Below are 55,701 nucleotides of genomic sequence, written 5' to 3' on the forward strand. Positions count from 1 at the left end.
TGTCGGCTCCGGTGCGCTGTCGATGTCGTTGCTGCGTGCCGTCGGCGATCACGGCCGGTTGCACTCCATCGAGCGGCGGGCCGAGTTCGCCGACATCGCCAAGGGCAACGTGCGTGACTTCTTCGGCGGTGATCACCCGGCCTGGACGGTGTCGGTCGGCGACTTCGTCGACGTGCTGCCGTCCGTCGCCGCGCCGGGCACCGTCGACCGCGTGGTGCTGGACATGCTGGCGCCGTGGGAGTGCCTCGACGCGGCCGGCGAGGCGCTGACACCCGGAGGCGTCTTCATCGCGTATGTCGCCACCGTGACGCAACTGTCGCGAGTGGCCGAAGCCGTGCGCGCGCACGGTGGTTACACCGAGCCGGAGGCCTGGGAGTCGATGGTGCGCGGCTGGCACCTGGAGGGCCTGGCCGTGCGGCCGCAGCACCGGATGCACGGACACACCGGCTTCCTGGTGTCCACCCGGCGATTGGCGCCCGGTGTCACGCCCCCGCTGCGCAAACGGCGCCCCGCCAAGGGCGCGCAGGAGGCGGACGCCCCAGATATTGAGACGAGCACCTTCGATGTCGCCCGCGACCCGCAGTCGTGGACATCGCAGAATCTGGGCGAGCGCCCCGTCTCGGACAAGAAGCTGCGCAAGTTGCAACGTTCAGCAGGCGAGCCGCCGCTGGAATGACGAGGTTTGCGGGTTAGGGTCAGGGGGCATCGAACCGCAGCGACGACTGACGTCGTGCTCGCGCTAAGGAGGCCGACCGTGACCGACCACTCCCACGAAGCTGATGCGCCGAAGAGCTCCATCGAGGGCTTGCAACGCGAGATCCGAACCCTGCGCGAACGACTTGCCGTCTCGTCCCCTGCGAACGCCGGAGAGCTGCAACAGCAGGTCCGCCAACTGCAGGCATCGGTCGGCACCCTGTCGGCGCAGAACGAACGCCTCGTGCGCACCTTGAAGGAAGCGCGCGAACAGATCGTCAACCTCAAGGGCGAGGTCGACCGGCTCGCGCAGCCGCCCGCGTCATACGGAGTGATCGTCGAGACGCACGACGATGCCACGGCCGACATCCTGTCCTCAGGACGCAAGTTGCGTGTCGCGGTGAGTCCGTCCATCGAGCCGGCCGACCTGACGGTCGGGCGCGAGGTGATGCTCAACGAAGCGCTCAACGTGGTCGCCGCCGTGGGTTTCGAGCGGGTCGGTGAGCTGGTCCAGGCCAAGGAGCTGCTCGGCGAGGACCGGGTGCTGGTGATCGCGCACGCCGACGAGGAACGCGTGTGCCGCATCGCCGCCAACCTCGTGGGTGAGACGATCCGCGCCGGCGACTCGCTGCTGTGCGACACCCGCACGGGCTTCGTCTTCGAACGCATCCCCAAGGCCGAGGTCGCCGACCTCGTGCTGGAGGAGGTGCCCGACATCCATTACGAGGACATCGGCGGCCTCGCCGGCCAGATCGAGCAGATCCGGGACGCTGTCGAACTGCCCTACCTGCACGCGGACCTGTTCCGGGAGCACGCGCTGCGCCCGCCCAAGGGCGTGCTGCTCTACGGCCCTCCCGGGTGCGGCAAGACGTTGATCGCCAAGGCGGTCGCTGCCAGCCTGGCTCGCAAGGTCGCCGAGAAGACCGGCCGCGACGAGACGGCATACTTCTTGAACATCAAGGGCCCGGAGCTGCTCAACAAGTATGTCGGCGAGACCGAGCGGCACATCCGGTTGATCTTCCAGCGGGCCCGGGAGAAGTCCTCCGACGGCACTCCCGTGGTGGTGTTCTTCGACGAGATGGAGTCGCTCTTCCGCACCCGCGGATCGGGTGTCTCCTCCGACGTGGAGACCACGATCGTGCCGCAGCTGCTGGCCGAGATCGACGGTGTCGAACAGTTGCAGAACGTCATCGTGATCGGTGCCTCCAACCGGGAGGACATGATCGACCCGGCGATCCTGCGGCCCGGTCGGCTCGACGTGAAGATCAAGATCGAGCGCCCGGACGCCGAGAGCGCACGCGACATCTTCGGCAAGTACCTCGTGCCGGAGCTGCCGTTGCACGCCGACGATCTCGCCGAGCACAACAACTCGCCGCAGGAGACCGTCGAGGCGATGATCCAGGCCTCCGTCGAGCGGATGTACACCGAGATCGACGAGAACAAGTTCCTGGAGGTCACCTATGCCAGCGGTGACAAGGAGATCCTCTACTTCAAGGACTTCAACTCCGGAGCGATGATCCAGAACATCGTCGACCGGGCCAAGAAGATGGCGATCAAGGACCAGCTGACCACCGGTCAGAAGGGCATCCGGGTCGATCACCTGCTGCGCAGCTGCGTCGACGAGTTCAAGGAGAACGAGGACCTGCCCAACACCACCAACCCGGACGACTGGGCACGCATCTCCGGTAAGAAGGGCGAGCGGATCGTCTACATCCGCACGCTCATCGACGGCAAGGACGGCGCCGAGCCGGGCCGCTCCATCGACTCGATCAAGGGCACCGGCCAGTACCTCTGACCTCGGTCGGGGCACCTTCGGTCAGACACTTCGCGCGTTCCACCGCGCGAAGTGTCTGACATGAAGTGGCCTGAGGCGGCTGTCCACAGGCTCGTCACGCGGAACCGTCCAATTCGGGCACGATCGTCGGATGGATCCAACAGCAGCCGATGCCGCAGCGGCGAGTGCACGACGGCGGTGTATGGCGCCGAGCGGCGTCGCATCGCGGCTCAACTCGCTGCCGAACTCCTCGCGAACGGCATGACGGGATTCACGGCCCCGATCATCGACGTCGCTGTGCCGGCTGCTACCCGACACCACCGCGTCGAGGGCGTCCGGCTGCATCTGCAACGCCGACCGGCGCCCGCCCTCCGCGCCGGTATTCCCTGCGTCAGCACCGAGGTGGCGATGATCCACGCTGCACAGTGGGCGGTGTCGGACCGTCAGGCCGCCTTGTTGATCTGCCTGCCGATGCAGCAGCGCATGACCAGCCCGGCACGGCTGGCGCTCGCGTGGCGCGGAGTGTCCCGGTCTGCACGACGCACCTTCTTGAGCAACATCATTTCCGACGTGACCGACGGTGCGCATTCGCTGGGTGAACTCGATTTCGCTCGTATGGCGCGCCACGTCGGGCTTCCCATGCCGTCGCGGCAGGCTGTCCGCACGGGTCCCGGCGGGCGGGTCTATCTCGATGTCAGTTGGGACGATGTCGATGTGTCCCACTGCGGCCCCATGCCACGTGGCTCACATCTTGGCGGCACCGGCCCTGATGGCTTTGCGGATCCGGACATAGGTGCCGCAGCGACCCCCGAGCAACGGCAGTGTGGGCACCACCAGGGGGATCTCAGCCTTGCGCAGCTCACGCAGGACCGAGGCGTCGTCGGCGCCCGGGACGACGCTGCCGCCGAAGTCCGCCTGCACCGCGCGCAGTGCGACGGGACGGCCGTTGAGGCCCGGAGCGCGGCAGACCATGGTCGGCAAGGCGTCGGGCACCTGCAGGTCCATGGTGAACTGCTTCTTGCCGGTGACGATGTCCCGCGCGTCGACACGATTGCGCGGGGTCCCGACGACGCTGAACGACGTGCGGGCCTTCAGTTGTGTCTTGGCGGCCTTCGTCGTCGTGGTGGCCGCCTTCGTCGCCAACGCGCCGTAGCTGACCGACGTACCGTTCGGGGCACGCACGACGCCGAGCTTCGTCGTCAATTGGCCCACGGCGTAACCGAGTTCGACAGAGGCGGCCTTCAGCAGCGCGCCCTTGGCGATCGAGGCGGCGACCCGGATGGGCGTGTATGTCGACACGGTGGAGTTCGAGCCACCGGTCAGTTGGTTGAAGACCAGTTCCGGGCGGGCAGGGGCGAGCGAGACGATCACCTTCTCCACCGGCAGGTCGATCTCCTCGGCGATGATCATGGCCGTCGAGGTGGTGATGCCCTGACCGACCTCGGCGCGCGGGAGCGCGAAACTCGCCGTCCCATCGGAGTGGATGGTGATCGTGATGAGGCCTGAGGTGGCCAGCGCCGCGGTGCTCTCCAGGTCCTCCAGGTCGAACACCGCGGCGATCTGCGGGGGAGAGGGGATCGCCGCCTCGGCAGCTGTGCCGAGGCGCAGATCGGCCGCCACGGTCAGGGTCGTCCCGGCGACCAGGTAGCCGACGAACCGCCGGCGACTCAGTCCTCGACGTCCGGGCGGTGCTGCCGCGCCGATCCCATGGGGCTCGTGCTCGGTCACCCGATCTCCTTCCGACGTGCGGTCCGGCACCGGGGCCGGGACCGCTGTGGTGTGTGTGATTGGCCGGCTCCAGGCGCAACAGTGCCACGCCGACCACGCCGCATGGTCTGTTGAGATTTCAAAGAATTGGTCACTTTCATCCGTCTCGAGGCCGTGTGGCGCCGGTGAGTCCCGTGGCGAAGAAATGGGCGTGCCCTTCGGGCAGCGCGTGTGAGACGGTGGGTCGGCCCGATGTCGCAGTTGTCCTGCCGGCATCGGCGAGATGAGACGTGACGATGAGCGGCGTGAAGCCGCCGGGAACGAGGTCGGCCCCCATGGCCTGCTCAGCGCACAGCTGACCCGCCGGTCCAGGACGAGACAGTGATCTCGCGACGGATCGGTGTCCTGCCATGCCGTGACGCCATACACCAGCAGCCGCACAGGTGCGGTCGGCCGGATGGTGCGTCAGCCGCGAACCTCATCGACCGAAGGACCTTTCCGCATGCTTCCCCTGACCGACGCTGCCATCCGCAGCTCGTTCGTCAACGCCACCAAGCGCGAGATCCGTGACGCGGTGCTGCCCGACCTGGGCACCCTCGAGTGGGACCGCCTCGACCTGCTCGGCTGGCGTGACATCACGAAGGACAACACCGGCTACGTGGTGGTCGACATCGACGGCACTGCGGTCGGCGTGCGTTTCACCACCGCTCCGCGGACCGGGCCACGACGGCGCACCCTGTGTTCCTGGTGCCAGGACGTCATCGTCGCAGACGACGTCACGCTGTATGTCGCCCGCCGCGGCGGGGCACCGGGCCGGCGCGGCGACACGATCGGCACGTTGATCTGCAGCGACTTCGGTTGCAACGGCAACGTCCGGCGCCGACCCACGCTCACCGAGGTCGGCAGTGCCGACGAGCAGGATCGCCTCAACCTGATCGACCGACGCATCGACGGCCTGCGGCAACGGTCCACCGACTTCGTGCGGCAGATCCTCGCGACGCGCTGATCAGCCGACCGTCACGTGGTGTGCCTCAACGCGCCACGTGACGGTCGACGAAGTCGTTGCCGAACTTGCCCGCCGGGTCCAGGGATCGGCGCAGGTCGTCGAAGTCGTCCAACCGGTCGTAGGCGAAGTCCAGTCGTCCGGGATAAGTGAAGACCTTGCCCCAGTGCGGCCGCGGCGCAAGATCGGCCAGGGCTTCCTGCACCACGCCGACCGCCTGATGCACCGCGTTCAGCTCGGGTTTCCAGGTGAAGTGGAACGCCACGGAGTCACGTCGGTGAGCCGGGCTGAGCCACGCGGATTCCGGTGCCACCGCTCGGATCTCGCCCACCAGCAGATGCGGCGCGATCCGTTCGCCGACACCGAGCAGCGCCTCGACGGCACGACCGGCGTCCGCGGCGGCGACGAAGAACTCCGACTGCACCTCTGCACCGGCACTCGGGGTGAACCCCAACCGGAAATGCGGCAGCCGGTCGGCCCACGGACCGGGCACTCCACCCTGCTCGGTGACGGCATCCGGTGTGGCGCCGGCGGCCTGCAGCGGATGCAGCGTGTCGGCCACCCACCGTGCGCCCGGTAACTCCGGCTGCCCGGCGCGGTCGTCGGCGATCGACTTCACGATGACGTGATCGGCTCCCGGCCCGATCCACCGGCCGAAGACACTCACGCTGTATGCCGCCGCCAGCACCTCGTCGATCCGCGCCGCCAGGTCGCGCCAGCTCAACCCGACGAATGCGTCCTGACGGACGGCGTATTCGGGGACGGTCGCGAGCCGCAGCCGGGTGACGACCCCGAGCGCGCCCAGCGACACGACGACACCGCCGAAACGCTCGTCGGAGTCGTCGATCCAGCGCAGGCGCCCATCCGCGGTGAGCAGTTCCACCGCCCGGACGGCCGATGCCAGCCCGGGCTGTCCCACCCCAGAACCATGCGTGCCGGTGGCCACACTGCCGGCGATGGTGATGTGGGGCAGGGACGCAAGGTTCGGTAGCGCACGGCCGGACGCCGCCAGCGCCGGCACGAGTTCGCCGTACTTCATCCCGCCACTGACGGTTACGGTGCCGGTCGTGTCATCGACCTCCGGCGGGGCGATCAGACCTGACAGGTCCAATTGCCAACCGGATTCGCTGTCCGCGATGCCGTTGAAGCTGTGCCCGGATCCGGCCACCTTCGCCTGTGGCGCGTCGGCGACGAGTTGCTGCAGCTCCTCGACCGTGGCCGGTTGCACGCGCCGGACGGCGCGGTAGTCGTACGTGCCGGACCAGTTCGTCGTCATACCAACGCCTTTCGGGAGCGAAGACCGACGAGGAGCCGCCAGCCGAGTAGGAAGAGTCCGAGGAAGAGGGTGGCCACGACGATGAACGCAGGCGCCGTGCCCCGGCCGGTCAGGTGACGCAGCACCATGCCGACCGCGACGGCGCTCACCCACACCGGCCAGCCGGTGCGCAGGTTCACCGGCGGCCGTCGTGCGACCAGGAATGTCACGACCCAGCCGACCGCTACGCCGGCCAGGAAGGGCCACGCGGTCTGCAGCACACCCAGGACCGGGCTGCCCTCGTCGTGGGAGACTCGTCCGACGGCCGCGAAGACGAGCACGATCAGTGCGTCGAGGCCGAGCGGCAGCAGCAGTCTGGCGCTCATTCGCCGGGGTAGGTCACGCCGAGCTGCGCGCGGACCTGGTCCATCAGCCGCATGATCCGCAGCGTCTCGTCCCAGGGCATCAGCGGGGACTCGGTGTCGCCGGCGGTGATCCGGCGGGCGACCTCGACCGCCTCGAAGTGCAGGCCGTGCCGGGCCACTGCTGGGACGTAGGTGTCGAGCACCGTGTCGTCCGGGGCGACCAGCTGCACCGGTCCGGGCTGGTAGAACCAGCCCGGCAGCTCCAGCCGCGCCGCGTCACCGCTGATCACTGCAGTATTGGCCGTCTGCGCGCTCATCGTCGTCATGCAGGTGGCGACGGCCTCGCCCCGGGAGAGCACGACGGTCTCGTTCCGGTCCACGCCGTCCGGTGTCAGGACACCGGTCGCGGCGACGTCGAGCTCGCCGGGCAGCAGCATCGCCGCCAGGGAGATCGGGTAGATGCCCAGGTCCAGCAGCGCACCGCCGGCGAGCGCGGGGTCCGCGAGCCGCTGGGGACCGCCCGGATAGAGCAACTGCCCGTGGTCGGCCACGATGGTCTGCAGGGTGCCCAGCAAGCCTTCGGCGACGGCCTGTCGCACGACGTCATACCGCGGCAGGAAACGCGACCACATGGCTTCCATGCAGAAGAGCCCTCGCCGTCGCGCTTCGTCCAGCACCTCGGCCGCCTCCGTCGCGTTGCGGGTGAACGCCTTCTCGACCAGGACCGGCTTGCCGGCGCGCAATGCCAGGAGTGCGTGCTCGCGGTGTGCCGAGTGGGGTGACGCCACGTAGACGACGTCGACGTGCGGATCGGCCACCAGCTCCTCGTAGGAACCGTATGCCGTGAATCCGCCGAACTGCGAGGCGAACTCACGAGCACGGGTGATGCTCCGGGAGCCGCAGGCCACGATCTGCTGGCCGGTTTCGGCGAGCAGCGTCTGTGCGAAGGCGGTGGCGATCCCGCCGGGGGCGAGAATGCCCCACCGCAGCACCGGTGCGTCCATCGGATCGAGTGTTCTCGGCGCAGGCAGCGAAGTCACAGCAGCATCATTCCAGAGCCGCGCCGATCGCCAGCAGGTTCGTCAGCACAACCCGCCGGTCCGGCAGATGAACCGTCGGAATGGCGCGCCGACCGCGGCCCTAGAGTCGGGCGTATGAGTGTGCGTCGGATCATGGGCATCGAGACCGAATACGGGATCTCCGTTCCCGGCGACCCGACCGCCAACCCGATGGTGCTGTCCGGGCGGCTCGTGACGGCATACGCCACCCAGGTCGGCATGCGCGCGGCCCGTGCCGGGTGGGACTACGAGGACGAGGCACCGCTGCGCGACGCCCGCGGGTTCGACATGGCGCGCGGCGCCGCCGACGCCAGCCAGTTGACCGACGAGGAGGACCCGACCCTCGCCAACGTGGTGCTCACCAACGGTGCTCGGCTGTATGTCGATCACGCGCACCCGGAGTACAGCTCCCCGGAGGTCACGACCCCACGCGATGCGATCACCTGGGACCGGGCGGGGGAGTCGGTGATGCGGGAGGCGGTGCGGCTGTTGTCCCCGGCCGGTGCGCCGGGCGTCAACCTCTACAAGAACAACACCGACGGCAAGGGCGCGTCCTACGGCACGCACGAGAACTACCTGATGAGCCGCGCGACACCGTTCTCGGAGATCGTGCGGCACCTGATCCCGTTCTTCGTCGCCCGCCAGGTGATGTGCGGCTCGGGGCGGGTCGGCATCGGCATCGAGTCCGGCAAGCCGGGCTTCCAGCTGGCCCAGCGTTCCGACTTCTTCGAAGTGGAGGTCGGGCTCGAGACGACGCTGAAGCGACCGATCATCAACACCCGCGACGAACCGCACGCGGTGGCCGACCGTTACCGGCGGCTGCACGTGATCCTCGGCGACGCCAACCACTGCGACGTGACCAACCTGCTGAAGCTGGGCACGACGAGCCTGGTGCTGGGCATGATCGAGGACGGCGCGGTCACCCGGGACCTCACCGTCGAGAAGCCGGTCGAGGCGCTGCGGCGACTGTCGCACGACCCGACCCTGCGAGCGACCGTCGAGGTCGCCGGCGGCCGCACCCTGACCGGCGTCCAATTGCTCTGGGAGTACTACGAGCTCGCGGACGCCTGGCTGCAGCGGTTGTATGGCCGGGAGCTCGACGACGACACCGCCGAGGTCATGCAGCGGTGGGAGCAGGTGCTGAGCACGCTGGAGCGCGATCCGATGGAGGCCGCCCGCGAGGTCGACTGGGTGGCCAAGCTCAGGACACTGGAGAGCTACCGGGCACGGGATGGCCTGGACTGGTCGGACCACCGGCTCCGGGCGATCGACATCCAGTGGTCGGACGTGCGGGCGGACAAGGGGATCTTCAACCGGCTCGCCGCTGCCGGCCGCTTCGAGCAGCTGGTGGACGACGCCGCGGTGCAGCGGGCCATGTCGGAGCCGCCGACGGACACCCGGGCGTTCTTCCGCGGCACCTGCCTGGCGCGCTTCCCGCAGGAGGTGGCTGCCGCCTCGTGGGACTCGGTGATCTTCGACGTCCGCTCGCAGCCCAGCCTGCAGCGGGTGCCGATGCTGGAGCCGGAACGCGGCACCCGGGCTCACGTGGGGGCGCTGCTGGACCGCGCCGGGTCGGCGGACGAGCTGTTGCGCCTGCTGGCCGAGGACGCGCCGCGCATCGATTGAGGATCCACCGGACGACACGGTCACACGCCGGTGGTGCGCGTCGCGTCATACCGGCCGTCCCACGTAGGGTTGAGAGTGAAGCGCAGCACATCGCGCACGGACGAAAGGACATCGCCATGGCCACGCAGGAACACAAGAATCCGCAACGCCGCGACGCCGACCCGGCCGACGACGCCCCGGAGCCGGCACCCACGACAGCACCGGCCAAGCAGGAGCTGGACGACGACGTCGACAGCGTGCTGGACGAGATCGACGGTGTGCTGGAGTCCAACTCGGAGGAGTTCGTCCGCGGCTTCGTCCAGAAGGGCGGACAGTGAGTTCCAGCAAGCTGCCCGCGTCATACCTGCAGACCGGATCCTCGTCATTCACCGAGTTCCTCGCCGGCCACGCGCCCGAGCTGGTGCCGGGGTCGCGCACGATCCCGTCGGCCGCCCTCGACGTGCCGCACGGCACCACCATCGTGGCCGTCGCCTACACCGACGGGGTGCTGTTGGCCGGTGACCGGCGGGCCACGATGGGCAATCTGATCGCCAACAACGAGATGCTCAAGGTCTTCGCGGCCGATGAGTTCTCGGCGGTCGGCATCGCCGGCACCGCCGGCACCGCGATCGAGATGGTGCGGCTCTTCCAGGTCGAGCTGGAGCACTACGAGAAGATCGAAGGCACCCGGTTGTCGTTGGTGGGTAAGGCCAACCGGCTCGCGACGATGATCCGGGGCAACCTCGGCATGGCCATGCAGGGTTTGTCGGTGGTGCCGCTCTTCGCCGGATACGACCTCGACCGCGACGCCGGCCGGATCTTCTCCTATGACGTGACCGGCGGGTGCTACGAGGAGCACGACTTCCACTCGGTCGGCTCCGGGTCGCTGTTCGCCCGCGGCGCCCTGAAGAAGCTCTGGCGTCGTGATCTCTCCCAGGACGACGCGGTCCGCGTGACGATCGAAGCGTTGTATGACGCCGCCGACGACGACTCGGCGACCGGTGGTCCCGACCTGGGCCGGCGCATCTGGCCGACGGTGGCGATCGTGGACGGCGAGGGCACTCGTTTCGTCGGCGACGAGGAGTTGGCGTCGGTGGTCGAGCAGGTGCTCACCGCCCGCCGCGAGATCGGAGGCACAAGATGAGCATGCCGTTCTACGTCTCGCCCGAGCAGCTGATGAAGGACCGGGCCGACTACGCCCGCAAGGGCATTGCGCGCGGACGGTCCGTCGTCGTCCTCGCCTATGACGGGGGCATAGCCTTCGTCGCCGAGAATCCCAGCCGCGCGCTGCACAAGGTGTCGGAGATCTACGACCGCATCGCGTTCGCGGCGGTCGGCAAATACAACGAGTTCGAGAACCTCCGGGTCGCCGGCATCCGGTATGCCGACCTGCGCGGCTACTCCTACGACCGGTCCGACGTCACCGCCCGCGGCCTGGCCAACGCCTACGCGCAGACGCTGGGCACGGTGTTCACCCAGGAGTCCAAGCCCTACGAGGTCGAGATCGTCGTGGCGCAGGTCGACGACGACCCGGCCGAGGACCAGATCTACCGGCTCACCTACGACGGTTCGGTCGGCGACGAGCAGGGTTTCGTCGCGATGGGCGGCGCCGCCGAGCACGTCAGCGCCGGACTGCAGGAACGCTGGCGCCCGGGCATGGATCTGGGCACCGTGCTGCGGTTGGCGGTCGAGTTGCTGGGCGAGGACCCGGCCGGTGGCGAGGCACGCACCCTGACGGCGGATCAACTGGAGGTCGCGGTCCTGGACCGGGCACGCGAACGCCGCAAGTTCCGCCGGATCAACGGCGCACTCCTGGAGGCGCTGCTGAGCGCGGACGACCCCACGTCCGACGTGCCGCACACCGACGAGGACGCCCACACCGAGTAGTTCGGTCCGGTCCGCCGATGCTTCGGCCGCCATACAGGTGACCATTGTCACCGGGTCGTGACATGATCAATAGACATCCCAGGTTCTTCGTAGGGCCGCACTCTGCGCGGTGATCGTCGGGTCGCCGTGTTGACTCCACGTGCGGTTGAACGTCGAGGCTCGGATGTGCCTCGACGCCGTCACTCAGCCAGGAGACCGCACCTCACGATGACCCAGCAGCCCTCGTCGGCAACTGTTCCTTCTGACAACCCGCGGACCGCGGCGGCGGGCCTGATCTCCGCACCCAGCATCAGCCCGCCACCCGGGCGTCGTCACCGGCGTACGACGAGCCTGCTGCGGCTGGCGCCATACGTCCGTCCCTACCGGACACGCTGGATCACCATGATGATCTTCGGGCTGGCCAGCCTCGGCGCGACCATCGTCATACCGCTGATGACCAAGGCGGTCATCGACGGCCCGGTCAGCCATCACGACCAGCACGGGTTGTGGGTGCTGGGCACCGCGGCACTGGCGATCGGTGTGGCGGAGGCGGTGCTCTGGTTCGGGCGGCGCTGGCTGGTCGCACGGGCCACCATGGGCATCGAGCGCGACATCCGCAAGGAGATGTACGCCCGCCTCCAGGTGCTGCCGATGTCCTTCCACAGCGGCTGGCAGTCCGGGCAGCTGCTGTCGCGCATCATGAACGACCTGAGCATGATTCGCCGATTGCTGAGTTTCGGCATCGTGATGTTGGTCCTCAACACCCTGCAGATCACCGCCGTCACGATCATCTTGTTGCTGCTCTATTGGCCGCTGGGTGTCGTGGTCGTCATCTCGATCGTGCCGATCGCGGCGACGGTGCTGCACAACCAGCGCAAGTTCACCAAGCTGTCCCGGATGGCACAGGACCAGACCGGGGTCGTGGCGACGACGGTCGAGGAGTCCGCGCTCGGGCTGCGCGTCATCAAGTCCTTCGGCCGGGAGGACTACGTCTACGAACGCTTCGACGAGAAGGCGACCGAACTCTTCGACATCCAGGTGCGCAAGGTCCGGCTGCAGGCCAGCTTCTGGACCCTGCTGGAGGTCATCCCCAACATCACCCTGATCGTCGTGCTCGGCCTCGGCGCCGCAGCGACCGGTTCGGGCCGCATCACCCTGGGCACGCTGGTCGCGTTCATCACCATGATGCTGTCACTGGTCTGGCCGATCGCGGCACTGGGATTCCTGTTGTCGATGACCCAGGAGGCGATGACCGCGGCCGACCGGGTCGCGGAGATCTTCGACACCGAGCCGGACGTCACCGACGGTCCGATGACGACGGTCGCGCGCGGCGGCGCGTTGCGGCTGACCGACGTCGGCTTCCGGTTCCCCGACGCGGCCGACGACGACTGGGCGCTGCGGCACGTCAACCTCGATCTCGCACCGGGGGAGACGGTCGCCATGGTCGGTGCCACCGGCTCCGGCAAGTCGGTGCTGACCAGTCTGATCCCGCGGCTGTACGACGTCGGCGAAGGACGCATCGAGATCGACGGCACGGACATCCGCGAGATGTCGCTGCCGGCGTTGCGCGCCACCGTGGCGACCGCCTTCGAGGACCCCACACTGTTCTCGCTGTCCGTGCGCGAGAACCTCACACTGGGCCGTCCGCAAGCGACCGAGAAGGAGATCGCCGAGGCGATCGACGTGGCGCAGGCGCACTTCGTGCACGATCTGCCGTTCGGCCTGGACACCCGCATCGGGGAGCAGGGGATGAGCCTGTCGGGTGGGCAGCGGCAGCGCCTCTCGCTGGCCCGCGCCGTGCTGACCCATCCGAAGGTGCTGGTGCTGGACGACACGCTGTCGGCACTGGATGTGCACACCGAGGCCCTGGTGGAGGAGGCGCTGCGCCGCGTGTTGCACGAGGTGACCGGCCTGGTGGTGGCACACCGTGCCTCGACCGTGCTGCTGGCCGACCGGGTCGCCTTGCTGCAGCACGGCACCATCACCCACGTCGGCACGCATTCACAGCTGCTGGCGAGCGTGCCCGCCTACCGCTACCTGCTGGCCGCGGACGACGAGATCGACGACGGCGCCGAACAGCACCCGACGTGGTGCACCGACGACGAAAAGCGTTGCGCCGACGCTGCCGCGGAGATCGAAGAAGGCTCCGAACAGGCTTCTCGCGGTGAAGATTTCGGCACCATGCACGGACGGGCACAGGAGGCACACCGATGAGGATCACCCCACGAAGTTCTCCCCCGCTCCGCTCCTCCGATACTTCGCGGGGGCCCCGATGACGACGGACACTCAGCCACGCGCGGAGCAGTCCGACACGAGCGAGGAGCGCTGGCGCGGTCGGATGATGTCCGACAACGCCAACGATCTTCCCATCGACGAGTCGAAGCCGATGCGCCGCGAGGCGCGGCAACTCCTGGGGTCGCTGCTGGCGCCATACAAGAAGATGGTCGCGGTCCTCGTCGTCCTGGTGATCATCGAGAACCTCGCCCGACTGTCGGTGCCGCGGATGGTGCAGGTCGGCATCGACCACGGCGTGCCGCCCATCGCGCGCGACGGGGACGCGCACGTGCTGTTGCTCGTGATCGGAGCGTTGTGCGTCATCGTCGCCGTGCAGGCGGTCAGCCGGATGCTCTTCCTGCGCCAGTCGGGCACCATCGGCGAGCTGGCGCTGCTCGAGCTGCGCCGACGCATCTTCCGGCACTTCCAGCGGCTGGACGTCTCCTTCCACGACAAATACACCTCCGGCCGGGTCGTCAGCCGCTCCACCAACGACGTCGAGGCCATCCAGGACATGCTGGAGAACGGCTTCGACAGCCTGGTCACCGCTGCGCTGACCCTCGTCGGCACGGCGATCCTGCTGGTGACGTTGGACGTCGAGCTCGGGCTGATCTGCCTGACCTGCTTCCCGATCCTGGTCGCCCTGTCGGCCTGGTTCCGCGGCGCATCGAGCAAGACCTACCGCGAGGTGCGTGAGAGCGCGGCGCTGGTGATCGTGCAGTTCGTGGAGACGATGACCGGCATCAAGGCCGTGCAGGCCTACCGTCGCGAGCCGCGCAACCAGGAGATCTTCGAGGAGGTCGCCGAGCGCTACCGCGCCATCAACGAGAAGACCTTCCGGCTCGTCGCGATCTTCATGCCGTCGGTGAAGCTGGTCGGCAACGTGATGACCAGCATCGTGCTGCTGTATGGCGGGTGGCGGGTGCTGCACGGACACATGACCGTCGGTGTGCTGACGGCGTTCCTGCTCTACCTGCGGATGTTCTTCGAACCGATGCAGGACATCACGCAGTTCTTCAACACCTTCCAGTCGGCGTCCTCGGCCCTGGAGAAGGTCGCCGGCGTGATCGCGACACCGCCCGGCATCAAGGACCCGGACGAGCCGAAGCAGCTCGAAAACGTGCGTGGCGCGGTCGAATTCGACAAGGTCCGCTTCGAATACGTCGCGGACCGGCCGGTGCTGCCCGAGTTGTCCCTCGACATACCGGCCGGGCAGACGGTGGCCCTGGTCGGCACGACCGGCGCCGGCAAGACGACCATCGCCAAGCTGATGGCCCGCTTCTACGACCCGACCTCGGGCGCGGTCCGGCTGGACGGCACCGACGTGCGCGACATCGATCAGCCGCAGCTGCGCCGGCACGTCGTGCTGGTCACCCAGGAGAACTTCATGTTTGAGGGTTCGGTCGCCGACAACATCCGCTTCGGGAAGCCGACCGCGACCGATGCGGAGATCCGGGCGGCGGCCGAGGCGGTCGGCGCCGACCAGTTCATCGACAAGCTGCCGGACGGCTACGACACCGATGTCGCCAAACGCGGCGGGCGGTTGTCCGCCGGACAGCGGCAGCTGGTGGCGTTCGCGCGGGCGTTCCTCGCCGACCCGGCGGTGCTGATCCTGGACGAGGCGACGTCCTCCCTGGACATCCCGAGCGAGCGCCTGGTGCAGCGCGCACTGGAGACGGTCCTGGCCGACCGGACCGCGCTGATCATCGCGCACCGGCTGTCGACCGTGGAGGTCGCCGACCGGGTGCTGGTGCTCGAGCACGGCCAGGTGCTGGAGGACGGCAGCCCGGCGGACCTCATCGGCGCAGGCGACGGACGGTATGCCGCCCTGCACCGCGCCTGGGTGGAGTCGCTTGCCTGATCGCCTGGGTCCGGTCCGTCAGCTGCCGGCTCGTGCGGCAACGATGAGGTCGCGCTCGTCGGCGGGGGAGAGGCCGGCCCGCCGGTCACGGCCGGGGCCGGTCTGCAGCTCCCAGGCCAGGGTGTCGCGGATCGAGTCGGCGAGCGGCCGGGTCGTCAGGCCGGCAGCGCGTGCGGCGGCGGGGGAGCGGGCCGCAAAACCGGCATACTCCGGCTGCGGCAGCCAGAGCGGCAGGCTGCGTTCACCCGCCCACGGCTGGACATCGTGGGCGCTCAACCAATCCTGGTCGACCCTGGCGAGTTCGCCGGTGTGGCCGGCGAGCTCGCGTGCGGCCGCGAGGTAGTCGGCGAGTGCGATGGGTTCGGTCGTGGCGTTGAAGACGCCGCCGGTGCCGCGTTCGACCGACTCGACGTGCCAGGTGGCCAGGTCTCGGGCGTCGATCAGCTGCACGGTGGCGCCTGGCGTGTCGGGCACAAGCACCGCTCCGTCGTCCGTGGAGGGATGCGCGAAACGCAACGGCCAGTAGCCGGTCCGGTCGCTGTGGTCCCCGGGTCCGGTGATGAGCCCGGGTCGGGAGATGTGCGCCGCCGCACCGTATGCCGCCAGCACCGCCTGCTCGCACGCGACCTTGCACTCGCCGTATTTCTCCCTCTCGAACGGGCCGTCCCACGCCGGCAGCAGCGGAGCGGATTCGTCCTGGCCGGGAACATCGTCCTGCGCATACACCGAGCACGTCGAGACCAGCGACCACCGGTCGACGCGGTCCCGCAGCGCGGTGACCGCGCCGTGCGCGTGCGCCGGGATCATCGTCACGTCGATCGCCGCGTCGAAGACACCGTCCAACGCCGAATATGACTGTGGATCTTCACGATCCGCACTGACCAACGTCGCACCGTCGGGTGCTGGTCGCTCACCCCTCGCCATACAGGTGACGTCGTGACCGCGTGCGAGCGCCGCCCGCACGATCTCACCGCCGAGCCATGCCGTGCCGCCGAGCACCAGAATTCGCATGGCGGAAGCCGACCACGCGGGAGGCCGCATCGCAACCGTTCGCTGCTCACAGCAGCCTGACCCAGCGGACACGAACGGCCTCCAGCGGACACGAAAATGCTGCACTTCTGTGCGAATTTTCGTGTCCGGTCAGTGCGTTTCGTGTCCGCTCGGTATGGGGTGAGCAGTGCGTGTTGTGTCCGTTCGGGACCGGCGGCACCGGCGGCACGGGCGACGCCATACGGAACGGTCCCCACTGGCGCGACATCGACGGTTAGGGTCGATACATGGTCGTTGAACAAGCACAGCGAGCTCGGGAAGCGCTGGCGCGGCGGCAGCTTGCTGACGCCGCCGGCAGGGCAGAGTGAGTGTCATGGAGCGGCGGATCTTCGGCATCGAGAACGAATACGGCGTGACGTGCACGTTCGACGGGCAGCGTCGGCTCACGCCGGACGAGGTGGCGCGCTATCTCTTCCGCAAGGTCGTGTCGTGGGGCCGTTCCTCCAACGTGTTCCTGGGCAACGGGTCACGTCTCTACCTGGATGTGGGCAGTCACCCCGAATACGCCACACCCGAGTGTGACGACGTGCGCGAGGCGGTGATCCACGACAAGGCCGGTGAACGCATCATCGAGGGCCTCGTGGAGGAGGCGCAGGCCCGGCTCGTCGAGGAGGGCGTCGACGGCAAGATCTTCGTCTTCAAGAACAACACCGACTCGGCCGGCAACTCCTACGGCTGCCACGAGAACTACCTGATCGGCCGGGCCGGCGAGTTCCAGCAGGTGTCCGACATCCTGATCCCGTTCCTGGTCAGCCGCCAGATCACCTGCGGCGCCGGCAAGATCACCATGCTGGGACACCAGCCGACCTTCTGCGTCAGCCAGCGCGCCGACCACATCTGGGAAGGGGTCAGCAGCGCCACCACCCGGTCCCGCCCGATCATCAACACGCGCGACGAGCCGCACGCCGACGCCGAGCGGTTCCGCCGGCTGCACGTCATCGTCGGCGACAGCAACATGAGCGAGACCACGACGATGCTCAAGCTCGGCTCCGCGCACCTGGTGCTGCGGATGATCGAGGACGGCGTCTCGATGCGTGACCTCAGCCTGGAGAACCCCATCCGGGCGATCCGCGAGATCAGCCACGACATCACCGGCCGCGCGCCGGTCCGCCTCGCCAACGGTCGCGAGTTGTCCGCGCTGCAGATGCAGACCGAATACTTCGAGCGTGCCCGGTCGTATGTCGACAGCCACCACCTGACCGACGACCTGACCAAGCGGATCATGGACCTGTGGGAGCGCACTCTCACCGCCATCGAGACCGACAACCTGGCGCTGGTCGACACCGAGATCGACTGGGTCATCAAGCACAAGCTGCTCGACCAGTACGCCGCCAAACACGGTCTGGCCCTCGACGATCCGCGGATGCTGCAGCTGGACCTGACCTACCACGACATCAACCGTGAGCGTGGCCTGTTCTACCTGTTGCAGCGGCGTGGCAAGGCGGCGCGGGTGTGCTCCGATGTCGAGGTGTTCGAGGCCAAGACCTTCCCGCCGCAGACGACACGGGCGAAGCTGCGCGGCGACTTCATCCGCGCCGCGCAGGCCGCGCGCCGGGACTTCACCGTCGACTGGGTGCATCTGAAGCTCAACGACCAGGCGCAGCGCACGGTGTTGGTCAAGGATCCCTTCACCGCCAGCGACCAGCGCGTGCAACGGTTGATCGACGGCATGTGACGGCAGCCCACGAACGACGCCCGGCCTCATTCCTCCGACACCCTGCTGACGGCTGCACCACAGCGGGCTTGGTTAGGGTGTCGCCCGGTCCAGTTCTCCATCCCCGACGTTTTGCTAAGAGGTTCTTCGACGTGCGCCGAATCCCACTCCGCCTGCTCGCCGCCGGCACCCTGCCCGCCCTGCTGCTCGCGGGTTGCGGCAGCAGCAGCTCCAACGGCAGCGGCTCCTCCTCGAAGGCCGGCACGTCGTCGTCCCAGGCCGCGACCTCATCTGCGTCCACGTCGTTGCCGCCATACACGGTGGCCGCCAAGGACGTCTCGCCGATGAGCGCGGTGAAGGTGACCACGGCCAAGGGCAAGAGCCCGGCGATCACGCTCGGCACGAAGCCGTTCCAGGTCAACAAGACGACGGTGGACGTGAAGTCCGAGGGCACCGGCGCCGCCGTGAAGGGCACCGACCTGGCCGACGTGAGCTACGTCGCGGTGGACGGGCGGACCGGCAAGACGCTGGCTGACACCTTCGCCAATGCGGCCGGGCCGATGTATCTGCAGGACCCGACCCAGTTCCCCGGCCTGGTCACCGCGATCAAGGGCAAGAAGGTCGGCACCGTCGAGACCATCGCCGTGCCACCCAAGGAAGCCTTCGGCTCCGAGGGAAACTCCCAGCTCGGCGTCACCCGCAAGGACTCGATCGTCTTCTATCTGAAGATCAACGGCGCACGCCCGAACATGGCCACCGGCACCCCGGTGCCGCCCAAGTCGGGCATGCCGAAGGTCACCTGGAACGGCGTCGACAAACCGGCGACCATCACGATGCCCGACACTGCGGCGCCGAAGAAGCTGGAGTCGGCCAACCTGATCAACGGCACCGGTCCCACGGTCAAGAAGGGCCAGACGATCTCCGCCCTCTACACGGGCGTGATCTGGACCAAGGGCAAGGCCGGCAAGGTCTTCGACTCCACGGGCAACCCGGGCCGCTACGGCGTCCCGGCCAGCTTCCCGATCGGCGAGGGCAAGGTCATCCCCGGCTGGGACAAGGTGCTGGTCGGCAAGAAGGTCGGCGATCGCGTGCTGATGGTGATCCCGCCGGCCGACGGCTACGGCAAGGCGGGCAACCCGCAGGGCGGCATCAAGGGCACCGACACCCTGGTCTTCGTCGTCGACATCGTCGGCGCCAACTAGCCCCCGTCACCACCACATCCGCGAAGCGAGGAATCATGCCGTTCGACCCCGACACCACCAAGCCCGAGATCGACTTCCCCGGCGCCGAGCCACCCACCGAGCTGGTCATCGAGGACCTCACCGTCGGTGACGGTGCCGAGGCCGAGGCCGGCGACCAGATCAAGGCCCACTACGTCGGCGTCGCCTGGTCCACCGGCGAGGAGTTCGACGCATCCTGGAACCGCGGTGCTCCGCTGGACTTTCGGGTCGGGATCGGCCAGGTCATTCCCGGCTGGGACCAAGGCATCCTCGGCATGAAGGTCGGTGGCCGCCGCAAGCTGACCATCCCGCCGCACCTCGCGTATGGCGAGCAGGGCGCCGGCGGCGCCATCGGCCCGCACGAGACGCTGATCTTCGTGGTCGACCTGGTGTCGACCAACAAGCCCGGCGCCGGACGCGCCTTCGGATTGGGCTGATCCCCGGAGTCGATAGCGTGGCGGGTATGACGGAGCGACACGACCAGGTCAAGGCCGAGTTCGACGTCGGCATCAGGTCCGGCGAGGGCGGGGGAGAGAGCACTCTCACCGTCGTCATCGCGCTGGTGGCCAACACCCTGGTCGCGATCGCCAAGACCGGCGCGGCGATCCTGACCGCATCGGCCTCGTTGGTGGCGGAGGCGGCACACTCGTGGGCCGACGCCGGCAACGAGATCTTCCTGCTGCTGGCCGACAAACGGTCGCGGAAGCCCGCCGACGCGCAGCATCCGGTCGGCTACGGCCGGGAAGCCTACGTCTGGTCGCTCTTCGCGGCACTCGGCCTGTTCGTCGCCGGCGCGGCGGTGTCGATCTGGCACGGCGTGCAGGAGCTGCTCTCGCCGGAGCCCGCGAGCGACTTCCTCATCGGCTACATCGTGCTGGCGGTCGCCTTCGTGCTCGAGGGCATCTCCTTCATGCAGTCGGTGCGGCAGGCGCGCAGCGAGGCCACGCACTACGACCGCGAACTGCTCGAACACGTTCTCGCCACCTCCGATCCGACACTGCGGGCGGTGTTCGCCGAGGACGCGGCGGCCCTCATCGGCCTGGTGCTCGCCGGCGCCGGGCTGGGGCTGCACCAGATCACCGGATCCCCGACGCCCGACTCGATCGGTTCGATCCTGGTCGGCTGCGTGCTGGCTGTGGTGGCCGTGGTGCTGATCCGCCGCAACGTCGGCTTCCTGGTCGGGGAGGAGGTGTCGCCGGCGGTCCGCAGGGCCGCGCTGCGTGCGCTGCTCGCCCTTCCGGAGGTGGACAGGGTCACCTACCTACGCCTGGAGTTCGTCGGACCACGCCGTGTCTACCTGGTCGGCGACGTCGACCTGGCCGGGGACCGCGCCGAGCACGAGGTCGCCGGCCGGCTGCACGCACTCGAGGCCAAGATCACCGCGAGTCCGGCCGTCGCCGGAGCGGTGCTGAGCCTGTCCGCACAGGACGAGCAGTCCCTGACGGTGGACGACCCCACGCCCGAACCACGCGAGTGAGCGCGCCGAAATCCGCGTCGTACATTCGTCCGGAGATGAGATAGCGTTTCGTCCATGGCTCCTCCGTCACCCGCCGCCAAGACCGAGCGGTTGCTCAACCTGGTGATTTGCCTGCTCTACACCCGTCAGCCGTTGGCCAAGTCGCGCATCCGCGACGCGGTGCCGCAGTATGGCGAAGCGGCCTCCGACGAAGCCTTCGACCGCATGTTCGAGCGCGACAAGGACGAGCTGCGTGAGCTCGGCATACCGCTGCGGATGGAGCCGCTGGACGCGTTCTTCGACGACGAGACCGGCTATCGCATCGACCGCCGCGAATACGCGCTGCCCGAGTTGCGTTTCGAACCCGACGAGTTCGCCGTGCTGGGCCTGGCCAGCCGCACCTGGCAGCAGGCCAGCCTGGCCGGTGCGGCGGCGACCGCCCTGCGCAAGCTGGAGGCTGCCGAGGTGGAGCGCGACGCCAACTCGCTGGTCGGGCTGGAGCCGCGCGTCAACACCACCGAGCCCTCGTTCAACACCGTGAAGGATGCCGTGCTGCGGCGCCAGGCGATCGGCTTCGCCTACCGCAAGTCCGGCGGCGACTCCTCGCCCCGGCGGCTGCAACCGTGGGGCGTCGCCAACTGGCACGGCCGGTGGTACGTCACCGGCTTCGATCTGGACCGGGAGGCCTCGCGCGTCTTCCGGCTCGGCCGCATCGACGGCGCGGTCAAGCGGGTCGGCAAGCCGGGCGCCTACGATGTCCCGGCCGACCATGACCCGGTCGCGATGATCGACGGCACGGAGAGCACACCACCCGCCGAGGCCGTCGTCCTCGTGCAGCAGGGCGCGGGCAACACTCTGCGGCGCCGCGCCAAACAGGCCGAGCAGCAGGACGCCCACACCCGGCTGGTGCTCGACTTCACCGACACCGGCGCGTTCGCCGACGAGATCGCCGGGTTCGGTCCCGCGGTGCGGGTGGTGTCGCCGCCGGAGCTGGTGGACCAGGTCGTGTGCCGGCTGCGCGGCGCGCTGGCCCGCAACTCCACCCAGAACGAAGGTGCGTGATGGCGACGCAGGAGAGTGCCACCGCCCGGCTCGGCCGGCTGCTGACGATGGTGCCGTGGCTGGTCAACCGGCAGGGCATCGACATCGCGGAGGCCGCCCAGGAGCTCGGCGTGAGCACCGAGCAGGTGGAGGCGGACCTGGCTCTGCTGTTCGTCTGCGGCACCCCAGGGCACCTGCCCGACGACCTGATCGAGGCGGAGTGGGAGCAGGGCCGGGTCTTCCTGCGCAATGCGGACACGATCGCCCGGCCGCTGCGCCTGGGTCTTGACGAGGCCACCGCGCTCATCGTGGGGCTGCGCGCGCTGGCCGCCGTGCCGGGCCTGGACGAGCGCGACGCCGTCGACCGGGCGCTGGCGAAGCTGGTCGAGGCGGCCGGCGACTCCGGCGCGGCGAGCGACCGGGTGCGGATCGCCCTGGAGTCCGAGGTGCCCTCGGACACGCTGACCACCATGCGCGCCGCGGTCGCGGGGCACAAGAGGCTGCACCTGCGTTATGTCGTGCCGTCCCGCGACGAGACGACCGAGCGTGATGTCGACCCGATGCGGGTGGTGTCACTGGATGGCAACTGGTACCTCGAGGGCTGGTGCCACCGGGCGACCGATGTGCGGCTCTTCCGGCTCGACCGGGTCGCCTCCGTCGAGATTCTCGACGTCGACGGGACCCCACCGACCGACGCGCGGCCGCGCGACCTCGGCTCCGGCCTCTTCACGCCGGGTCCGGACGACCTGACGGCGGTCGTCGAGTTGTCGCCCGACGCAGCCTGGGTGGTCGACTACTACCCGGTCGACACGGTCGAGCGCGGCGACGACGGTCTGCTCACTGCTACTTTCCGCACCGCGGACCTGCGGTGGCTGCGACAGCTGATGTGGCGGCTCGGGGAGTCGGCGCGGGTGCTCAAACCCGCGACGCTGCGTGCCGAGGTCGCCGACGGCGCCCGTGCGGCTCTGGCGGCATACCCTTCCGCGGCATACGAGACGTGACCTGGTGGCAGTGGGTCCTGATGTGGCTCGCGCTCGCGGTGTCGGCCGCCGCCTACCTCGGCTGGCGGGTATGGCGCCTGTGGGCGCCGCTGAAGCAACTGGGCCAGGAGGTGGTGGTCGCCCAGGACCGGCTGTCGCAGGTCGAAGCCAGGATCGTCGAGCTGGATCAGCAATTGCACTGCGTCGATGACCTCGCGGTGCTGCAGGATCCGGCAGAATTGCGACGACGGCGCGCCGATCTCAAGGCGCGGCACCGCGCCGACCGCGCGGCTCGCCGCAAGTCGCACCGCCCGGACTGGGCGCATCACGTAGAGTGGTGACGACGGTGCGGAACGCCGGTCAGTTCACGCACAAAATTCTCAGGAGCTAGTTATGTTTCGTGGAGCCCTAGAGCCGTGGCACCTGCTCATCCTCGTGCTCATCGTGGTCATCCTCTTCGGCTGGAAGAAGCTGCCGGACGCAGCGCGCAGCCTCGGTCGTTCGGCGCGCATCCTCAAGAGCGAGCTCGGCGACGACGACCACAAGAGTTCCGCCTCCGGCCAGACCGTCCCCGGTCAGACCCAGCCGCGTTCGGGTGGTGCACCCGGCGAGGCCCCGGTGCCCGGTGCAGCCGGCTACCCGCAGCAGGGCCAGCAGCAGTCCGCCCCGCAGCAGCCGAACGGTTATCAGCAAGGTGGCTACCAGCAGCCGCAGCCCGGTCAGCCCGGCTACCAGCCGCAGGCACAGCCGCAACAGCAGGCCCCCGCGGGTTACCCGCACCAGGGCAACAGCGCGGGCAACGGCAACTGATCTGATCATCGTCCCGCAGGGGACCTTCGGCGCAGGACGACATACCAAACATGGCCCTATTGCGGCGTAAGGACAATCCGGAAGGCCGGATGTCCCTGGGCGAACACTTTCGCGAGTTCCGTCGGCGTGCCCTGATCGCGGCCGTGGCGATCGTCGTCGGAGCGATCCTCGGTTGGATCGTCTACGACACGCATCTGACGCTGTTCGGGCATCGCTTCGAGACGCTGGTCAACTTCATCCAGCAACCGCTGGCCGAAGTGCACAAACGTCATCCGAACGCCGGCGACCTCAACTACAGCGCCAACGGCGTCTCAGAGGCCTTCAGCCTCAAGTTGAAGGTGTCGCTCTGGTTCGGCGTGATCATCAGCAGCCCGATCTGGTTGTGGGAACTGTGGGCGTTCCTGGCGCCCGGGCTCACCACGAAGGAGAAGCGGGTCGCGCGCGGCTTCCTTGCGGTCTCGGTGCCGCTCTTCCTGCTCGGTTGCTGGGTCTCCACGTTTGCGCTGCCCAACGCCATCGAGTTCCTGCTGGGCACCACACCGGAGACCGATCGCAGTGCCAACTTCACCGATGCGCAGAAGTACTACACGTTCATCATCAAGTTCATCCTGGTCTTCGGGCTGGCCTTCCTGCTGCCGGTCTTCCTGACCGGGTTGAACATGATCCGGATCCTGCCCGGGCGCATCATGCTCAAGGGCTGGCGCGTCGCCGTCATGGCGATGGCGGTGTTCTCGGCGATGATGAGCCCGTCACCCGACGCCTGGTCGATGCTCGCCCTGATGGTGCCGATGATCCTGCTCTACTTCGCGGCCGTGGGGATCGGCTTCTTCCTCGACGGCCGTCGGGCCAAACGTGAGCAGAAGGCGCGCTCGGAATGGCTGGACGTGGCCGATGACGAGAAGTCGCAGCTCTGATTCCGTGGCACGCCAGGACGATCCCACCCCGAAGCGGGGCTTCGACTCCACCCACGTCGACCGCTTCGCGGCCGGCTACGACTTCCCGTTCGACGACTTCCAGCGGCAGGGGATCGTCGCGGTTCAGTCCGGCCGCAGTGTGCTGGTCGCCGCACCCACCGGCTCCGGCAAGACGATCGTCGGTGAGTTCGCGGCATACCTGGCTCTGCACACGCACCGCAAGACCTTCTACACGACGCCGATCAAGGCACTGTCCAACCAGAAGTACGCCGACCTCGTCGCGCGGCACGGCGCGGCCAACGTCGGCCTACTGACCGGCGATTCGTCGATCAACGGCGAGGCACCGATCGTGGTGATGACCACCGAGGTGCTGCGCAACATGATCTACGCCGGCTCCGCCACCTTGCAGCGGCTGGGTTTCGTGGTGATGGACGAGGTCCACTACCTCGCAGACCGCTTCCGGGGCGCGGTCTGGGAGGAGATCATCGTGATGCTCGCGCCCTCGGTGCAGCTGATCTCGCTGTCCGCCACGGTCAGCAACGCCGAGGAATTCGGCGACTGGCTGCGCGAGGTCCGCGGCGACACCGAGGTGATCGTCGAGGAGCACCGGCCGGTCCCGCTGTGGCAGCAGATGATGGTCGGACCGTCGTTGCTGGACCTCTTCGTCGACGACGGCAAAGAGCAGTTGCGGGTCAATCCGCACCTGCTGCAACGCATCGAGCAGGTCGACCGTGACCGACGCGGTCAGCGGCACGGTCATCGGGAGGACGCCGGGGCGCCTCGCGGCCGCCGGGGTCGCATTCGCGTCGGCCACGACCGGGGGCCGGTGCGCAGTGGTCGTCCCAGCCGCGGGCCGAGCAGGCCGCAGGTCATCGAAGCGCTCGACCACGACGGCCTGCTACCGGCGATCACCTTCATCTTCAGCCGCGCGGGCTGCGAGGGAGCGGTGTCGCAGTTGCTGGCGTGGGGGACCAAGCTCATCCCGGAGCGGGAAGGGGCGCGGGTGCGCCGCATGGTCGAGGAGCGCGTCTCCGGGCTCCCCGAGGAGGACCTCGCCGTCCTGGGCTACTACGACTTCGTCGAAGGGCTGTCCCGTGGGTTCGCCGCCCACCACGCCGGGATGCTGCCGACCTTCCGGGAGGTCGTCGAGGAGTTGTTCACCGACGGCACCATCAAGGCGGTCTTCGCCACCGAGACGCTCGCGCTGGGCATCAACATGCCCGCGCGCACGGTCGTCATCGAACGCCTGGTCAAGTACAACGGCGAGACGCACGCCGACATCACGCCCGCCGAATACACCCAGCTCACCGGCCGGGCCGGCCGGCGCGGCATCGACTACGAGGGACACGCGGTGGTGCTGTGGGCGCCCACAGTCGACCCGCACGAGGTCGCCGGACTGGCGGCCACGCGCACCTACCCGTTGCGGTCATCCTTCGTGCCGACGTCCAACATGGCGGTCAACCTGGTCGACAAGCTCGGCCGGTGGCGCGCCGGGCAGGTGCTCGAGCAGTCGTTCGCGCAGTTCCAGGCCGACCGCTCGGTGGTCGGCACCGCCCGCGCCATACACCGCAACGAGGAGGCGCTCGAGGGGTATGCCGAGGCGATGCGTTGTCACCTCGGTGATTTCGCCGAATACGCCGCGCTGCGAAGGGAACTGACCGATCTGGAGAAGTCGGCCGCCAAGCAGCGGTCGGCGAGCCGGCGGGCCGCGGCGGCGGTGTCGCTGGAGCAACTCGAGCCCGGCGACATCATCCGGGTCCCGCAGGGCCGTCGCAGCGGATACGCCGTCGTCATACCGTCCGGTCGCGGTGGGCGCACCGGCGGCGAGGTCCCGACGATCGTCAACGCCGACGGCCAGCTGCGCCGGTTGAGCGAGACCGACGTGCCGGACGAGGTCGAGCCGGTGGGCCGGATCCCGGTCCCCCGCACCTTCCAGAGTCGGTCGCCGCGCGCGCGGCGCGACCTGGCCTCCTCCATGCGCAACAAGCTGCGCGACGAGCCGCCGCCGAGCCCGGCCGAACGCCGCGCCGCCCAGGAAGCCGCCCAGGAATCCTCTGCCGGCGACATCGAACAGGTGCGGCGCCGGCTCAAGGCGCACCCGTGCCACGACTGTCCCTACCGCGAGCAACATGCCCGATGGGCCGAGCGCTGGTGGAAGCTGCGGCGCGAGACCGACGGGCTGCAGCGGCAGGTGGACCGGCGCACCCACTCGGTCGCGCGCACCTTCGACCGGATCTGCGACCTGCTGGCAGAGCTGGGCTACCTCGATCAGGACGGCGCCGCGGTCACCGCACAGGGCCGGGTGCTGCAGCGGATCTACACCGAGAAGGACCTGCTGGCCGCCGAGTGCCTGCAGCACGACGTATGGCGCCGTCTCGACGCACCGTCGCTGGCGGCGGTGGTGTGCGCGCTGGTCTACGAATCCCGTCGCGAGTCGTCGGGGGAGGAGCCACGCATTCCCGGCGACCAGACCCGGGACGCACTGGCCGAGATGACCCGCATCACCCACGGGCTGCAGGACTCGCAGCGTCGTCTCGGACTCACGCCGATGGCCGATCTGGATCCGGGGATGACCTGGGTGATGCACCGGTGGGCCAGTGGCGGCCGGTTGGAGACGGTGCTGCGGGACAGTGAGATGTCGGCCGGTGACTTCGTCCGCCGCTGCAAGCAGGTCGTCGACCTGCTCGATCAGATCGCCGAGGCAGCCCCACACGAGGGCGTGCGACGCACCGCTCGCACCGCGATCGACAAGGTGATGCGCGGCGTGGTGGCCGCCGACAGGCTGGACTGAATCCGTCCCGATTCATGGCAGGATGCCGACATGGCGTTCTCGGCAAAGCACCTGGCACGCGGCGAGCAGATCGTGCTCGAACTGCGCACGCACATCAAGGAGATCTTCTTTCCTCTGCTGATCGGCGTGCTCACGATCGTGGTCGCGCTGGCCGCCTCGATCTGGATCAGCGACAAGGGCTGGTCGGGGTGGGCGACGCTCGCGGTGTGGATCGTCGCGCTGCTCATCCTGTGCATCGTCGTGCTGACCCCGGTGTTGCGCTGGATGACGACGCTCTACGTGATCACCAATCGCCGGCTGATCACCCGACGGGGCATCATCAGCAAGTCGGGGCGTGACATCCCGCTCTACCGGATCAACGACGTGTCCTACGAGAAGTCGTTGCTCGACCGCATTTTCGGTTGCGGGACGCTGATCATCAGCGACGCCAGCGAACAGCGCGGTGTGCCCCTGCACGACGTGCCACACGTGGAAGACGTGCAGGTGCGGCTCAACGAGTTGCTCTACCACCTGGACGACGGTGGCGACGACGACGGCACCTTCCCGCCGAACGAGCCCCGGCGCGGCTGAGCCGGGTCAGATCAGCTGCAAGGCCGTCAGCAGGCGGCTGACCGGCGAGGTGAGGTCGTGCTGCTCGGTCAGCTCCTTCAACCGGCGCGGGTCCGCGATCTGCTGTGGCAGCGCGCCGCTGAAACCCGTGGGCAGCGCAATGTCCTTGACGACCTCCACCACACGGGGCGCGGCGTCCAGGTAGGCTTCGGCGGCCTCCAGCCGCGTGCGCTGAGCACCCTTGAGCAGCGGGTCACCGTCGGCGATGGCGGTCCGCAGAGTGGCCAGATCGCCATACCTGTTGATCAAGGTGGCTGCCGTCTTCTCGCCGATGCCGGTCACTCCGGGCAGACCGTCGCTGGTGTCACCGCGCAGCACCGCCATGTCCGCGTAGGCCGCGCCGGACGGCACCGCGTACTTGCGCTCCAGGAACGCCTCGTCGATGATGTCGGGCTCGCGGACGCCGCCTCGGGCGGTGTAGAGGACCCGCACGCTCTGCGCGTCGTCGACGAGCTGGAACAGGTCGCGGTCACCGGTGACGACGTCGACCTGTGCCCGGCCGTGCGCACCCACTGCGAGGGTGCCGATGACGTCGTCGGCCTCGTAACCGTCCACCCCGAGACGGGCGATCCCGATCGCCGCGAGCACGTCGACGATGACCGGCACCTGCGGAGTGAGCGCCTCCGGCGACTCCTCGACGCCGTCGGTGCCCTCCATCATCCGGTGCGTCTTGTATGACGGGATCGCCTCGACCCGGAACGCCGGTCGCCAGTCGTTGTCCCAGCATGCGACCAGCTCGGTCGGCGCGTGATCGTGCACCAGCGTCGCGATCATGTCCAGGAAACCGCGAATCGCGTTGTTGGGCATGGCGTCCGGCGTCGCACGACGATCCGGCACGCCGTAGAAGGCACGGAAGTAGAGACTCGCGGAGTCCAGCAGCATCAGGCGAGGTTGCATGGCTACATCCTCGCAGAGCCCTACAGTTCGGGCATGGAAGAACTCGACCGGCGGATCGCCCAGTTGCTGTCCCAGGACGGTCGGCTCAGCTACACCGACCTGGGCAAGGCCACGGGTCTGTCGACCTCGGCGGTGCACCAACGCGTGCGCCGGCTGGAGGAGCGCGGGGTCATCCGCGGCTACCGGGCGGTCGTCGACCTCGAGGCCGCCGGCATCCCGATGACGGCACTGATCTCGGTGACGCCCTTCGACCCGTCGGCGCCGGACGACATACCGGACCGGCTGCGGCATCTGAGCGCGATCGAGTCCTGCTTCTCGGTCGCGGGGGATGAGAACTACGTGTTGCAGGTGCGGGTGGCCAACCCGGGCGAACTGGAGGAGTTGCTCGGCGAGATCCGCGCCGCAGCCAGCGCGACCACCCGCACCACGGTGGTGCTGAGCACGCCGTGGGAGGACCGGTCACCGCTGACCGACTGAACTCAACGCGCGATGGCGGCCACGCGCGCCCCGGTCACCCGGACCAGGTCCGCGGGCGCGAGGTCGACGTCCAGACCCCGACGGCCGCCGCTGACCAGGATCGTGACGTGACCAGCTGCCGACGCGTCGACCACGGTCAGCAGCGAGCGCTTCTGCCCGATCGGGCTGATCCCGCCGACCACGTATCCGGTGGTCCGCTGGGCAAGCGCCGGATCGGCCAATACTGCTCTCTTGCAGTCTGTTTCACGAGCGAGCGCCTTCAGGTCCAGCTGTCGATCGACCGGGACGACAGCCACCACCAACCCGTTGTCCTCGGGACGGTCGGTCTGCACGACCAAGGTCTTGAACACGCGATCGGCCGCGACGCCCAGCGCCGCCGCGGCCTCCAGGCCGAACGAGTCGGCGTTGCGATCATGAACGAACTCGTGCACCCGGAACTCGACCCCGAGCTGCCGCAGCGCGACGGTTGCCGGGGTCCCGGACGGGGTAGAAGAACGACGCGCAGGCACTGGTACATCTTCTCGCGCGGCGTGTTGCGCGCGACACGCCGGGTCTGCCTGAAAAAGTTCTGGGAGGGCCGATCGCTCTGACCTGCACAAACGCGCGTTTGTGCAGGTCAGAGCGCTGTTGACAGCGGCTGCCGCACCGGTAAATTCGTGCCCAACGTTCGGAGCTCGTCACGGGCGAGATTGCGAGCTGAGGGTGCGTGGATGGGCCCCTGGTCTAGTAGAAAACGTGCACGCCAGGGGAGACCTGCGTGTATTGGTCCCAACGACGAGGCGGCCCGTCCGCGGCCGAATCACCCACCGCACCTTGCGAGTCGCCAAGTCCTCGTCGCCGGTTGCCGCCGCCCGGTTAGGCTTGCCGAGTGATTGTCCGCCTCGCTCTCGCTGTCGCAGGCGGTCTGTGCCTCTGGTTGTCCTTCCCCGGCCCGGCGATCTGGCCGGCCGCCATCGTCGGTGTCGCGCTGATGGCACTGGCGACCAAGGGCACCCGTGCCCGTGCCGGGTTCCTGCTCGGTCTGGTCGGTGGATTCGCCTGCTTCGGCCCGACGCTGCACTGGGCCGGCACCTACGTCGGTGCGGTGCCGTGGCTGGCGCTGGCGATCACCGAGTCGGTCTATCTGGCCTTGATGGGCGCCGCCTGTTCGCTCGTGCAGTCGGCCCGCCGGTGGGAGCGCCTTCCGCAATGGCTGTCGCCGGCCGACGGCCCGCACGTGCGGCCGCTGGCGATCGCGCTGTTGTGGGTCCTGCAGGAGGCAGTGCGTGACTCGATGCCGTTCGGAGGCTTCCCGTGGGCGCGCCTGGCCTGGTCCACCGCCGGCTCGCCGCTGGCGCACCTCGCCTCGATCGTCGGCGCCCCTGGCCTCACCTTCGTGGTCGCCCTGCTCGGCGGGTGGCTGGCGCTGACCGTCGACCGCGTCCGCCGGGGTATGCCGCCGGCGCGTGCCGTGCTGCCGCGGCTCTGGCCGGTGATCGCGGCGGCCGCCGTGGTCGGCGTCGCGGTTGTCTACCCGACGCCGACGGGCGGCCGGAAGATGCAGGTCCTCGCCATACAGGGCAACGTGCCGACGGCCGGGCTGGAGTTCAACGCGCAGCGCCGCGCGGTGCTGGACAACCACGTCAAGGAGACCGACAAGGCGGCCGCCCGGATCAAGGACGGCACGCTACCCGAGCCGGCCCTGGTGATCTGGCCGGAGAACTCCTCCGACATCGACCCCACCCGCAACGCCGACGCCGGCACCGAGATCGTGCAGACGGTCGACCGCATCGGCGTGCCGCTGATCGTGGGCGCGGTGCTCCAGGAGCCGGCGCCGCAGACCAGCAACACCTCGTTGCTCTACCTGCCGGACAAGGGCATCGTGGACCGCTATGTGAAGCAGCACCCGGTGCCGTTCGCCGAGTACATGCCCTACCGGTCGTTCTTCCGGCACTTCAGCAGTGCCGTCGACCTGGCCGGCAACTTCGCCGCCGGTCACCGGACCGGGCTCTTCCGGGTGCCGACCAAGCACCACGGCACGGTGAAGGTCGCTCCGGTCATCTGCTTCGAGGTCGCCTACGACTCGCTCACCCGCACGCCGGTGCGCGAGGGCGCGCAGCTGCTGGCGGTGCAGACCAACAACGCCACCTTCGGCTACACCGCCGAGTCCGAACAGCAACTGGCCATCTCGCAGGTGCGCGCGATCGAGCTGGGTCGATCGATCGTGCACATCTCGACCGTCGGCGTCAGCGGGCTGATCACTCCCGACGGCGTGGTGCACGACAAGACCGGACTCTTCACGGCGCAAGCGGTCTCGGGTGCGCTGCCGCTGCGGACGGGCGAGACGCTGGCGGTCCGGGTCGGTGCTGTGCCGGAATGGCTCGGTTGCGCCGCCGCCTTGCTACTCTGCGGCGTTGCCTTGGGCGGCAACCGCGCCTCCCGCCGTCGGTCCCTGAGCGTCAAGGAAGTTCACGAGCTTGTCTGAGCAAGACATCCCGCACCGTCCTGTCCTGTCCACGATCCTGGTGCTCGTCCCGACGTACAACGAGCGGGATAACCTCCCGCTGATCCTGCGTCGGATCCGCACGAGCGTGCCCGACGCGGACGTGCTGGTGCTCGACGACAATTCGCCGGACGGGACCGGCGCAGTCGCCGACCGGCTGGCCGCCGGCGACGACCGCATCCGGGTCCTGCACCGCGCCGCGAAAGAAGGACTCGGCAAGGCTTACCTGGCCGGGTTCGACTGGGGTCTGGAGCGTGGCTACGACGCGCTCGTCGAGATCGACGCCGACGGTTCGCACCCGCCGGAAAGACTCCCGGCGATGCTCGCCGCGGCGCGGGAGGCGGACGTGGTGATCGGGTCGCGCTGGGTGCGCGGCGGCAAGGTCGTCAACTGGCCGGTGCACCGCAAGGCGCTCAGCGTCGGCGGCAACATCTACGTCAAGACCCTGCTCGGTATGCCGGTCAAGGACGCCACCGCCGGGTTCCGGGTCTACCGGACCGAGGCGCTGCGCGCGATCGGGCTGCACGACGTGGACTCCTACGGGTACTGCTTCCAGGCAGATCTGACCTGGCGGGCGATCCGGGCCGGGCTGCGGGTGGTGGAGGTGCCGATCACCTTCGTGGAGCGGGAGATCGGCCAGTCGAAGATGAATCCGGACATCGCGCGCGAATCGCTGCTGAACATCAGTCGGTGGGGATGGGAGTATCGGCGCGGTCAGATTCGTTCTATCGGTGAACGTCTCGCGCACCGATCGAAGGACGACAGTTGAGCACTCCCATCGCCGGCACACCGGGGCGGGCGCCCTTCTGGGCCCGCCTGTTGTTCGCCGTGACCCTGTGCATGCCGATCATCGAAGTGGTCGTCATCGTGCTGGTCTGGCACGTCATCGGGTGGTGGACGCTGCTCGCGCTGGCGGCATGCTTCTGCCTGGGCCTGGTGGTCATCAAGCGCGCCTCGGTCGGCGCCGCCCGGGAGATGCGCGCGGCGATGGCCGAACGCCGGCCGCCGGCCCGGGAGGTGGCCGATGCGCCACAGGCACTGGTCGGGGGAGTGCTGCTGCTCATCCCCGGATTCGTCACCTCCCTGCTCGGGATCATCCTGATCCTGCCCGGCATGCGGTCGGTGTCGCGCCGCCTGATGCACCTGGTCGTCGGGCGCCGGATGGCTGCCGGTGGCATCCATGTCGTCGACTACACCGCGACCCGCAGCGATGTGCGCCGTGATGATCCCGAGGTGATCGAGGCGGAGATCATCGAGGGCGACGTCATCGACGAGGAGCGCCGCGACAGATGAGGCGCTGACCGGCGCGTCATACCCGCGCCTGGTGCAGGCACGAAGGAGCCGACCGGAAGATCCGGTCGGCTCCTTGGTGTCTGACGGCGTGACGTCTCAGGCGGTGCGCTTGCGGCGCGGCTTTTCGCCCCGGGAGGCGCGCAGCAGCGTCAGCCGCTCCTGCAGCAGCTCCTCCAGCTCCGGAATGGAGCGGCGCTCCAGCAGCATGTCCCAGTGAGTGCGCTGCGGCTTGACCGGTTTGCGCTCCGGCTCCGGGCCGTCCTGCAGTTTGGCCTCGGCGCCGCAGGTGCCGCACTCCCACAGGCTGGGGACGTCGGCCTCGACGGAGAACGGCAGCTCGCTGACGTGGCCCTGGTCGCACACGTAGCGCACGATCTGGCGCTCACTGAACGCGATGTTGTCCTCGGTCTCCAAGGACAGCGTGCTCAGGTTGGTCCCTCGCAACGAACGCTCTGCCATGTCCACTCACTTCTCTCTCGTATCGAACCGGTCCGAGAACCTGCCCCCCATGGGTCATACCGGTCTCGGCGATCTATGTCGTGCAACGGTCGATCGGGCCGCGGTGTTCCCGAGCGGCAGTGCTCGGAACCGTCCGGACGATCAGGACCTACGTCACTGAAGACGTGCCAGCGCCGCAAAAGGTTGCGCATCCTACGTCTTCGAACGCGTCAGTATGCCGTAAGCCTCGGCAAAAGTCCCATCGGGCGGCGGGCGACCGTGAGCCGGGTCACGTCTGCCGCCAGCTGTTCACACCACTCGCGGCGGCGTGTTGCCGGCGTCGAGGATCCCGTTGCGGACGCGCACGCGGCGCAGCAGGATGGCGCCGACGCCGAAGAAGACGACCAGCGCGACGATCGAGTAGCGATAGTCGCGGAACCACTGGAAGACCAGCCCGAACACCAGGGTGCCCAGCCAGCTGGTGCCGCGCTCCATCGCCTGGTAGAGGCTGAAGTACTCCGACTCACGCCCGGCCGGGATCAGTCCGCTGTACAGCGACCGCGACAAGGACTGGCTGCCACCGAGCACGACACCGATGGCCGCCGCGACCAGCAGCCACAGGACGAGGTTCCTCTCCGGCAGGGCACAGGCGGCACAGACCACTGCCGTCCAGATGAACAGACTGGAGTAAATCATCCGCTGGGCACCGTGCCGTCCCGCGAGCCGGCCGAAGGCCACCGCACCGAAGAACGCGACGAACTGCACGAGCAGGATGGTGATGACCAGTTCGCTCTCGCTGAACCCCAGTTGCTTGTTGCCGTAGAGGCTCGCCGCGGCGATGACGGTCTGCATGCCGTCGTTGTAGAACAGGTAGGCCAGCAGGAAGCGCTTGGTCTGCGGATAGTGCTGCAGCGACGCGAAAGTGGTGCGCAGTTGCCGGAAACCGCCCACCCGGTCCCGCGGCGCGGGCCGCTCCAGACGCGACAGCGCGCGCAGGCCGCGCAACGGGATGATCGCGAACAACGCCCACCAGACACCGGCAACGAGGAAGGCGACCCGGACCGCCCCGGCCTTGTCGAGCCCGACGACGTCGTGCGTGACCAGCAGCACCAGGGTGGCGGCGAGCAGGGAGCCTCCGCCGAGGTAGCCGTAGGCCCACCCGCGCGCCGACACGTAGTCGCGGTCGTCCGGGGGCGTGATCCGCACCATGATCGCGGAGTAGACGATCAGCGCCGCGCCGAGGCACAGGTTGGCCGCGATCGCCAGGATCACGCCGAGCTGCCAGTCGGTGCCGCTGATGGCGACCATCGCCGCGGCCGCGGCCGCACCGGCATACGTGAACCCGGCGAGGTAGCGCAGTGGATGCTGCGACCTGTCCACGACGGCGCCGATGAAGACCAGCACCACGGCGGAGATGACGGTCGAGACCGTCAGCACGTACGGCACGAGCGACCCGGGCGCGACACCGATGCCCAGCACGTCCAGGTTGTGGTCGCACGCCTGGTCGGTCGGCTGACCCGGGCACGCCTGCTTGTTGGCGATCGAGGTGAGGTAGGGCGCGAAGAGCACCGCCGCGGTGACCACCACGTAGGGGGCGGCGGCCCAGTCGTACCAGTACCAGCTGCGTTGCAGGCGCTGCTGCTGCGGGCTGGAGACGTGCGCGATGGGCGTCCGCAGCAGGGTCACGCGCGACACTGTGGCACATCGCCGGCGTCGGTGCGCGGTGAACCGCGGCGTGGCACCCGGGAACCTCGGCTGGGCTCAGACGGCCAGCCCGCTGTGCACCCGCCGCTGCGGGTCGTACGTGCGCCGCACCCTGGCCAGACGGTCCAGGTTGGTGTCGTAGTAACGCCGGGCCGGCTGTCCGGTCTCCAGGTAGTTGACGTAGCCGCCCGCCGAGTACGGCCCGACGGACCGATGGGCCGCGGCCAGCCAATCGCGCGCCGAGGCGTAGGAGCTGTCGCCGACGTACCACTGCACGGACGCGGTGTGGCGACGCCATGGGAACGCCGTGGCGCCGGGTGCGAGGTCGGTGACGGCGCCGGTGAGCGGGTCCAGCAGCGCACTGCCGGGCAGCCCGGCACGGGACCGGGCGGTCACGGCACGGACGACGGCGGCCGCGGCCGCGGCATCGACGTGCACACCCGCCCACCGCGAACGGGCGGTCGTCCGGATCCACCGGGCACAGCCGGTGAGGCGGTCCGCCGTCAGGCCGTGCGCCCGTGACTCCACCCCGAGGCCCCCGCCCAGCGCCAGCCCGGCCGCCCCGACCGTGGGACAGGTCCCGGTCGGTATGCCGCGGCCGCCCGCAGCGAGGTGCTTCTTGACGTCATACAGGGTGGCGCCGGAGGCGACCAGCACGCTGCGGCTGCGCGCGTCGTAGGACACCGAGTGCAACGGCCGCAGGTCGAGGACCAGCGTGCCGTTCGCCGCCGAGGCGCCGACGTACGAATGCCCGCCGGCGCGTGGTGCGACCTGCAGACCGAAGCGCTGGGCGAAACGCATCGCCCGGGCAATGTCGGAGCTGCGCTGCACGACCATCACCGCCGCCGGGCGGTTGGCGTCGAACCGGGTGTCGAACACCCGCTTGGTGCGGGCGTACGGCGCGGTGCCCGGCAGGTCGACCGGTCCCTGCACGGTCCGCGCGAAGGCGATCCAGTCGCGGGTCAGGGCGTGCTGCAGCCGTCGGGTCCGCAGACCGCGCCCGCCGAGCCCTGACCCGCCTGTTGCATCACCAGCGGATGCGCGTCCTGCCACGCCTGCTCCAGCGCCGCGGTGAAGGTCGCGGCCGGTTGGGCCCCGGAGACACCGAACTTCTCGTCGATGACGAAGAACGGCACACCCTGGATGCCGTAGGAACGCGCCTGCGCGAAGTCCTGCTCGACCTCGCTGCGGACCTCCGGGTCGTCCAGGGCCGCACGCACCTCCGCGGCGTCGAGTCCGTGACGCACGCCGAGGTCGACCAGCTGCGCAGGATCGCCGATGTCGACGCCGTGTTCGAAGTGGGCGGACAGCAGCGCCTCCTTCACCGCGTCGGCCACGCCGTGCCGCGCCGCGAGGTGCAGCAGGTGATGTGCGCGCATGCTGTTGGCGACCACCAGGCCGTCGAAGTCGTAGTGCAGGCCCTCGCCGGCGGCCTGCTCGGCGACGTGGGCGAACATCTGCCGCACCTGCTCACGCGGCATGCCCTTGCGCTCGGCGAGGTAGTCGGTCTCCGAGCCGTCATAGTGCTCGGGCAGGGTGGGGTCGAGTTGGTAGCTGTGCCAAGCGATTTCGACGTCGTCGGCGTGCGCGAAGTCGCGCAACCCGGCTTCGAAGCGGCGCTTGCCGATGAAGCACCACGGGCAGGCGATGTCGGACCAGATGTCAACCTTCATGTATGCCGCAACGGCGCCACGGGGGCGCGCATTCCATTACCGTGCGCGGGTGACCATCGTGCGACTGTCCCGCACCGACGCCCGCCGGATCGCGGTGCGCGCGCAGTTGCTCGCGGCGCCGCGCCGGACCGGTCTGCTCGACGTTGTGCGGGCGCTCGGTTCGGTGCAGGTCGATCTCACCAGTGCGGTCGCGCCGAGTCCGGAGCTGGTCTGCTGGAGCCGGCTGGGCTCGGCATACCCGCTGGGCGGAGTCGAGGACCTCTTCGAGGCGCGCGAGGTGGTCGAGTTGCGGGGGCGGATGCTGCCCGCCGAGGACATCCGCCTCTACCGTGCGGAGCTGGCCGGCTGGGGGCGGCGGCCGCGTGTGGAGTGGCAGGAGTTCAGCGCCGAGTGGGTGCAGGCCAACGACCTGTGCCGGCGCGACATCCTGGACCGGCTCGCCGAGGAGGCGCCGCTGCCGGCAGCAGCCTTCGAGGACACCTGCGAAGTGGCCTGGCGTTCCAGCGGCTGGACCAACAATCAGAACGTCGTGCGACTGATCGATTTCATGGAGAGCAGGGGAGAGGTCGCGGTCGCCGCACGCGGCGAGCGGGGCGAACGGTGGTGGGACCTGGCCGAACGCATCTACCCCGAGACCGATGTGGTGCCGGAGGACGACGCCCTCAGGCAGCGCTCACAGCGTGCGTTGGGCGCCCTGGGCATCATGCGACCGAAGGTCTACGACCTGGCCGGCATCCTGCGCAAGGATGTCGAACCGCCCGGGGTGCCGGCCGTCATCGACGGCGTGCGCGGCACCTGGTGCGTGGACCCCGCCCAGCTCGACCGGCCCTTCCGCGGTCGCACCGCGTTGCTCTCGCCACTGGACCAGCTGGTCTTCGACCGCAAGCGGACAGCCGAGATCTTCCAGTTCGACTACCAGCTCGAGATGTACAAACCCAAGGCGAAACGGCGGTGGGGTTACTGGGCGCTGCCGATCCTGCACGGCGACCGGCTGGTCGGGAAGCTCGACACGACCGCCGACCGGTCCCGCGGCCGGCTGGTCGTGCACGCCATACACGAGGACGTGGAGTTCAGCGCCTCGCTGCGATCCGCCGTGGACCGCGAGATACGTGCGCTGGCAACGTTTCTCGGGCTGCGCGAGCAACGCTGAACTCAGGCCGCCTGCAGCCGGTTGGTGAGGGTGACCAGCGCGTCGAGCAGGGCCTTGATCTCGCCCTCCCGGCGGTCCTGCAACTGCAGCCCGTGCTGGTCGAACTCGGTGAACAACTGCAGCGCCACCTGGTGTCGCACGTCGATCATGTGGAAGTTGGCCACGATCTGCCGCCACTGCTCGACCGCCCGTACCCCGCCGTCGGCCCCGTAGGAGACGAACGCGATCGTCTTGCCGGTCCACTCCGGCCCGAGGCTGTCGACGGCGTTCTTCAACGCGCCGGGAACGCCGTGGTTGTACTCCGGGGTGATCATGACGAAGCCGTCGCATGCATCGACGGCCGCACTCCACCGGGTGACCTGGGGGGAGTCGTAGGTGCGGTTGGCCATCGACGGCAGCGTCGCCGAGGTCAGCAGCGGCAGGTGGAACTCGCGCAGGTCCAGCACCTCGAAGTCGGCGCCCCCGGTCTGCGCGGCGTGGCTGCGCACCCATTCGGCGACCAGCTCGCCTTTGCGGCTGTCACGGACAGATCCAAGAATGATTCCGATCTTCACGTCTCCCGATGCTAACGATCCCGCTCGAGCGCCCCGGACACGGTGGTCCGCCGGGCCCGCGTCACGGGCCCGCTCCCGTGCGCCACCGACTGTCGGCCGCAGCCGATACGCTCCTAGACGTTTGCACCGATCCGTATACAACCGTCCCGAGCCGAGGCACTGCATGGCACAACCGAGTCCCTACACGCCGGGTGCGGTGGCACGCGAGATTCCCGGGCGCAGTAGGCAGTTGGCCGCTATCGAGGAACGCCTCGACATGATGACGATGATCGGGCGGATGGTGCCCCGCATCCGCGTCGACCACGGCCCCCGCGGCGTGGGCAAGACGTCGCTGCTGCGGCAGGTGGAGCAGCGTGCGCGGGCCAAGGACGCCGACACGATCTGGGTGACGGCGGGGGAGTCGGCCGGTCTGGTTCCGGCGATCGCCGACGGTGCGGAGCGGCTGGTGCGCCGCTGGCCGGCGAAGATGAAGCAGCGGGTCAGTGAGGCGTTGTCGCACCTGGAGCTCAAGGTCACCGGTGGCGTGCCGGGCGTGGCCAGCATCGAGGCGGGGTGGAGCGCTGCCGGCGGGCGACGCCGCGCGCGTGGTGCGACGCGCGAGTTCGAGGATCTGGTGGTGGCCACGGCGCAGGCGTCGTTGGAGCGCAAGCATGCCGGGCTGGTGCTGCTCATCGACGAGGTGCAGGCTGCCGATCCGGCCAGCCTGCGCACGATCTCCTACGCCTGGCAGCATTTCCAGTCCGAACGACGTGACCTGCCGGTGGCGCTCTTCGCTGCCGGACTGCCCGAGAGCGTCGGTGTCATCAACGCGGCGGTGAGCAACTCCGAGCGGTTCGCCTACCGGCAGTTGAAGGACCTCAGCCCGGACGCGGCGGCGGTGGCGCTGGCCAACCCGGCGCGACAGTTGGGTGTGGGCTGGAGCGCCGCCGCGCTCGACGCCGCCGTCCGGTATGCCGCGGGCTACCCGCACACCGTCCAGCTGATCGGCGAGAACGCCTGGCGGCATGCGGGATTTCCGGACGCCGGGGCGACGATCAGACGCGAGCACGTCGAGGCGGCGGCTGCCGATGTCGAAGAGGACTTGCGGGAGCTCTTCACCGCCCGGCTGTCGAAGGTCACCCGGCAGGTCGAGCTGGATTTCGTGCTGACCATGGCCCGCCTCGGCGACGGCCCGGTCCGCCGCAGCGCGATCGCAACCGCGATGGGCAAACCGTCCGATGCCCTCGGTGTGCCGCGCAGCAGGCTGATCGGAGCCGGCATCATCACCGACAGCAGCCACGGCCACGTGGAGTTCACCGTGCCGGGGTTCGCCGCCTTCGTGCGCGAGGTGCACGATCTGCCCGATCCCGGCGAGTGAGCCGACTCAGGCCGGCGCGGCCGGCCGCCGCATGCGTTGGTCGAAGCAGCGCCACGAGTCGTCATACCGCTCGGCACCATCGAGTTCGAAGCCGAGCTTGCGGTAGAACCCGATTGCCCGGTCGTTGCCGCGCAACACCCACAGGTAGCTGGGCGCGTCGCCGACGGCGCGGGCCATCAGGTCCTGGGCGACGCCGCGACCGTGCCAGCGGGGTGCGACGTTGAGGCTGAGCACCTCCAGCGGGTAGGGCGCGTCCGCGTCCCGGCCCGGGCCGACCTCGACGATGCCGACCGGCTCGCCGTCGACCACGGCGATCAGGACCCGATTCTCCGACGCCCCGGCGTCCACCCCGGAGACGGTCGCGCGCCAGCGTGTGGTGCTGTTGTCCACGTCCAGCCGATCGAGCAGTGGCTGCTCGATGAGGCCACGGTAGGCATGGCGCCACACCGTCACGTGCAGAGCGGCCAGCGCGCAGACGTCGCCCGGTGCGGGGGCTCTGATCGTCCATTCCGGCACGCCGGCGAGTATGCCGCACCCGCGGCGGCGACACACAGATCGTGCAGCGTGTCGTCGGTCAGTGGCGCAGGACGCAGTCGCCGCACACTGCAGTTCCGGCCCGGTAGATGAGGCAACAGCTGCGCCGCCGGAAGTCCGGACCGCTGCGCAGTAGCCCACCGTCGATGCGCGGGTCGGACAGCAACTCGTCCGCCGCACGCCGGGCGGCGGGCAGCAGGTCGGGACGTGTCGTTCGCAACAGACTCAGGGTGCTGTTGGCCGCGGATCCGACATTGCCCCACAGCACGTGTGCACTGACGGCATACAGCCGCTGGATCACGGTGGTCAGCGCCTCGACGGCGGTGTCGGATGCAGTGCCGGACGCCGCCCGCGATGCCGTGCCGGTCGTGCCCGTACTGGCGAGCGAGAGCTGGACCAGCCCGCCCGGCGGCTGCCGCCACCAGACGTGCTCGACGGCCGGCGAGGCCTCGATGCCGAGTGCGCGGGCACACAGCTGGGCGGCGACGAGTCGGGCGGCGAGGCCGAAGTGCTCGGTGGAGGCTGCGGTGCGTAGGTCGACCGGGGCGGCGCCGGTGCGCAGCGCGCGCGACACCTGCTGGACGCGGTCGCGGATCGCGTCCTCGCGCAAGCGGGCGCTCAGTGGCTGCCACGGGGCCTTCGGTATGTCGTCTACGGCGTGGTCCGCGAACGCGAGGGCAGCGCCCAGCCGGTGGGGATCGTGGGTCACGTGGCGATCCGTTCGACGAGTGCCTGCAGCGGCGGGGGAGTCGTCGCAGGACCGACCGCTGCGGCCAGGGCGCCGGCCAGGAGTGCCTTGCGGCCCGAGGCGACGCCGCAGAAGCGGTGCAGCTGCTCGGCCAGGGGGCGCTCCTGCCAGGCCGGCTGCTGCCGGAGCGTGGCGAGTTTGCGGTCCAGGCCGAGACCTTCGATCACCGCTACGGTGCGTTCGGTGCCGAGCGCGCGGATGAGTTCTTCCTCGAGGTCGGCGTGACAGACGAAGAAGCCGTATGACGACAGGTCGCTGGCATCGCGCACCGGCAGTCCGACCTCGTCGAGCGCGTGTTCGACGAAGCGGGCCTCGGGTGCATCGCACAGGCCGAGGATCTCCGGGACTCGCGGTCGGGTGCGGTGGAGTGCGATGAGCTCACGGCGCACGTTGGTCACGCCTCCGAGGTCGACGAGTCGGACGTGCCCCAGATCCACGCCTCGTGTCGAGGCCACCGCGGTCAGTGCTGCGATGTCGCTGATCCCTTCGAGCAGCACCACTTTGCGGACCGCACCGCGCACGAGCCACCTCCTGACGTCGTCCCGACTCTACGCAGCCGCGCTGCCGATCTTGGTCGTGACTGCACGCTCCGACGACATCGATGTGGTGGCGACGCGTCGCCGGACGCGGGTGCCGCCGGCAGATGCGCTCCGTTATCGTGTGGCGCATCCCACGGGAGTCCGTACGACGCACGGGCTGAGAGGGCGACAGCCGGTCGCCGACCGTCGAACCTGTCCGGGTCATGCCGGCGAAGGAAGGACTCCGCGGTGGCTGCCGTCATACCTGAATCACGCCTGTCTCCACCACGATCCGACGAGCAGCAGACCCGACAGCGAGCTCGCGCCGCGTCGTTGGTCGGCAGCACGCTGGAGTGGTACGACTACTTCGCGTTCGCCACCGCCTCGGCGCTGGTCTTCGGCGACGTGTTCTTCCCGTCCAGCGCCCGGGTGACGGGTCTGCTGCAGTCCTTCGCCGTGCTGGGTGTCGGATTCGTCGCGCGGCCGTTCGGCGGCCTGGTGCTCGGTCGGCTGGGAGATCTGGTGGGACGACGCCGGGTGCTCCTGATCACGCTCTGGACCATGGGCCTCGCGTCGACCGCGATCGGGTTGCTGCCGACGGCGGCGCAGGTGGGGTGGGTGGCGCCGGCTCTGCTGGTCTGCCTGCGCCTGGTGCAGGGCTTCGGGGTCGGCGGCGAGTGGGCGGGAGCCGCCCTGGTCGCCGTGGAGAACGCGCCCGCCGACCGTCGGGCGCGGTGGGGGAGCCTGCCGCAGATGGGTACGGCGCTCGGCGCGGTGCTGGCGACAGCGGTGTTCGTGCCGGTGGCCATGCTGCCCGATCGTGAGCTGCAGTCGTGGGGGTGGCGACTGCCGTTCCTGCTGAGCGCGCTAGTGGTCGCAGTCGGCCTGTGGATCCGCAGCGGGCTGATCGAGGCCGCCGATGTCACGGAGTTGCGCCGGCGGGGTGAGATTGCGCAGCGACCGGTGCAGGAGACCTTGCGGGTGGACCGCGTGCCGGTCGTGCTCGCGATCGGGCTGCGGTTGGCCGAGAACATGTGGGGCTACCTGGTGCTGGTGTTCGCGCTCACCTATGTGCCGGACGCCGGCCACCTCGGCAAGGACGCGGTGCTGACCGGAGTCAGTGTGAGCATCCTGCTCGGCGCCGGATGTTATTGGGGGGCAGCCTGTGTGGCCGACCGGGTCGGTCGTCGTCCGGTCTATGTGGCGGGCGCCGCGTTCGGTGTCTGCTTCGCCTACCCGTTCTTCGTCATGTTGCGCAGCGACTCGCTGCTCGTGGTGTGGGCGGCGTTGCTGCTGGGCTGGGGAGTCGCCAGCGGTGTCAACTTCGCGATCGAACCGTCCTGGTTCACCGAGTTGTTCGGCCGGCGCACCCGCTGCACCGGCCTGTCGCTGGCGTACAACGTGGCGACGATGCTGTCCGGGTTCACGCCGTTCCTGGCCACTCTGCTGCTGGAACGCGGTCACGGCCGGCCGGTGCTCATCGTCGCGCTGCTGGTGGTGCTCGGGTCGGTTGCGATCGGCTGCGCCATACTCGCCCCGGACCCGTATGGCGCGCACCGATCGGTCCGCTCGGCAAGGCGGTCATTGCCGGGGCTGTAGCGTTGTCCCGATGACTGCCCACACACGACGCGGTGCCCTGCTGGCAACTGCCGTCGGACTCCTGTCGCTGACCACGGCGGCCTGCGGTGGCGGATCCACAGCCTCCACGGCCTCGAGGACGCCGTCCAATGGGGCGCCTTCGTCGGCGTCGCCCACAACGCGCAGTGCGACGCCTCGGCCGACGACTGGGCGACCGGCGGGGAACCCGCTCACCGGCGGCCCCCGTACCGGCCGTCCGGTGATCGCGGTCAAAGTGGAGAACACCAGCGCGGCAATGCCGCAGTACGGACTGTCACCGGCCGACCTGGTGTTCGTGGAGGAGGTCGAGGGCAGCCTGACCCGGCTGATGCCGGTCTACTCCACCAGTTTCCCGAGCCGGGTCGAGCCGGTACGCAGTGCCCGCAGCACGGACGTGGAGATCCTGCCGATGTTCGGTCACCCGGCGCTGGTCTACTCCGGTGCTGCTTCGCAGATCCGGGCGAAACTGGACAAGGCGCCCATCACACTCCTGGGCGGCGGCAGGCGTGACTCCCATCGTCGGGCACCGCACAACCTGTATGTCGATGTGGCGGCGTTGGCGCAGCGGCACGGCCTGTCGGCCTCGCGGGACATCGGGCTGCGGTTCGCCGAGGGCGACCCACGGCTGCAGCACGCGGCCGGCGACAGCTCGTTCACCGTGCAGGTCGGCGGTGACCGGTTTTCGTTCTCATACCAGGGGAGTCACTATCTGCCGAGCTGGAACGGCAGGCCGTACCGCGACGTCGGGGCGGGCGGTCACCAGGTGACCGCCGACAACGTGCTGGTGCTGCGCGTGCGAGAGGTTTCCGACGGCTACCGGGACCCAGCGGGCAACCCGGTCTATCGGTCCGAGTCGACCGGCTCCGGAAAACTGACGCTCTTCCGTAATGGGAAGAAGCTGTCCGGAACGTGGCACCGGGCGGCGGTCGACAAGCCGTTCCGGCTCACGGACGACCGGGGGAGGACGCTGACGCTGACACCAGGGAAGACCTGGATTTTGTTGCAGAACATGTGAATTCAGATCTCATTGCGCGTCATCGGCAGCCACCTCGCCGTCCGCCAGGAGGCCTCGAGTGATGAGCCGCCGCAACGGGTCGTGCTGGGGACCCAGCGCCGTCGCCGGCCCGTAGAACACCGACGGGTCGTAGCGCCATACCGGACCGCCGACGTAGTCGGGATGCTCCCAGTCGTAACGGGCGAAGATGTGGGCATGCAGGTAGGCGTCGGTATTGCCCAGGATCTCGTAGTTCAGCCTGCGGAAACCGCCGTCCAGCCGGCTGCAAGCCAAATCGACAGCAGCTCCGAGTCGGTCCATGGAGTCCAGGAACGCCAGTCGTCGTGGCCGGGGGAGATCGGTCAGTCGATCGATCGACGGGTCGTCCACCAGGAGCACGCAGTAGCCGGGCAGAAATTGGGCGTCGCCGATCACCGCGAAGCTCTGTGGCAGTGCGGCCAGCACGGTCGGGTTCCGTCCGTCGTGCGCCGCACGGATGCGGTCCAGCTTCCAGTCGTCGGTCACGCGGTCGGGTATGCCGTCGCGCCGAGCGGCAAGCCCCAAGGGTCGAGGGTTGCGCGTGCGGCGAACGGCAGGGGATGGATCCCGAGCCGTCTTCCTTGCATTACCACTACTGGACACCCTGCGTATCAAGTTCGTGCGTATTCGTCGGCATATTGACTCGCCCCGTGGATCCTGTCTGGGCTAGCGTCGACGGATGCCGTCAGTCGAGGATGGGGCCCAATGCACGTGCCCAGACTGCGCCTGCGGGAACGAAGCAGACATCGATCTCGGCCGCGGTCCGATGTGTGGTTGCTGCGCTGCCGACTGCCCCGACGTTCATGGCGAGGGAGGCAAGACCTGGCGCAGGGGCTACTGGGTTCGCCCTGTGCCGTGGCGGCTGGGGTGGGAACTTCACGTGGACGGCGTCGGCGTGACCCAGTGCGCCGAGCTGGGCGACGCCGAAGAGACCACTCGCGACTTCTTGGCCTCATTGGGTTTTAAGGACGCTTCGACGGCGCGAGTCCATGTTCTTCGACGGGTAGCGCCGCCCACGGGTACCTGATCGCGAAAGCTAATTCTAGTGACAGTGAATCTCGAAGCACTTGGGCCACCAACAGGCTTGGGGTGAGTGCAATGGCATGCCTGGCAGCTGAGTGCGCGAACCTGTAGAACCGGAGCATGGATATTGCATCGGCGCAGGAAGCTGTCTTCGCGAACAAGGTCGCCAAGGGGTTCAACACCACCGACGTGCCACTTGAGTTCTGTCTGCTGCAAGGGGAGATTGCAGAGGCGTTCGAAGCGTGGCATCGCGGCACGGGCACGGTCGGCGAGGAGCTGGCGGATGTGGCGATCTACCTGCTGGGACTATCGGAGGTTCTGAACGTCAACCTCCAAACGGAGATCGAGCGGAAGATGGCCAAGAACGCCGGCCGCGAGTATCTCCGCTCGAAAGGCGGCGCCTTCGTGCGCGTCGGTGAAGACGATTCGTAGGCAGGCACCGGTTGCGGGGTGAGGGGCTCTGGCCTCACGCTTGCAGCGCGTAGCGATGCAGCCGGGCACCAGGTTGGCGCGCGTGGTGAATGGCAGTGCGGGTTGGCCAGATGAATCTCGGGCTGCACCAGGCCTGTGACGGCTTGTTGAGTACCCAGCCTCCACCAATCGTCACGCACGCATGCACTGCAAGCCCATCATGCTGTCGCCACACGTACACGATCCCTGGGTCGACATCGTGCCGGGTAGTGGCCACCGCGGTGGCGTTCGCCGCCAGCCAAGACTCGAACGGCTCTTGCGTCATCCACTCGTCCGCCGCGCCGTGGACACCTGCGGCTGCCATCACAGTCCCGAAACAGTTCGGGCCTGAACGGCGGGCAAACGTACCGGCGAGGCTTTGTGCCTCCGGCAGCAAAGCGAGTGCTCGCTCCCATATGGGGTCCTCGACGAGAGCGTGCTGGCTGGGACGAACGCCGTCTTCGATGTAGTGCAGCAATGGACGGTCGCCTGCTGCCGCGAACCTGTTGGGCCACCACACCGAGCGATACCCACGTTGTCGCGGCGTCGCAAGGGCACGGCGGACGGCGGCAGGAAGCTGACTGAACTGCGACTCGGAGAGCAGAGCCCACCCCGGCGAGTACGCCATGAAAGTGTCGCGAATCTCCAACGGCAGCGATGTGTGGTCGATTTCCACGAAGTGTGACCGCGTCTCCTCGGGCAGCTCGCGCACATAGAACAACTGCTCAGCTGGCGCGAACCATGCACGCCACAAATCGACCAGTTCGTCGTCTACGCGGATGCCCAAGGTCTCTATCACCCGCGGAGCATAACGACGTGGCAGTATCCCTGAGATCCCCGGCCCTCAATGGTGACCGCTCGCCGGCGCAGAGCGATGACACTGTCTCAGTCGGACTGTTCGTCGGCGCGGCGTCACGGGGACCCGATCCGTCGTCCGGCGTAACGGGCCCATGGTTCAGCGGCCTTGTTCGCGTGGAGGAAGGCGACTTGGTGGCTGTACCCGAGGGCATCAGCAACAAGTGACGGTGGGCACTCGAGGACCAGCTCACCGATGGCTCGGTTACGGGCACCCAGGAGGTTAATCCCGAGGTCGCGCAGGCGGTCCATCACGGTGTTGGGGTGTAGGTGCCGCCCGGGGACATATCCGGGGAAGAGCCAGGGACTGTCGGGTCCTGCACCTGTGCGCAAGTTGGGCCGGGCCGCGAGGTGCGCTCGGATCATGCCGGCGAATGGTTCCGGCACGTCGGTGGGTTTCCCGCCGAGCCTAATGGTCATCTCGGCGTCATCGCTGATGATGCTCGTGGAGAAGGTGACGACCTTGACCAGTGGCTGCGCGTAGAGCAGCAGCAGCATGCCTGCGGTGCGGTAGGGGAGCGATTCGCTTGTGCCGGTGAGCAATTCGTGGATCCAGGCGAGACGCTGGTCCTGGCTGAGCGACGGGCTCGTCCTTGGTGACCGGTGTTGGATGGTGACGGTCGTATTGAGCTGCATTCGTTTCGCGACGACGAAGAAGGTTCTGATCGCGCTGCGCGTGGTCGGTCCGCTGGTAAGCCACTCGTCAACGTCCTGTTGCGTGCAGGTCTCCGCGGTCCGTTCATAGGTTTCGTGGAGCCACAGCAGGAACTTCGCCGTCTCGGTGATCTCCTGCTTGGCGGAGTGCACCGGCCCACGAGTTGCGGCGCCTGCTGCCGCCTTCGCGCGAATTCGCCTCAGGTGGTGCCAAGTGGCGAAATACCGCACCGGCTGGCCAACTTCAGCGGGCAGGTCTGCCAGCTTGGTGTCGATCCATTGCTCGAAGCGAGGCAGGTACTGGTCGCGCTGGGGGAGTAGCCCATGGTGTTGCAGGATCGCGCGCAGGTGCTCGGTAGGTTTGCCTGGGACCGTGTCGAGCCCTTCGTGGGTAACAGGGATCGTGCCGGCGCCGAGCGCGCGCAGTAGCTCTTGGACTTTCGCCGACCGTTTCCAGACGATGATGGATTCGGGTCGGTCGGCGGCACACAGTGCGTCGACCAGCCCCGTCAGGGCTGGGTCGGTTGGTTCGCCGCCGAGGATGTCATGCAGGTCATCGCGCAGAGCGCAGCGGGCACAGAGTCGGCCGCGGTGGTGGCCGGCTTCGACGTCGCATCGTTCGCAGTGGAAGTCGTAGGGGATTTCGGCGCAGGTCGAGCAGATCGAGTGACCGTCGGTGTTGGGTGGTCCAGGCAGAAGCCGTTCTTGCAGGCATTCGGGGCAGGTTCCGCGCGTGTGCACGGCGTCGAAGTAGCAGGTGAAGCAGAGCCGGCCCTCGGGCCAGGTGGCAGCCAGGCGTGGGATGTTGCGACCACAGCGTGCGCAGGGGTCATGACGGTCACTCGTGGTGCGTGGTCGGCCGCGGACGGTACGGCGAGGGGAGAAGCCGACAGGTTTCGGATCCATCGCTGTCACCGTCCTATTCGTCCAGGATGTTCGCGCGGCGTGGTCGGACAGTGCGGTCCAGTTGGACGACGTTCGGTGCGGACGCGGTGCCGGTCTTGCGCGCACGTGCGTCGGCCGCTGTCGTGGTGAGTAGGTCGGCGGGCGTGCATTCGAAGATGTCGCACAGCGCGGCGATCACCTGCAGGGAAACACGTTCGGGGCGCTGGTTCACCAGGCGGTAGACCTGGGGCCTAGACAAGGTGATGTAGCGTTCAGCAAGCAGGGGGATGAGGTCGGTGGTGTTGTGCAATCCGCGCGCCGCCATCAGCTCGGACAATCGCCACGTGTAATCGACCTTGCGCTTCATGATGTTCCGTCCTCGGGGGTGCGTGCTATGGCTTCCCTCACCGTACGATCAAGTGCGGCACGCAGCGTGGAGCGTCGGAACTCGTCGGACACGAACTGGTAGATACCCGTGGTCGAGGCGTACTCGTGGCCCATCTGGTCCTGCACGAATCGCGGGTCCCAGCCGGCTTCGAGCAGATGCGTCGCGTAGGCGCGGCGGAACGAATGCAAGTCCAGGCCATCAGAGAAGCCCAGTTCTTCGCAGTATCGACGGAGCCGGCGCAGCAGAGTGGATTCGACGACCAATCCGCCGCGTTCGCCGGTGAACAGATCGAGCGTCCCCGGTTCGCCACGGCCGTTGGCGAGCCAGTCTTGGAGGATGCCGGGTGTCCAACGCCAGACTGTCAGAACGCTCCGTGGTTTGTGGGGTGAGCCTCGTCGAGCCTTGCCGTAGCGGACTTTGCAGACGCCGAACGCTCCGAACTCGCGAGCATGCGGGTTGCGGGCGAAATCGACCGTTTGCAGGTGACGCAGCTCGTTGAAGCGCAGCCCGTAGGCGTACGCGACTTTCATCATGACGGAGTCGCGGTAGGCAGCTTGCCAGCCCTTGCGGCCGGACCGGCCGATGCGTTCGACCTCGTCGTCGGCGTGATCGAACAGTGCACTGACTTCTTCGCGGGTGTACGGGCGCTTGGTCGGCTTCCCGTCGTACTCCTGAGAATGACCTGCGGTGTTCCACTCAAAGAACACCTGCGCCGGATGTGTGCCGAAGTACTGCTCGCAGACCCGGTCCCAGCCGTAGTCGGGGTTGCTGATGTAGCTGGTGAACTCGCGCAGGATCGAGTGATAGTTGCGAAGCGTGGAGTGAGCGACGTGCTTCACGGTCCGCAGGTCGGCCGAGAATTCCTCGACCATGGCCGGGGTCCAGTTCCACGGATCCTCGTTGACGTGTTCGACGAACCGCTGCACCAGTCGGATCCGCGGATCGATCGTGGCGAACTGCAGGTTCCGGGAAAGCTGCTGGTTACGCCAACCATCAAGCATCATCGAGAGCACCTGCTCGTCGGGCCGCAGGACCGGCATCGACTGCACCAGGTGGACTCGTCCGGAGTCATCTATCTGCATCGCAGCTCCCACAAATCTGGTTACATCCAGTGATTCAATGATGCATCAGATGAGATCAAGGCGCATCAATGCAGGTCAGCGGCGTGTCGCGACAAGACTTCAGAGACCAAGACATCGACTAGACAGCCCACCGTCGGCATCGAGCTGCCGCCTATCCACGGCTGTTTGTGCAGATCAGCGAGCTGCCAGCGACCTCGCCGGGGGCAGCGGTGGATGGTCTGAGGAGTGATTCATCTGTTGTAATACGCAGACTAGTAGTTGACATAATGTCGATTATCGGATCGTAAACAGCCGTCATATCCGGACGGGCTTTACGGACCTGATCGCCGCTCCCAGCCCAGGCCGTGTCCTGACGTGCGCGATGTCGGCCTCGTCGACGTCGGTCTCTCGGACGGATGGCTGACGATTCGGAGGCGGCTACCTCGAGAGGTCAACGGATGTCGCGAGAGAGGACGTTCGCGACATCCGTTGACCTCTCACCGGCGACTAACGCGCAGCGCGTTACCGAGCCGAGACGATGCGCTGGAGTTCGGCCAGGCTCTCGATGCGGTGCGTCGCCAGCGAAAAGTCCTGTGCCGCGGTGAAATCGTTGTGTACAACGGCACAGTCGATCCCGGCGGCGACGGCGGAGCGCAGCCCTCTCGCCGAGTCCTCGACCACCAGCGCCTCTCCCCTGGCGGCATCGAATCGCTCCAACGCGTTCAGGTAGGGCTCTGGGTGCGGCTTGGCGCGATCGTAGTCCTCGCGGACGAGCACGAAGTCCATGAATCGTGTGAGTTGGCGCTTCTGGTGGATGAGATCGAAATCGGCACGCTTCGCAGTCGTCACGATCGCCATACGGACATGGCTCGACAATGCGGCCAGAACCTCGGGAACGCCTGCAATCTCGATGGATTCGGTCCGCAGATAATCCCGGTAGTACCTGTCACGCTTCTCACGCAGTCCGGCGATGACGCGCTCGTCGACGCCGGCCGCTCTGGCTTGTGCCCAGGTCGTCATACCGTCGGCGATGTCCCGGAGATACTGCTCGCGATCCAGTGGGAGTCCGATCTCTGCGAGAGCGCGTCGCCCGGCCTCGAAGTACCACGGCTCGGTGTCGACCAGGACGCCGTCGTGGTCGAAGAGGATGAACTTCTTGGCCCGTGCCGCACCTGTGCTCATGGGAAACGCACTTGCTTCCAGTAGCCCTCGGAGACGACGCGAAGCTCACCATCGACCACTGCAATCGCGGTCTGGTCATCGATGGCGTATGCCGGGGCAGAGATGGTCGCAGCCCACGCTTCGGCCTCGGCCAGCGAGTTGCCCGGCATGCCGTCCGGCGCGAGGTGGGGACAGATGGAGAAGTCGACGAGGCCAAGGGTCCGGTCGTCGCCGTTCGGCGGCCGCCACTGGATGAAATCGTCCCCGACCTCGGGTGTCATGACCATGCTGCCGGCGCTCAGGCCGACCCAGACGGTGTCGGTCAATGACGGGAGCAGGTCCACCAGGCCCGACTGCTGCATCCAATGGCACAGATAGAGCACGTCGCCGCCGGCGGCCAGCAGGGCGTCGGTCTCGCGAACCAGCGGGACCCATTGAGCTTCATCAAGACTCGGCAAGCTCGTGAGCTCGAGGACACCGACGGACTTCCACCCCAGATCCACCATCGGATTCGTCGAGCGACCACTGATGAACTCCCGTGCCCTGACCCCGGGTCCGACCGCTGGATGTCCGTACATGGCCGTAGGGATGCACAGCGCAGTGCACTCGGCGATCGGCTTGCCGAGCATGTCGACCAGTGCGTCGCGGATGCTGTCGTTGGTGACTCCCCCGGAGGTGAGCAGAAGTCTCATGGCCGTCTCTCTACTGTGGCTCCGTCAGTGCCGGTCGACGTATGAGGGCGAGGTTACGGTTCGTCATTCTTAGTGGTAGCGACAGGCTGCAACGCGGACCTCATCCGCAGCCAACTTGTAGATCAACCGGTGTTCATCGGACCAGTAGCCCTGAAAGCCATGCTTCAGTGGCTCCGGCTGCCGATGCCCTCTTTCGACGCGAGCAGGCGCCGCGCGTTAGCTGGGCTGCGCAACAGGTACGCCGCGTCTCCTTGAGCGACTCGTAGTCATCCAGCGACACGATGACTGCCGGCTCGTAACGGGCACGCGTTATGACGACCTCTTCACGGTCGTCAACGACCGAGTCGAGCACTTCGGCATACTTCGAGCGCGACTCCGTGTAACTCATGGTCTTCATGGATGAGCACCTCTCTACAGGAAACCGTACCGAATGCTGAATATCCAGCAACACGTCGGCGTTGCTCGGACACGCGGGCGTTACCCGGCCCGGCTTGTCAGGGTCGATCACGCCCCAGGGCGCGCGTCGGAAGACGTGCCCCGCAGGCAGGGCTCGTATCCGGCGCGGTGGTCCATCGATCCAGCCCAGCCGTGCTGTGTCACGACATATACGTCCCCATCGAACGTTCCGCGGAAGTGATTGCTGTAGAGCCACGCACACAGCCGGTTGAACTCCCGTCGACCCGCAATCACGTAGCCGTCACGACAGACCACGTTGTCCACAGCTGGTTCGGCTGTGGACAACCTGCCGCATGCTCGTGGCGAAGCTGCTTCGCTGTCGTGCCATGGGATTCAGCACGAAGTACTCGGGACGCCTCGACATCCACCCGTCGCTCAACGATGCAGAGGCGGACTGGCTTCGTGCGTTCGTCGCGATCGACCGACGCTTCTACAGCGAGCCTTACGAGGTGGCCAAAAATCCACGTGCATTGGAACTCGATCGCTTGCAGCGACGACGGTCACACGACGAGGACGATGCCCTGAAGTCGCTGGTCCCGCGGGACGGCACGCCATACCCACATCTCGATTGGGGGCCATGTCCGGCGGGGTGTTGCCTCGCGTGGGACGGCACGGAGAAGTCCCGGATGGCCGAGGAGTCGCTGCAGTACCTCATCGACCACTTCCTGCGACCCGGCGCACACGCCCGGTTGGATGACAGACCCGAGTTCGAGCACTTCACCTTCGACCATGTCGTCAACGGGGTGATCGCTGCGGAGCGCGACGACACACGTGAGCTGTTCCTGATCGTGCACAAGGACAACACCATTCGACGAGAGCGCCTGGTCGCACCCGACCCTGCTCCATGGGACATGTGACCGCGGATCTGTGCGAAGTCGACTGCGCCGCAACCCGCCATACGGTTCTCGAACCGAGCAGACTGAGCGCACCCGTCACACCGTCAAGGAGCCAAACATGCACCTGTGGAAGACCTTCGCAGCCCTCGGAGCAGTCGGCCTCACCGCGGCCGTCATGCCCACAGCAACGGCCAGCAACCCGGAGCCACCGACCGTCCCGACCAAGGGCGCCTGCGCGTTCACGCCGATGGCCGACCAGACGTACTCGACCTTCGTCGGTCTCCCACCGGATCCGGCGAAGGCGACGCACGGCAACGCCGGGCTGACCCTGAAGACCAATCAGGGCGACATCCCCGTGGTGCTCGACCGAGCCGCCGCTCCGTGTGCCGTTCGCAGCATGGTCCACCTGGCACACCAGAAGTACTACGACGGCACCACGTGCCACCGGCTGACCGCCTATCACACTGCGCCGTATGCACTTTCGGTGCTGCAGTGTGGTGACCCGCTCGGCACGGGCTGGGGCGACCCGGGCTACTGGTTCAAGGACGAGCTGGGTTCTGCCAACGCCCTGCAGAACTGGCCCGGCTTCCCCGACGGCAGCCGGAAGAACTACACACGCGGCACTCTGGCCATGGCCAACGGCGGGCCGGACACGAACGGCAGCCAGTTCTTCCTGGTGTATGACGACTCGCGCCTCTCCCCCGACTACACCGTCTTCGGCCACGTGACGCCGGCCGGGATGACGGTGTTGGACAAGATCGCAGGGGGCGGCGTCGACCCGGGCACCGACGGCACGCCCGAGGACGGTGCGCCGGCGCTGACCACGATCATCGAGCGCGCGAAGAGCGGCGTCTGACCGTCAGCCCGCAGGGCCGAACGCACCGTCCACGAGAATCGGAACCACCGATGAGACGTCGCGTTCGGCCGCGACGGCGACATCGGACGCGAAACCCTTGGTAGCAAGCTCACGACCGCTCACCGCCTCATGCAGAACCGCCCCGAGATTGCCCTTCAGGCGGTCGAAAAGCGCTGCAGCAGCGAGCGACTCAGGACTCATCCGTGCGGCATACCCGCGAGCCCGAAGACAGGCAAGGATCGCTCCGGCGCCGAGCTGATCCTCCAACGCCGGGCGTAGCGAGTCGTCATACTCCCACCGCTCCCCCGCAGCGATCACCGCGACGGAGCGACCGCCCTGGAGTCCGTCCGCCAGCCACTGTGCGACGGCATCCGCGTTGCGGAAGCACCCGGCCACCACGAGCGAGTCCATGCCTCGCAACGCCGCTGCGATGGTGGAGCCGTTCGGCGAAGGCAACACGAGGCGCGGAACAGCCTCTCCGGCAAGCAATCCGGCCGGAGACAGGGACGGCGCTGACGGGCGTTCGGACTTCGTCGCCTCGAGCCTACCGACGGCGAGCACCGCATCGTGCGCGGCTGCGAAGTCCGCCGCCCGGTCATCCTTCCACGGGTAGGGAAAGACCGTCATTCCACGGCCGACGGCGATGGTCACCGACGTGGAGAAGCTGAGTACGTCGACGATCACCGCGACATCGGCACGCACCGCCCGCGCACCCGTCGGACCCCATTCGAACCGTATGTCGAAGTCGCGTTGTCCGAAAACGCTTGTCGCACCGGCAGATCCAGACTCGTTGTTGCTCACGACTTCCGGCCGAGATCACGCCGCAGCGGCAGCTTCTCGAACCCTGCCGAGACGTATGCCGCAACGGCACCGACGTTGGAGCTCGGCGTGCAGACCAGCATCGATGACGCTCCGAGTTCACGCAACGCGATGCCGGCGGCGTGACAGATGGCGCGACCGTACCCCTTGCCGCGGTGGTCCCGGTGCACGCCCAGCGGCTCGATCAATCCCGGCCTCCCGGCTCCGGCACCCCACACAGTCGTGGACGCCACCGGACGACCCTCGTCGTCATACCCGACAAGGCTGCGCGCGTCGGCGAAGGCCGCGCTCTGGGCCATGGACTGCCAACGCTGCTCGGTGAATGTCGATGTCGGGAACGCACCGCGCTGCACCGCCGCACTGTCCGCCGCGTGGTCCGCATCAATCACCTCGATCCGCAGCGAGGGCTCCGGCAGATCGGTCAGGGGGTGTCGCAGCGGTGTCCACTCCTCGTCCAGCTGCCATCCGTTGCCGTGCAATACATCTCGCACCAGTACGTCGTTCGGGACCTCGACAAAGACCTCGCCCTCGCCCAGCACACCGCGCGCCGGGTCTCCCAGGTCGGCGGCGAGCCGGCCCGCGAGTTCTGCGTCCTGGGCGAGGTCCGGTGCCATTGTCAGCCGGATCAGGTCCGGTTCGTCCGCCATACCGACGGCGATGATGCGACCGTCACGCAGCCACGTCCGCGTGGCGCGTGCCGTGCGCTCCGCGCCGAAGCGCTGGAACCAGCCCAGGTCACCCGGGTGGAACTGCAGGGGCAGGTCATCGCGCTGCCAGTCCCGCAGGGCGCCGTTGACCGCAGGGAGATCGGCGGCACCGGGCGTGCGTAGTTCGATCGGCATACGCTGAGCGAACACCGCCGCGGAGACCGGCGGCAAACGATTTTGCATCGCGCGCCCGACGGCGTCTTCCGGTCGAAGACGGCGACCTGCACCCTCATGATCGTCCTGCGCTCGATGCCGGACCGAGCGGCAACTGTGCGACGGTCTCGTGACGGGGCCGGCGGTGCGGTCCCTCGCCCAGGTATGACGCGACCAGCTCCACTTCGTCCACCCGCCATGTGTCACTGGTGAACGTGTCCAGGACCTGCAGCCAACGCCGCGC

58 protein-coding genes (2 of these 58 cut by a window edge) are annotated in these 55,701 nt (G+C 68.2%); 31 read left to right on the forward strand and 27 right to left on the reverse strand.

Annotation, left to right across the window (positions count from 1 at the left end; all coding sequences use genetic code 11):
* On the forward strand, positions 1-676 hold the 3' portion of the coding sequence (locus tag ACYVBN_RS15005) for a tRNA (adenine-N1)-methyltransferase (RefSeq protein WP_460601223.1). It extends 347 nt beyond the left edge of the window; only the last 676 of its 1,023 coding nucleotides appear in the window; the start codon falls outside the window, past its left edge; it ends in the stop codon at positions 674-676.
* Positions 677-730: 54 nt separating this feature from the next.
* The gene (gene arc / locus ACYVBN_RS15010) at positions 731-2,488 is read left to right on the forward strand and encodes a proteasome ATPase (protein WP_460601224.1); all 1,758 of its coding nucleotides are present in this window, start codon (positions 731-733) and stop codon (positions 2,486-2,488) included.
* Between the two features lie 723 nt (positions 2,489-3,211).
* Here arc and ACYVBN_RS15015 read toward each other — a convergent pair.
* The gene (locus ACYVBN_RS15015; protein WP_460601225.1) at positions 3,212-4,195 is read right to left on the reverse strand and encodes a molybdopterin cofactor-binding domain-containing protein; all 984 of its coding nucleotides are present in this window, start codon (positions 4,193-4,195) and stop codon (positions 3,212-3,214) included.
* Between the two features lie 481 nt (positions 4,196-4,676).
* Here ACYVBN_RS15015 and ACYVBN_RS15020 point away from each other — a divergent pair, with 481 nt between their 5' ends.
* Complete coding sequence (locus ACYVBN_RS15020) at positions 4,677-5,180, forward strand: FBP domain-containing protein (protein WP_460601226.1); 504 nt, start codon at positions 4,677-4,679, stop codon at positions 5,178-5,180.
* A gap of 25 nt (positions 5,181-5,205) precedes the next feature.
* On the opposite strand, the gene ACYVBN_RS15025 is transcribed toward ACYVBN_RS15020, so the two are convergent.
* From ACYVBN_RS15025 to ACYVBN_RS15035, 3 genes are read right to left on the reverse strand one after another with little or no spacing between them, the layout of a single operon-like run.
* Positions 5,206-6,453, reverse strand: coding sequence for an FAD-binding oxidoreductase (locus ACYVBN_RS15025; protein ID WP_460601227.1), 1,248 nt, complete (start codon positions 6,451-6,453; stop codon positions 5,206-5,208).
* Complete coding sequence (locus ACYVBN_RS15030; protein ID WP_460601228.1) at positions 6,450-6,818, reverse strand: DUF3054 domain-containing protein; 369 nt, start codon at positions 6,816-6,818, stop codon at positions 6,450-6,452. The genes ACYVBN_RS15025 and ACYVBN_RS15030 overlap by 4 nt, the downstream gene beginning before the upstream one ends.
* On the reverse strand, positions 6,815-7,801 hold the full coding sequence (locus ACYVBN_RS15035) for a Gfo/Idh/MocA family protein (RefSeq protein WP_460601229.1): 987 nt from the start codon (positions 7,799-7,801) through the stop codon (positions 6,815-6,817). Before ACYVBN_RS15035 ends, ACYVBN_RS15030 begins: the two co-directional genes overlap by 4 nt.
* 150 nt (positions 7,802-7,951) lie before the next feature.
* Between ACYVBN_RS15035 and dop the strand changes: the two genes are divergently transcribed.
* The 6 genes from dop to ACYVBN_RS15065 all read left to right on the forward strand — a co-directional run bounded on the left by dop (position 7,952) and on the right by ACYVBN_RS15065 (position 15,461).
* Complete coding sequence (dop, locus tag ACYVBN_RS15040) at positions 7,952-9,481, forward strand: depupylase/deamidase Dop (RefSeq protein WP_460601230.1); 1,530 nt, start codon at positions 7,952-7,954, stop codon at positions 9,479-9,481.
* A gap of 116 nt (positions 9,482-9,597) precedes the next feature.
* Positions 9,598-9,798: a ubiquitin-like protein Pup gene (locus ACYVBN_RS15045; RefSeq protein WP_460601231.1), complete on the forward strand. Its 201-nt coding sequence runs from the start codon at positions 9,598-9,600 to the stop codon at positions 9,796-9,798.
* Complete coding sequence (prcB, locus tag ACYVBN_RS15050) at positions 9,795-10,604, forward strand: proteasome subunit beta (RefSeq protein ID WP_460601232.1); 810 nt, start codon at positions 9,795-9,797, stop codon at positions 10,602-10,604. The genes ACYVBN_RS15045 and prcB overlap by 4 nt, the downstream gene beginning before the upstream one ends.
* Complete coding sequence (gene prcA, locus ACYVBN_RS15055; protein WP_460601233.1) at positions 10,601-11,347, forward strand: proteasome subunit alpha; 747 nt, start codon at positions 10,601-10,603, stop codon at positions 11,345-11,347. The genes prcB and prcA overlap by 4 nt, the downstream gene beginning before the upstream one ends.
* Before the next feature lie 207 nt (positions 11,348-11,554).
* Complete coding sequence (locus tag ACYVBN_RS15060) at positions 11,555-13,540, forward strand: ABC transporter ATP-binding protein (protein WP_460601234.1); 1,986 nt, start codon at positions 11,555-11,557, stop codon at positions 13,538-13,540.
* Between the two features lie 58 nt (positions 13,541-13,598).
* Positions 13,599-15,461, forward strand: coding sequence for an ABC transporter ATP-binding protein (locus tag ACYVBN_RS15065; protein WP_460601235.1), 1,863 nt, complete (start codon positions 13,599-13,601; stop codon positions 15,459-15,461).
* Between the two features lie 18 nt (positions 15,462-15,479).
* On the opposite strand, the gene ACYVBN_RS15070 is transcribed toward ACYVBN_RS15065, so the two are convergent.
* Positions 15,480-16,472: a Rossmann-fold NAD(P)-binding domain-containing protein gene (locus ACYVBN_RS15070; RefSeq protein ID WP_460601236.1), complete on the reverse strand. Its 993-nt coding sequence runs from the start codon at positions 16,470-16,472 to the stop codon at positions 15,480-15,482.
* Positions 16,473-16,824: 352 nt separating this feature from the next.
* On the opposite strand from ACYVBN_RS15070, the gene pafA reads away from it, so the two are divergent.
* From pafA to ACYVBN_RS15125, 11 genes are all read left to right on the forward strand, one after another.
* Positions 16,825-18,186 carry a Pup--protein ligase gene (gene pafA / locus ACYVBN_RS15075; RefSeq protein ID WP_460601237.1) on the forward strand — a complete coding sequence of 454 codons (1,362 nt, stop codon included), beginning with the start codon at positions 16,825-16,827 and terminating at the stop codon, positions 18,184-18,186.
* Positions 18,187-18,317: 131 nt separating this feature from the next.
* Positions 18,318-19,367, forward strand: coding sequence for an FKBP-type peptidyl-prolyl cis-trans isomerase (locus ACYVBN_RS15080; protein WP_460601238.1), 1,050 nt, complete (start codon positions 18,318-18,320; stop codon positions 19,365-19,367).
* Positions 19,368-19,402: 35 nt separating this feature from the next.
* Complete coding sequence (locus ACYVBN_RS15085) at positions 19,403-19,822, forward strand: FKBP-type peptidyl-prolyl cis-trans isomerase (protein ID WP_440281542.1); 420 nt, start codon at positions 19,403-19,405, stop codon at positions 19,820-19,822.
* A gap of 26 nt (positions 19,823-19,848) precedes the next feature.
* On the forward strand, positions 19,849-20,862 hold the full coding sequence (locus tag ACYVBN_RS15090; protein ID WP_460601239.1) for a cation diffusion facilitator family transporter: 1,014 nt from the start codon (positions 19,849-19,851) through the stop codon (positions 20,860-20,862).
* 54 nt (positions 20,863-20,916) lie between these two features.
* Positions 20,917-21,903, forward strand: a complete 987-nt coding sequence (locus tag ACYVBN_RS15095; RefSeq protein ID WP_460601240.1) for a helix-turn-helix transcriptional regulator — start codon at positions 20,917-20,919, stop codon at positions 21,901-21,903.
* Positions 21,903-22,883 (forward strand): helix-turn-helix transcriptional regulator, encoded by a 981-nt coding sequence (locus ACYVBN_RS15100; protein ID WP_460601241.1) that lies wholly within the window; start codon positions 21,903-21,905, stop codon positions 22,881-22,883. Before ACYVBN_RS15095 ends, ACYVBN_RS15100 begins: the two co-directional genes overlap by 1 nt.
* Positions 22,880-23,203 (forward strand): hypothetical protein, encoded by a 324-nt coding sequence (locus ACYVBN_RS15105; protein WP_460601242.1) that lies wholly within the window; start codon positions 22,880-22,882, stop codon positions 23,201-23,203. Before ACYVBN_RS15100 ends, ACYVBN_RS15105 begins: the two co-directional genes overlap by 4 nt.
* 52 nt (positions 23,204-23,255) lie before the next feature.
* Complete coding sequence (gene tatA / locus ACYVBN_RS15110; protein WP_440281537.1) at positions 23,256-23,672, forward strand: Sec-independent protein translocase subunit TatA; 417 nt, start codon at positions 23,256-23,258, stop codon at positions 23,670-23,672.
* A 50-nt stretch (positions 23,673-23,722) separates the two neighbouring features.
* On the forward strand, positions 23,723-24,586 hold the full coding sequence (gene tatC / locus ACYVBN_RS15115) for a twin-arginine translocase subunit TatC (protein WP_440281536.1): 864 nt from the start codon (positions 23,723-23,725) through the stop codon (positions 24,584-24,586).
* Entirely contained in the window at positions 24,564-27,377 is a 2,814-nt protein-coding gene (locus ACYVBN_RS15120; RefSeq protein ID WP_460601243.1) for a DEAD/DEAH box helicase, read from the forward strand. Before tatC ends, ACYVBN_RS15120 begins: the two co-directional genes overlap by 23 nt.
* Before the next feature lie 30 nt (positions 27,378-27,407).
* Positions 27,408-27,947: a YdbT family protein gene (locus ACYVBN_RS15125; protein WP_460601244.1), complete on the forward strand. Its 540-nt coding sequence runs from the start codon at positions 27,408-27,410 to the stop codon at positions 27,945-27,947.
* Positions 27,948-27,953: 6 nt separating this feature from the next.
* Here the strand turns inward: ACYVBN_RS15125 and ACYVBN_RS15130 are convergent, their stop codons facing one another.
* Positions 27,954-28,883: a 5'-3' exonuclease gene (locus tag ACYVBN_RS15130; protein ID WP_460601245.1), complete on the reverse strand. Its 930-nt coding sequence runs from the start codon at positions 28,881-28,883 to the stop codon at positions 27,954-27,956.
* 33 nt (positions 28,884-28,916) lie between these two features.
* Between ACYVBN_RS15130 and ACYVBN_RS15135 the strand changes: the two genes are divergently transcribed.
* The gene (locus ACYVBN_RS15135) at positions 28,917-29,360 is read left to right on the forward strand and encodes an Lrp/AsnC family transcriptional regulator (RefSeq protein WP_440283620.1); all 444 of its coding nucleotides are present in this window, start codon (positions 28,917-28,919) and stop codon (positions 29,358-29,360) included.
* Positions 29,361-29,362: 2 nt separating this feature from the next.
* Here the strand turns inward: ACYVBN_RS15135 and ybaK are convergent, their stop codons facing one another.
* A complete protein-coding gene (gene ybaK, locus ACYVBN_RS15140) occupies positions 29,363-29,869 on the reverse strand; it encodes an aminoacyl-tRNA deacylase (RefSeq protein WP_460601246.1) in 507 nt (168 codons plus the stop codon).
* A gap of 359 nt (positions 29,870-30,228) precedes the next feature.
* On the opposite strand from ybaK, the gene lnt reads away from it, so the two are divergent.
* From lnt to ACYVBN_RS15155, 3 genes are read left to right on the forward strand one after another with little or no spacing between them, the layout of a single operon-like run.
* Positions 30,229-31,824, forward strand: coding sequence for an apolipoprotein N-acyltransferase (gene lnt, locus ACYVBN_RS15145; RefSeq protein ID WP_460601247.1), 1,596 nt, complete (start codon positions 30,229-30,231; stop codon positions 31,822-31,824).
* Positions 31,817-32,611, forward strand: coding sequence for a polyprenol monophosphomannose synthase (locus ACYVBN_RS15150; RefSeq protein WP_440283617.1), 795 nt, complete (start codon positions 31,817-31,819; stop codon positions 32,609-32,611). Before lnt ends, ACYVBN_RS15150 begins: the two co-directional genes overlap by 8 nt.
* Positions 32,608-33,135, forward strand: coding sequence for an FxsA family protein (locus tag ACYVBN_RS15155; protein WP_460601248.1), 528 nt, complete (start codon positions 32,608-32,610; stop codon positions 33,133-33,135). Before ACYVBN_RS15150 ends, ACYVBN_RS15155 begins: the two co-directional genes overlap by 4 nt.
* Before the next feature lie 96 nt (positions 33,136-33,231).
* Here ACYVBN_RS15155 and ACYVBN_RS15160 read toward each other — a convergent pair whose 3' ends face one another.
* The 4 genes from ACYVBN_RS15160 to ACYVBN_RS15175 all read right to left on the reverse strand — a co-directional run bounded on the left by ACYVBN_RS15160 (position 33,232) and on the right by ACYVBN_RS15175 (position 36,950).
* The gene (locus ACYVBN_RS15160; protein WP_440283615.1) at positions 33,232-33,594 is read right to left on the reverse strand and encodes an RNA polymerase-binding protein RbpA; all 363 of its coding nucleotides are present in this window, start codon (positions 33,592-33,594) and stop codon (positions 33,232-33,234) included.
* 288 nt (positions 33,595-33,882) lie between these two features.
* Positions 33,883-35,259, reverse strand: coding sequence for an MFS transporter (locus tag ACYVBN_RS15165; protein ID WP_460601249.1), 1,377 nt, complete (start codon positions 35,257-35,259; stop codon positions 33,883-33,885).
* A 75-nt stretch (positions 35,260-35,334) separates the two neighbouring features.
* On the reverse strand, positions 35,335-36,330 hold the full coding sequence (locus ACYVBN_RS15170) for an FAD-dependent oxidoreductase (protein WP_460601250.1): 996 nt from the start codon (positions 36,328-36,330) through the stop codon (positions 35,335-35,337).
* The gene (locus tag ACYVBN_RS15175) at positions 36,240-36,950 is read right to left on the reverse strand and encodes a DsbA family oxidoreductase (protein WP_460601251.1); all 711 of its coding nucleotides are present in this window, start codon (positions 36,948-36,950) and stop codon (positions 36,240-36,242) included. The genes ACYVBN_RS15170 and ACYVBN_RS15175 overlap by 91 nt, the downstream gene beginning before the upstream one ends.
* A gap of 49 nt (positions 36,951-36,999) precedes the next feature.
* Here ACYVBN_RS15175 and ACYVBN_RS15180 point away from each other — a divergent pair, with 49 nt between their 5' ends.
* Positions 37,000-38,100 carry a DNA glycosylase AlkZ-like family protein gene (locus ACYVBN_RS15180; RefSeq protein ID WP_460601252.1) on the forward strand — a complete coding sequence of 367 codons (1,101 nt, stop codon included), beginning with the start codon at positions 37,000-37,002 and terminating at the stop codon, positions 38,098-38,100.
* A 2-nt stretch (positions 38,101-38,102) separates the two neighbouring features.
* Here ACYVBN_RS15180 and ACYVBN_RS15185 read toward each other — a convergent pair whose 3' ends face one another.
* Positions 38,103-38,654 carry an NADPH-dependent FMN reductase gene (locus tag ACYVBN_RS15185; protein WP_460601253.1) on the reverse strand — a complete coding sequence of 184 codons (552 nt, stop codon included), beginning with the start codon at positions 38,652-38,654 and terminating at the stop codon, positions 38,103-38,105.
* Between the two features lie 163 nt (positions 38,655-38,817).
* On the opposite strand from ACYVBN_RS15185, the gene ACYVBN_RS15190 reads away from it, so the two are divergent.
* Positions 38,818-40,011, forward strand: a complete 1,194-nt coding sequence (locus ACYVBN_RS15190; RefSeq protein ID WP_460601254.1) for an ATP-binding protein — start codon at positions 38,818-38,820, stop codon at positions 40,009-40,011.
* 6 nt (positions 40,012-40,017) lie between these two features.
* Here the strand turns inward: ACYVBN_RS15190 and ACYVBN_RS15195 are convergent, their stop codons facing one another.
* The 3 genes from ACYVBN_RS15195 to ACYVBN_RS15205 are packed head-to-tail and all read right to left on the reverse strand — an operon-like array spanning position 40,018 to position 41,814.
* Positions 40,018-40,527 carry a GNAT family N-acetyltransferase gene (locus tag ACYVBN_RS15195; RefSeq protein WP_460601255.1) on the reverse strand — a complete coding sequence of 170 codons (510 nt, stop codon included), beginning with the start codon at positions 40,525-40,527 and terminating at the stop codon, positions 40,018-40,020.
* Positions 40,528-40,585: 58 nt separating this feature from the next.
* A complete protein-coding gene (locus ACYVBN_RS15200; RefSeq protein WP_460601256.1) occupies positions 40,586-41,254 on the reverse strand; it encodes a (2Fe-2S)-binding protein in 669 nt (222 codons plus the stop codon).
* The gene (locus ACYVBN_RS15205; RefSeq protein ID WP_460601257.1) at positions 41,251-41,814 is read right to left on the reverse strand and encodes a hypothetical protein; all 564 of its coding nucleotides are present in this window, start codon (positions 41,812-41,814) and stop codon (positions 41,251-41,253) included. The genes ACYVBN_RS15200 and ACYVBN_RS15205 overlap by 4 nt, the downstream gene beginning before the upstream one ends.
* 246 nt (positions 41,815-42,060) lie before the next feature.
* On the opposite strand from ACYVBN_RS15205, the gene ACYVBN_RS15210 reads away from it, so the two are divergent.
* Both ACYVBN_RS15210 and ACYVBN_RS15215 read left to right on the forward strand, forming a co-directional pair.
* On the forward strand, positions 42,061-43,410 hold the full coding sequence (locus ACYVBN_RS15210) for an MFS transporter (protein ID WP_460601258.1): 1,350 nt from the start codon (positions 42,061-42,063) through the stop codon (positions 43,408-43,410).
* A 10-nt stretch (positions 43,411-43,420) separates the two neighbouring features.
* Complete coding sequence (locus ACYVBN_RS15215; RefSeq protein ID WP_460601259.1) at positions 43,421-44,443, forward strand: DUF3048 domain-containing protein; 1,023 nt, start codon at positions 43,421-43,423, stop codon at positions 44,441-44,443.
* Positions 44,444-44,452: 9 nt separating this feature from the next.
* Here ACYVBN_RS15215 and ACYVBN_RS15220 read toward each other — a convergent pair whose 3' ends face one another.
* On the reverse strand, positions 44,453-44,986 hold the full coding sequence (locus ACYVBN_RS15220) for a diadenosine tetraphosphate hydrolase (RefSeq protein ID WP_460601260.1): 534 nt from the start codon (positions 44,984-44,986) through the stop codon (positions 44,453-44,455).
* 618 nt (positions 44,987-45,604) lie between these two features.
* On the opposite strand from ACYVBN_RS15220, the gene ACYVBN_RS15225 reads away from it, so the two are divergent.
* Positions 45,605-45,916, forward strand: a complete 312-nt coding sequence (locus tag ACYVBN_RS15225) for a nucleoside triphosphate pyrophosphohydrolase family protein (RefSeq protein ID WP_460601261.1) — start codon at positions 45,605-45,607, stop codon at positions 45,914-45,916.
* A gap of 34 nt (positions 45,917-45,950) precedes the next feature.
* Here ACYVBN_RS15225 and ACYVBN_RS15230 read toward each other — a convergent pair whose 3' ends face one another.
* From ACYVBN_RS15230 to ACYVBN_RS15265, 8 genes are all read right to left on the reverse strand, one after another.
* Positions 45,951-46,733, reverse strand: a complete 783-nt coding sequence (locus tag ACYVBN_RS15230) for a hypothetical protein (protein ID WP_460601262.1) — start codon at positions 46,731-46,733, stop codon at positions 45,951-45,953.
* A 113-nt stretch (positions 46,734-46,846) separates the two neighbouring features.
* Positions 46,847-48,349, reverse strand: coding sequence for a recombinase XerD (locus tag ACYVBN_RS15235; protein WP_460601263.1), 1,503 nt, complete (start codon positions 48,347-48,349; stop codon positions 46,847-46,849).
* A 13-nt stretch (positions 48,350-48,362) separates the two neighbouring features.
* Positions 48,363-48,695 carry a helix-turn-helix domain-containing protein gene (locus tag ACYVBN_RS15240; RefSeq protein WP_460601264.1) on the reverse strand — a complete coding sequence of 111 codons (333 nt, stop codon included), beginning with the start codon at positions 48,693-48,695 and terminating at the stop codon, positions 48,363-48,365.
* Positions 48,692-49,756: a tyrosine-type recombinase/integrase gene (locus tag ACYVBN_RS15245; RefSeq protein WP_460601374.1), complete on the reverse strand. Its 1,065-nt coding sequence runs from the start codon at positions 49,754-49,756 to the stop codon at positions 48,692-48,694. The genes ACYVBN_RS15240 and ACYVBN_RS15245 overlap by 4 nt, the downstream gene beginning before the upstream one ends.
* Before the next feature lie 543 nt (positions 49,757-50,299).
* Positions 50,300-50,959: an HAD family hydrolase gene (locus tag ACYVBN_RS15250; protein WP_460601265.1), complete on the reverse strand. Its 660-nt coding sequence runs from the start codon at positions 50,957-50,959 to the stop codon at positions 50,300-50,302.
* A complete protein-coding gene (locus ACYVBN_RS15255) occupies positions 50,956-51,630 on the reverse strand; it encodes a Type 1 glutamine amidotransferase-like domain-containing protein (protein WP_460601266.1) in 675 nt (224 codons plus the stop codon). Before ACYVBN_RS15255 ends, ACYVBN_RS15250 begins: the two co-directional genes overlap by 4 nt.
* Positions 51,631-51,699: 69 nt before the next feature.
* A complete protein-coding gene (locus tag ACYVBN_RS15260; RefSeq protein WP_460601375.1) occupies positions 51,700-51,798 on the reverse strand; it encodes a type II toxin-antitoxin system YoeB family toxin in 99 nt (32 codons plus the stop codon).
* Entirely contained in the window at positions 51,764-52,027 is a 264-nt protein-coding gene (locus tag ACYVBN_RS15265) for a type II toxin-antitoxin system Phd/YefM family antitoxin (protein ID WP_460601267.1), read from the reverse strand. The genes ACYVBN_RS15260 and ACYVBN_RS15265 overlap by 35 nt, the downstream gene beginning before the upstream one ends.
* A gap of 385 nt (positions 52,028-52,412) precedes the next feature.
* Between ACYVBN_RS15265 and ACYVBN_RS15270 the strand changes: the two genes are divergently transcribed.
* A complete protein-coding gene (locus ACYVBN_RS15270; protein ID WP_460601268.1) occupies positions 52,413-52,943 on the forward strand; it encodes a hypothetical protein in 531 nt (176 codons plus the stop codon).
* A 97-nt stretch (positions 52,944-53,040) separates the two neighbouring features.
* Positions 53,041-53,778: a peptidylprolyl isomerase gene (locus ACYVBN_RS15275; protein WP_460601269.1), complete on the forward strand. Its 738-nt coding sequence runs from the start codon at positions 53,041-53,043 to the stop codon at positions 53,776-53,778.
* A gap of 3 nt (positions 53,779-53,781) precedes the next feature.
* Here ACYVBN_RS15275 and ACYVBN_RS15280 read toward each other — a convergent pair whose 3' ends face one another.
* From ACYVBN_RS15280 to thpR, 3 genes are all read right to left on the reverse strand, one after another.
* The gene (locus ACYVBN_RS15280) at positions 53,782-54,579 is read right to left on the reverse strand and encodes a 2-phosphosulfolactate phosphatase (RefSeq protein WP_460601270.1); all 798 of its coding nucleotides are present in this window, start codon (positions 54,577-54,579) and stop codon (positions 53,782-53,784) included.
* Positions 54,576-55,439 (reverse strand): GNAT family N-acetyltransferase, encoded by an 864-nt coding sequence (locus ACYVBN_RS15285; protein WP_460601271.1) that lies wholly within the window; start codon positions 55,437-55,439, stop codon positions 54,576-54,578. The genes ACYVBN_RS15280 and ACYVBN_RS15285 overlap by 4 nt, the downstream gene beginning before the upstream one ends.
* Before the next feature lie 94 nt (positions 55,440-55,533).
* On the reverse strand, positions 55,534-55,701 hold the final stretch of the coding sequence (thpR, locus tag ACYVBN_RS15290; RefSeq protein WP_460601272.1) for a 2'-5' RNA ligase family protein. It continues 402 nt past the right edge of the window; the window shows 168 of its 570 coding nt (coding positions 403-570); the start codon falls outside the window, past its right edge; its stop codon occupies positions 55,534-55,536.

Source organism: Flexivirga lutea (assembly GCF_054778955.1).

What these genes read in the sequence shown, in the direction of transcription:
- tatA (WP_440281537.1), top strand. Translation starts at nt 23,256, where the DNA reads ATGTTTCGTGGAGCCCTAGAGCCGTGGCACCTGCTCATCCTCGTGCTC.
- ACYVBN_RS15035 (WP_460601229.1), bottom strand. Translation starts at nt 7,801, where the DNA reads ATGGACGCACCGGTGCTGCGGTGGGGCATTCTCGCCCCCGGCGGGATC.
- ACYVBN_RS15025 (WP_460601227.1), bottom strand. Translation starts at nt 6,453, where the DNA reads ATGACGACGAACTGGTCCGGCACGTACGACTACCGCGCCGTCCGGCGC.
- ACYVBN_RS15045 (WP_460601231.1), top strand. Translation starts at nt 9,598, where the DNA reads ATGGCCACGCAGGAACACAAGAATCCGCAACGCCGCGACGCCGACCCG.
- pafA (WP_460601237.1), top strand. Translation starts at nt 16,825, where the DNA reads ATGGAGCGGCGGATCTTCGGCATCGAGAACGAATACGGCGTGACGTGC.
- ACYVBN_RS15285 (WP_460601271.1), bottom strand. Translation starts at nt 55,439, where the DNA reads ATGCCGATCGAACTACGCACGCCCGGTGCCGCCGATCTCCCTGCGGTC.
- dop (WP_460601230.1), top strand. Translation starts at nt 7,952, where the DNA reads ATGAGTGTGCGTCGGATCATGGGCATCGAGACCGAATACGGGATCTCC.
- ACYVBN_RS15090 (WP_460601239.1), top strand. Translation starts at nt 19,849, where the DNA reads ATGACGGAGCGACACGACCAGGTCAAGGCCGAGTTCGACGTCGGCATC.
- ACYVBN_RS15085 (WP_440281542.1), top strand. Translation starts at nt 19,403, where the DNA reads ATGCCGTTCGACCCCGACACCACCAAGCCCGAGATCGACTTCCCCGGC.
- ACYVBN_RS15275 (WP_460601269.1), top strand. Translation starts at nt 53,041, where the DNA reads ATGCACCTGTGGAAGACCTTCGCAGCCCTCGGAGCAGTCGGCCTCACC.
- ACYVBN_RS15060 (WP_460601234.1), top strand. Translation starts at nt 11,555, where the DNA reads ATGACCCAGCAGCCCTCGTCGGCAACTGTTCCTTCTGACAACCCGCGG.
- ACYVBN_RS15070 (WP_460601236.1), bottom strand. Translation starts at nt 16,472, where the DNA reads ATGCGAATTCTGGTGCTCGGCGGCACGGCATGGCTCGGCGGTGAGATC.
- ACYVBN_RS15190 (WP_460601254.1), top strand. Translation starts at nt 38,818, where the DNA reads ATGGCACAACCGAGTCCCTACACGCCGGGTGCGGTGGCACGCGAGATT.
- ACYVBN_RS15215 (WP_460601259.1), top strand. Translation starts at nt 43,421, where the DNA reads ATGACTGCCCACACACGACGCGGTGCCCTGCTGGCAACTGCCGTCGGA.
- ACYVBN_RS15100 (WP_460601241.1), top strand. Translation starts at nt 21,903, where the DNA reads ATGGCGACGCAGGAGAGTGCCACCGCCCGGCTCGGCCGGCTGCTGACG.
- ACYVBN_RS15160 (WP_440283615.1), bottom strand. Translation starts at nt 33,594, where the DNA reads ATGGCAGAGCGTTCGTTGCGAGGGACCAACCTGAGCACGCTGTCCTTG.
- ACYVBN_RS15130 (WP_460601245.1), bottom strand. Translation starts at nt 28,883, where the DNA reads ATGCAACCTCGCCTGATGCTGCTGGACTCCGCGAGTCTCTACTTCCGT.
- ACYVBN_RS15175 (WP_460601251.1), bottom strand. Translation starts at nt 36,950, where the DNA reads ATGAAGGTTGACATCTGGTCCGACATCGCCTGCCCGTGGTGCTTCATC.
- ACYVBN_RS15120 (WP_460601243.1), top strand. Translation starts at nt 24,564, where the DNA reads ATGACGAGAAGTCGCAGCTCTGATTCCGTGGCACGCCAGGACGATCCC.
- ACYVBN_RS15225 (WP_460601261.1), top strand. Translation starts at nt 45,605, where the DNA reads ATGGATATTGCATCGGCGCAGGAAGCTGTCTTCGCGAACAAGGTCGCC.
- ACYVBN_RS15245 (WP_460601374.1), bottom strand. Translation starts at nt 49,756, where the DNA reads ATGCCGGTCCTGCGGCCCGACGAGCAGGTGCTCTCGATGATGCTTGAT.
- ACYVBN_RS15265 (WP_460601267.1), bottom strand. Translation starts at nt 52,027, where the DNA reads ATGAAGACCATGAGTTACACGGAGTCGCGCTCGAAGTATGCCGAAGTG.
- prcA (WP_460601233.1), top strand. Translation starts at nt 10,601, where the DNA reads ATGAGCATGCCGTTCTACGTCTCGCCCGAGCAGCTGATGAAGGACCGG.
- ACYVBN_RS15235 (WP_460601263.1), bottom strand. Translation starts at nt 48,349, where the DNA reads ATGGATCCGAAACCTGTCGGCTTCTCCCCTCGCCGTACCGTCCGCGGC.
- ACYVBN_RS15065 (WP_460601235.1), top strand. Translation starts at nt 13,599, where the DNA reads ATGACGACGGACACTCAGCCACGCGCGGAGCAGTCCGACACGAGCGAG.
- ACYVBN_RS15095 (WP_460601240.1), top strand. Translation starts at nt 20,917, where the DNA reads ATGGCTCCTCCGTCACCCGCCGCCAAGACCGAGCGGTTGCTCAACCTG.
- tatC (WP_440281536.1), top strand. Translation starts at nt 23,723, where the DNA reads ATGGCCCTATTGCGGCGTAAGGACAATCCGGAAGGCCGGATGTCCCTG.
- ACYVBN_RS15250 (WP_460601265.1), bottom strand. Translation starts at nt 50,959, where the DNA reads ATGAGCACAGGTGCGGCACGGGCCAAGAAGTTCATCCTCTTCGACCAC.
- ACYVBN_RS15270 (WP_460601268.1), top strand. Translation starts at nt 52,413, where the DNA reads ATGGGATTCAGCACGAAGTACTCGGGACGCCTCGACATCCACCCGTCG.
- ACYVBN_RS15135 (WP_440283620.1), top strand. Translation starts at nt 28,917, where the DNA reads ATGGAAGAACTCGACCGGCGGATCGCCCAGTTGCTGTCCCAGGACGGT.
- ACYVBN_RS15125 (WP_460601244.1), top strand. Translation starts at nt 27,408, where the DNA reads ATGGCGTTCTCGGCAAAGCACCTGGCACGCGGCGAGCAGATCGTGCTC.
- ACYVBN_RS15240 (WP_460601264.1), bottom strand. Translation starts at nt 48,695, where the DNA reads ATGAAGCGCAAGGTCGATTACACGTGGCGATTGTCCGAGCTGATGGCG.
- ACYVBN_RS15030 (WP_460601228.1), bottom strand. Translation starts at nt 6,818, where the DNA reads ATGAGCGCCAGACTGCTGCTGCCGCTCGGCCTCGACGCACTGATCGTG.
- ACYVBN_RS15020 (WP_460601226.1), top strand. Translation starts at nt 4,677, where the DNA reads ATGCTTCCCCTGACCGACGCTGCCATCCGCAGCTCGTTCGTCAACGCC.
- ACYVBN_RS15255 (WP_460601266.1), bottom strand. Translation starts at nt 51,630, where the DNA reads ATGAGACTTCTGCTCACCTCCGGGGGAGTCACCAACGACAGCATCCGC.